This is a genomic window from Magnetospirillum sp. LM-5, from assembly GCF_902729445.1.
Lineage (GTDB): Bacteria > Pseudomonadota > Alphaproteobacteria > Rhodospirillales > Magnetospirillaceae > Magnetospirillum.
In genome coordinates this window covers 1-52,013 of record NZ_CACVCE010000014.1, presented here as the reverse complement: position 1 = coordinate 52,013, position 52,013 = coordinate 1, and the positions used below count along the sequence as shown (strand labels likewise).

Below are 52,013 nucleotides of genomic sequence, written 5' to 3'. Positions count from 1 at the left end.
TCTCGGTCTCCACTTGATGGACACCGCCGAGGACGGTGATCCCGACCCCTATTTCGCCGCCACCCAGTACCGCGACGGCTTGTTGATCGCCCTTCTGATCACCCGCCCCGTGCGGATGCGCAATATCTCCAACATCGAGCTGGGGCGTCAGCTCGTGCGCGATGAAGCCGGGTACTGGCTGCGCTTTCCGCCCGATGAGACGAAGACCGGCATCGAGATCGACGTGCCGCTGCCCCACGCCCTGATTCCCTATCTCAAGACCTACCTGACCAAGCATCGCCCGGTGTTGCTGGGTCGCCGGAAGGCGGGTACGCCCGTGACCATGGCACTGTGGGTATCGCGCTGGGGGACGGCCATGATCCAGCACGCCATCCGCGACCAGATCAAGAAGCGCACCAAGGACGCTTTCGGCAAGGCGGTGTGGCCCCATTTGTTTCGAGATTCCGCCGCCACCTCCATGGCGGTGGAAGACCCGGAAAATGTTCGTCTCGCCGCCGGACTGCTTGGCCACACGACCTTCGCCACCACGGAGGAGCACTACATCCTGGCCCACATGCTGGAAGCCGGACGCCGCTTTCAGCGGGTCGTGCTTGGGCTGCGCGGCACCTGCAACGAAGAGGAAGACGAAGAGTAGACATTGATTCCGGCCAAGGACGGCCACAAACTGTCTGACGTGTAGGTTCCGTGGCCAAGGAGGGCTGGAACCTCGTCCTGGCGGTGCCGACCGGCACCATTGGCAACGAGGTCTCTCATGCTCCGGCTATCCCAGACTTTCAATTGCATGAGCAATTGCACTGGCCGCTCTGCCCCCGAAAATGGCTGTTTTCTTGGTCTCGCTTTCGGCGTGGTACAACGGTTGATCCAGCTAGGGCCATGTCTCTCGGCTTTGTCGTCGGGTTGGTGCATCAAACTGGTCTATGGATACCAGCGCGATCACGACCACGACCCAAGAATGCCGCGAATGCGCGGCGGTCGCCGTCGATGGTGCCGTCGATCATCCTGGTGCAATCAATTGCACTTCGTCCAACACGGTCACCTGGGCAGATTCGCTCCCCATCCTGCCGGGGGAGCTTGATCTCATGCGCATCTACTTCGGCGATCTGATCTCGGCAGCTCTGAAGGGGGACGCATGACCACCCAGCCCATTCGCGCCGCCCTCTACGTCCGGGTCTCGACCACCCGGCAGGCCGAGGCCGACCTCTCCATCCCCGATCAGGTGAAGCAGTTGACGGCCTATTGCGAGCGCAAAGGCTGGCAGGTGGCTGAGACCTATATCGAGCCGGGCGCTTCGGCCCTCGACGACGACCGCCCGGTGTTCCAGGACATGATCGCGGCGGCGACAAGCGTCGCCCATCCCTACGACCATGTGGTGGTTCATTCGCTCAGCAGGTTCAGCCGCGATGTCCTCGATTCCGCCCTCTATGGCCGCAAGCTCGAAAAGGCCGGCGTCTCGCTGGTCTCCATCACCCAGGAAGTCGGCGATGACGCCAACGGGAAGCTGATTCGCACGATTCTCAACGCCTTCGACGAGCACAGCAGCCGCGAGAACGCCAAACACACCCACCGGGCCATGATGGAGAACGCCCGCCAGGGCTTCTGGAACGGCTCGCGCCCGCCCTTCGGTTATGCCCTCGCCGTCAAGGAACGGCGCGGCACCAAGGACAAGAAGGTGCTGGTGATCAACGAGGACGAGGCGCAGACCGTCAGGCTGATCTTCGACCTTTACCTGGGCCGCCACGGCAAACCCCTGGGGCTCAAGGCGATCTGCACCCACCTTAACTGGCGCGGGATCACCCGGCGGGGTCATGCCTGGGGCATCGGCAGTCTTCAGGATTTGATGACCTCGTCCACCTATTGCGGCAGGCATCTGTTCAATCGCACCGAAAGCCGCACCGGACGGCAGCGTCCCGATGCGGAATGTGTCGAGATGGCGGTCCCGGCCATCATCTCGGAGGAGGTGTACCTCCAGGTCCGGGCGGCCCTTCATGACCGCTCGCCGCGCAAGACTCCGCCCAGGGTGGTCAACGGCCCCACCATGCTGGCCAGCGTTGCCCGCTGTGCCCATTGCGGGGCGGCCATGATCCTGAACACAGGGAAGGGTCACCGCTATTACGCCTGCTCCTCCCACGCCAAGAAAGGCAAGACCGTCTGCAAGGGCCAGCGTATCCGTATGGATCGCCTCGACGACATGGTGATGGAGTATCTGGGCAGCAAGGTGTTCGACCCCGACCGCCTGGAACAGGCGCTGAAGAGCTATATGGACGCCCACGAGACCGGCACCGCCATCCGCCGTGAACAACTGCGTCAGATGCGAGCTCGCCGGGGTGATGTGGACGCGGCCCGGGCGAGGTTGTTTGGCATGGTGGAGACCGGGGCTGTCGAGGCCCACGACCCCATGCTGAAGGAGCGTCTGGACCAGATGAAGCTTCAGGCCGCTGATCTGGACTCCCAGATTGCCGCGCTCCAGGATGACCTGCTGTCCGGTGTCCCCACCATCACCCCCGAGAAAATCCGTCTGCTGGCCGCCCAGATGCGTGAGCGCCTGCGCACCGGGCCGCCGGAACTGCGCCAAGCCTATATGCGGTTGCTGCTGAACTCGGTGGTGGTGGGGGCTGAGGAAATCTGCCTCAGCGGCTCCAACGCCGTATTGGAGCGCCTCGCGGCGCAGGGCGTGTCTGCTTCTGCGTCCGAGGTTATTACTTTTGCTCGGAAATGGCGTCCCGGAAGGGATTCGAACCCCTGACCTACGGTTTAGGAAACCGTTGCTCTATCCTGCTGAGCTACCGGGACGCGGCCGTCACGCGGGCGGATGCGGGGCTTATAACACCGCTGCCGGTGGCGGACAAACATTGAAACTTTGGCTCTTGCCTGGCGACGGCGCTTGGGGCATGGTCCGCGCCCCTGTTTCACACCCGCCGAAAGGAGCAGCACCATGAGCGGCTTTCGCAGCCACGCCGGCCAGCATTCCGACCGCATGCCGATCAAGCGGTCGCTGGACGAGAAGAAGCGCCTGTTGGTGCAGCTGAAGGAACAGCAGGCGGCGATGAAGCCGTGGGTCGCCGACACCGTCAAATCATCGCTGGCCAAGCGCATCGCCGACCTGGAAGCCGAACTGAAGGGAGCCCGCGGCTAGGAATCCAGCCGCTTGGCCTCGGGCGCATCGACCACCGTATATTCGCCGTCGATGACCGCCGGCCCCGGAGGCGGGCCAGGATGGGCCATCACCAGCCGCTTGGCCAGCCACAGCCGGATCAGGGCGCGCACCGGCGCCAAGATCAGCAAGATGGCCAGCATGTCGCTTAAGAAGCCCGGCAGCACCAGCAAGCCGCCGGCCAGCGACAGGCACAGGCCGTCGAACAATTCCGCCACCGGCATCTGGCCCTGCCCCAGCTGATCGTGCACCCGGCTCAGGGTGATCAGGCCTTGCGCCCGCACCAACGCCAGGCCGGCGATGCCTGCGCCCAGCGCCAGCAGAATGGTCGCAACGCCGCCGATCAGGTCGACCGCCTGGACGAACAAGGTGATCTCGATCACCGGAACGGCGATCACGGCCAAAATCAACAGCCAAGCCATGCTTGCTCTTTGCCCTTCCCCGGCTTATCTAGGGTCCAGCATTGACGAGACGCGGATCCCATGACTGACGGCTTTCAAGCGATTGATATCATCTTTTTCGCCGTCGTGGCGGTATTCCTGGTGTTGCGCCTGCGCAGCGTGCTGGGCCGGCGCACCGGCACCGAGCGCGAGCCGCCGCGTGACTGGCAGGCCCCGGTCGAGACCGCACCCGACAACGTGATCGACCTGGCCCGGGCCCGCAAGCCCGCCACCGAGCCGCTGCCGGAAGGCCCGCTGGCGCCCGGAATCGCCGCCATCCGCGGCGTCGATCCGTCCTTTTCGCTGGACACTTTCCTGCTGGGGGCCCGTGCCGCATTCGAAATGATCGTCGAGGCCTTTGCCGCCGGCGACAAGCAGGGTTTGCGGCCGTTGCTGGCCGACGCCGTTTTCCAGTCCTTCGCCGCCGCCATCGACGAGCGCGACCGCGCCGGCCAGACCCTGACCACCGAATTGATGGGCATCCGCAAGGTCGAACCGGTCGAGGTTCGGCTGGACGGTTCGGTCGCGGCGGTGACCGTGCGTTTCGTGTCCGAGCAGATCAACGTGCTGAAGGATGGCGCCGGCAAGGTGATCGATGGTGATCCGCAGCGGATGACCGACGTCACCGACGAATGGACCTTCCGCCGCGACACCCGGTCGAAGGACCCCAATTGGCAGCTGGCAGCGACCCGTTCGCCCGAGGACGAGGCGCGGTGAGCCTGCGCCGGGGCCTGGCCTGGGCGGTTGTGGCGCTGGCCCTGGCGGGCTGCGCCCCGCAACCGGTCCGCACCCCGCCGCCTTTGCCGCCGGCCCCCGGTCCGGCTCCCGGCCCCGACCGGCTGGGGCTGATCCCCGCCCGCTTCGACGAACTGCCCGGCTGGCGCGAGGATGCGCTGGCCCAGGCGCTGCCGGCGCTGACCCGTACGTGTGACCGCCTGATGCGCCAGCCGCCGGAAAAGTCCATCGGCGCCGACGGCATGGGCGGCACCGCCGCCGACTGGCACGGCCCTTGTGCCGCCGCCCGCCGGCTGCCGGCCCACGATCACGAGACGGCGCGCACCTTCTTCGAGGGCTGGTTCGCCCCCTATCTGGTCACCAACAACGGCTCGGCCGAGGGCCTGTTCACCGGCTATTTCGAGCCGGAGCTGCCTGCGTCGCGCACCCGCTCGGCCCGCTTCAGCGTACCGCTCTACGGCAAGCCCAAGGATCTGGTGGTCAAGGGCGATCAGATCGGGCGGGTGGTCGGCGGCCAGCTGGTGCCCTATCCGACCCGGGCCGAGATCGAGGCCGGCGCCTTGGGCAACCTGGCCCCGGTGATCGCCTGGCTGGACGATGCCGTCGATGCCCACATCCTGCATATCCAGGGATCGGGACGCTTGCGGCTGGAGGACGGCACGGTCCTGCGCCTGGGGGTGGCGGGGACCAATGGCCACAAATTCGTCGGCATCGGCCGCCTGATGCGCGACCGCGGCCTGCTGGACGACGTGTCGATGCCGTCGATCCGCGCCTGGCTGAAGGCCAATCCGAGCAAGGCCAAGGCGTTGATGGCGGAAAATCCGCGTTATGTGTTCTATCGCCTGCAGGACGGTGATGGGCCGGTCGGCTCGGAAGGGGTGGCGCTGACGCCGGAACGCTCGCTGGCGGTCGATCCGCGTTTCATCCCGCTGGGCGTGCCGATCTTCCTCGACACCGTCGAGCCGTCGGGACGGGCGTTGCGCCGGCTGGTGATGGCGCAAGACACCGGCGGCGCCATCAAGGGGCCGATTCGCGGCGATTTCTTCTGGGGACCCGGCGAGGGCGCCTTTGAAAAGGCCGGCCGCATGAAAAGCGCCGGGCGCTATTGGGTGATCCTGCCGCGCAGCCGCAGCCCGCGCATCGCCATGATGGATTAGGCGGGGAAAAGTCCCTTTAGGCGGGGGAAAGTCCCTCGCTTCGCTCGGTGTACTTTTCCCCGATTCGGGCGTGGCAAACCCGTGCTCAAGCAAGCTTTCCGCGCGGGTTTCAGTTGGTTCCCACTTGGTGGCGAGCAAAGGCTCGCGACCAAGTGGCGGCAAGACGTGTAAAATAGGCGCAGGGCCGCCCCAAGCCTATTTTTCTCCTTATAAATCACCGGGGAAAAGTACACCGAGGCGAAGCCGAGGGACTTTCCCCCGCCTTCTATTGCGCCGCCTCGCGGCTGGCCGGGTCTTCCAATGCCTTCAGCAAGGTGTCGCGCATCTGGTCCAGCTTGCGGCCATGCTCGACCTTCAGGCCGAACACGTCCTTGACGTAGAACACGTCGACCACCCGCTCGCCATAGGTCGAGATGTGGGCCGAGGCGATCTGCAGGCCCAGTTGGGTCATCGCCGCCGTCAAATCGTACAACAGGCCGGGGCGGTCGCGGCCATTGACCTCGATCAGGGTGAAATTGGACGAGGCCGAATTGTCGGTCATCACCCGCGGCGGCACCTTGAACACCGCCGTCCGGGTCGGCAGCTTGCCCTTGCGGGCGGCCAGTTCGCGGTCAAGCCGCATGCGGCCCGACAACACCTGCTCGACCGCCGCCGACAATTTGGCCAGCTTGGCCGGATTGTTGAACGGCCCGCCTTCGGAATCCTGAATCCAGAAGGTGTCCAGCGCCATGCCGTTGGCCATGGTCACGATCTTGGCATCGACGATATTGGCCCCCGACACCGCCATGGCGCCGGCAATCTGCGAGAACAGACCGGGATGGTCGCTGGTATAGACGGTAATTTCGGTCACGGAACGGAATGCATCGACCCGGGAATCGACGGTCAGCGGCGCCTTGGTGGCTTCGGCCTCGCGCACCAGGCGGGCATGGCGAAGATGGGTGGCGGTGTCGAAGCTGGTCCAATAGGTGGGATAGCCGCGCGCCAGATGGGCCTCGATGTCGGGCGGGGTCCAGCCCTGCTTGGTCAATTCGGCGGTCACCGTCCGGTGGGCCGCCTGAACCCGGTACTCGCGGGCCTCGGCCAGACCGCCCAGCATCATGTCCTGGGCGCGGTGGAACAGCTCGCGCAGCAAGCCGCCCTTCCAGCCGTTCCACACCGTCGGACCGACGGCGCGGATGTCGGCCACGGTCAGGCATAGCAGCAGGCGCAGCCGTTCCGGGCTTTGCACCTTGGCGACGAAGTCGGCGATGGTCTTGGGGTCGTCGATGTCGCGCTTGAAGGCGATGCGGCTCATGGTCAGGTGCTCGCGCACCAGCCAGGCCACCGTCTCGGTTTCCTCGTCCGACAGTCCGAAGCGCGGCCCCAGCTTCAAGGCCACGTCGGCGCCCAGCACCGAATGGTCGCCGTTTCGGCCCTTGGCGATGTCGTGCAGCAGCACCGACAGATACAGCGCATCGCGTGAGGCGATCTTGTGGATCACCTCGGACGAGGCCGGCACCTCCTCGACCAGCTCGCCGCGTTCGATGGCGTGCAGGATGCCGATGGCCTGCACCGTGTGCTCGTCGACGGTGTAGACATGGTACATGTCGTACTGCATCTGGGCGACCACCCGGCCGAAATCGGGGATGAACTTGCCCAGAACGCCGGATTCGTTCATCAGCCGCAGCGCCACCTCGGGGTTCTTGCGGCTGGTCAGGATCGACATGAACAGGCGGTTGGCTTCCGGGTCGGCCCGCAATCCGGCATCGATGCGCTTCAAATTGCGATGGACCAGATCCAGCGCCTTGGGATGGATGTCGACTCCATGCTCCAGCGCGGTGTGGAACAGGCGGATCATCGCCACCGGTTCGGTGGCGAACTGATCGTCGGCCACCACCGTCAGCCGGTCGCCGTCCAGCTTGAAGCCGGCAATGTTGGCCCGCTTCAGGAACAGCAATTGGCCCAGACGGATCTTCGGCTTTCTTTTTTGCTGTTCCTCGGCCAGGGCGCAGAACAGCCGGGTCAGGTCGCCGACATCCTTGGCGACCAGGAAGAAGTGCTTCATGAAGCGCTCGACGCCGCGGCTGCCCGCGCGGTCGGCGTAATTCATGCGCTGGGCGATTTCCGGCTGGACGTCGAAGGTCAGGCGATCCTCGGCCCGGCCGGTCAGGTAATGCAGGTGGCAGCGCACCGTCCACAGGAAGCCCTGGGCCTTGGCGAAGCGGCGCCAGGCATCCTTCGAGATCACCCCGGTCTCGGCCAGTTCGGCGACGTCGCCGACGCGATAGAGATACTTGGCCAGCCAGTAAAGGGTGTGGAGATCGCGCAGCCCCCCCTTGCCTTCCTTGACGTTGGGTTCCAGCACATAACGGGTGTCGCCCATCTGCTCGTGGCGGCTGTCACGCTCGGCCAGCTTGCTTTCGACGAATTCCTCGCCGCTGCCGGAAATGACATCGGCCGCGTAACGAGCCTTCAATTCCTTGAAAAGCGGCTGATCACCCCAGATCCAGCGCATTTCCAGCAAGGCGGTGCGGATGGTCAGGTCGCCCTTGGCCAGCCGCACGCATTCATCGGCCGAGCGGGTGCTTTGCCCGACCTTCAGGCCCATGTCCCACAGCATGTACAGGATGTATTCGACGATCTGTTCGTGCCAGGGGGTGCGCTTGTAGGGGGTCAGGAACAGCAGGTCGATGTCGGATTGCGGCGACAGCTCGCCCCGGCCATAGCCGCCGACGGCCACCAGGCTCATCGCTTCGCCGGTGGTGCGGATCGAATGGGGAAATTCGTGGGCGGCGGCGAAATCGTGGATGACCCGGATCAGTTGGTCGATCAGGAAGCAATTCTCGCGCACCGTCTGGGTGCCGTCGCCATGCGTGTCGAAGCGGGTCCGCACCTCGGCCCGGCCGGCATTCAGCACTTCCTTGAAGATTTCCAGCACCTTGGAACGCCGCTTGACCTTGGACAGGTCGGATGCCGCCAATTCGTTCAGGCGACCGATCAGGGCGCGGCGGTCGACGATGGCGCGTTGGCGGACGATCTTGCTCATGGAAAGGGGTACCGGACTTGGGCGACGGGAAGGCGGATTATAGGCCTTGATTTCCCTGGCTTTCCACTCGTTTTGGAATTGCTTGAAGCTTGGGCAGCGCTGCCTATTCGCTGAGCTTTCCCAGCCGGCGCACCAGCCACCACACCAGGGCCAGCGGCAGGCCGATTTCGATGGCCAGCAGGCCGATATTGACCAGCACGCTCATCGCTCGGCCAGGCCCTTCAGCTCGTAGATCAGGTCGAGCGCCTGACGCGGCGTCAGTTCGTCGGCATTGATCGCCGCCAACCGGGCCGCCAGCGGCGACGGGCCGGTGGCGGCCACGTCCGCCGGCTTCGGCTTGGCCAGAGCGGCGAACAGCGGCAGGTCTTCGGCCAGGCGGGCGACGGCGCCGCCCTGCTCGCCCTTTTCCAGCGCGCTCAAGACCTGCTCGGCGCGGGCGACCACGGCGGCCGGCAGGCCGGCCAGGCGGGCGACATGGATGCCGTAGGAACGGTCGGCGGCACCAGAGGCCACCTCGTGCAGGAACACCACGTCGCCCTGCCATTCCTTGACCCGCATCTGGTGACAGGACAATTGCGGCAACCGGGCCGCCAGCCGGGTCAGTTCGTGGTAATGGGTGGCGAACAGGGCGCGGCAGCGATTGCTTTCATGCAGGCCCTCGACCACCGCCCAGGCGATGGACAGGCCGTCGAAGGTGGCGGTGCCGCGCCCGATCTCGTCCAGGATCACCAGGGCGCGCGGGCCGGACTGGTTCAAGATGGCCGCCGTCTCGACCATTTCGACCATGAAGGTGGATCGCCCGCGCGCCAGATCGTCGGCGGCGCCGACCCGCGAGAACAGGCGATCGACGATGCCGATATGGGCGCTGGCCGCCGGCACGAAGGCGCCCATCTGGGCCAGGATCGCCATCAGGGCGTTCTGGCGCAGGAAGGTCGATTTACCGGCCATGTTGGGGCCGGTGACCAGCCACAGGCGATGGCCGTCGGACAGGTCGCAATCATTGGCGACGAAGGCGCCGGAATGGGTGGCGGCCAGCGCCGCCTCGACCACCGGGTGGCGCCCGGCCTCGATATGGAAGGCCAGGCTGTCATCGACCACCGGCCGGCACCAATTGCCCAGGGCGGCCAGTTCGCCCAGGGCGGCGGCGACGTCCAGCTCGGCCAGGCCGCGCGCCGCCTGGGCGATCAGGTCGGACCGCTCCAGCACCGACGTCACCAACTGGCCGAACACCTCGCCTTCCAGGGCCAGCATGCGGTCGGCGGCGCTGGAAATCTTGCCGGCCAGTTCGATCAACTCGGTGGTGGTGTAGCGCGCCCCATTGGCCATGGTCTGGCGGTGGATGAAGCGCTCGTCCAGCTTGTCGGCCTGCTTGGACGGCACCTCGATATGGTGGCCGATGATGTTGTTGTGGCGGATCTTCAGCGCCGACACACCAGTTTCGTCAGCGTAACGACGCTCCAGCCGGGCCAGAAGGCCAAAGCCTTCCTTGCGCAGCACCGCCAGTTCGTCAAGGCCGGGGTGATAATCGGGGCGGATGAAGCCGCCATCCTTGGCGGCCAGCGGCAGCTCGTCGGCCAGGGCGCGGGTCAGCTGATCGACCAGGGCCGAATGCTCGCCCAGGGCATGGGCGGCCTCGGCCAAGGCCGGGGCCAGGGAATCGATGCCGTTGGCGGCCAGGCCGGCCCGCAGGGTCGGGATCTGGCCCAGGGCGTCCCGGATGGCGGCCAGGTCGCGCGGGCCGCCGCGGCCCAGCGACAGCCGCGACAGCGCGCGTTCGATGTCGGGGCAGCGCTTGAGGTCGTGGCGCAGGGTCTCGCGGACCTGGGCCTGGTCGACGAAAAAGGCCACCGCGTCCAGGCGCCGCTCGATCGCCGCCGGGTCGGTCAGCGGCGCCGCCAGGCGGGCGGCCAACAGCCGAGCGCCGGCCCCGGTCACCGTGCGGTCGATGGTGGCCAACAGCGAGCCCTTGCGCTCGCCGGTCAAGGTCGAAGCCAGTTCCAGATTGCGCCGGGTGGCGGCGTCGATGTCCATCACCGCGCCCTCGGCCAGGCGCTTGGGATGGGCCAGCAGCGGCAATTTGCCCTTCTGGGTCAGTTCGACATAATCGACCAGGGCGCCGGCGGCGGCCAGCTCGGCCCGGTTGAAGGCGCCGAACCCGTCCAGAGCCCCGACCCCATACAGGGCTTCCAGCCGGCGGCGGGCATTTTCGGAATCGAAACGAACCGACGGCAGCGGTGTCATCACCGCTTTCCAGTCGCTCCAGACATCGGCCAGCGCGGTTTCGGTCAACAGGCGGTCGGGCACCAGCAGCTCGCCGGGGGACAGCCGGGCCAGACCAGCGCCCAGACGGCCGCAATCCAGGGCCTGCACCGTCAATTCGCCGGTCGAGACATCGACCCAGGCCAGGCCCATCTGCCCCTGCGCCTGGGCCACCGCCGCCAGGTAATTATGGGCACGGGCATCCAGCAGATTGTCCTCGGTCAGGGTGCCGGCGGTGACCAGGCGGATGACGTCGCGCGCCACCACCGACTTCGAGCCGCGCTTCTTGGCTTCGGCCGGGTCCTCGGTCTGCTCGCAGATGGCGACGCGAAAGCCGGCGCGGACCAGCCGCGACAGATACATCTCGTAGGACCGCACAGGCACCCCGCACATCGGGATGTCCTCGCCCAGATGCTTGCCGCGCTTGGTCAGCGCGATGTCCAGCGCGGCCGCCGCAAGGCCTGCATCCTCGAAGAACAATTCATAGAAATCGCCCATGCGATAGAACAGCAGGCAATCGGGATTGGCCCGCTTGATGGCCAGGTATTGGGCCATCATCGGGGTCAGCTCGGCGGCCTCGGGCGAAGCGGTCACGGGGTCGGTCCTTCAGCGAAACGGAAAGCTGGGCCGCACCGTAGCACGACCAGCCGAAGCTGCAAGCCGCCCCTTTGCAGGGGCTGCCGGTTGGCGCACAATGGCCTTTGACGAACGACAAGAACAGGACGCCCGCCATGGAAGCCAACGACACCCACGCCCCCACCGCCCGCGAAGTCGTCGGTACCTTCGCCAGCCGCGAATCCTTCGAGGCGGCGGTCGCCGCCCTGCTGCAGGCCGGGTTCTCCCGCGGGGCGCTGTCGGTGCTGTCGTCGCACGATTCCCTGGAACTGGTGCAGGGCCACCAATCCAAGCCCTGGCGCGAGGCGCTGGTCGCGTTGGCCGGCGAGATCAAGTACGAAGGCCCGCTGGTGGCCGCCGGCCTGATCGCCCTGGCCGCAGGTCCCGTCGGGGCCGCGCTGGCGGCACTGGTCGCGGCGGGCGTCGGCGGCGTCGCCGCCAAGGAATTCCTGGACGAGATTTCCGCCGTGCCCGATTCGGCCGATTTCGCCCGCGCCCTGGAAGCGGGCAGCATCATCTTGTGGGTTCTGGTCGCCGACCAATTGGAAGAGGAAAAGGCCAAGCGCGCCCTGGACGGCGTCGGCGCGGCCAACCTGCACACCGTCCACCGCAAAGGATAGGCCATGAGTGATCTGGAACGCGAGGCGCTGTTGATGCACGCCTCGGGGCGGCCCGGCAAGATCGAGGTCACCCCCACCAAGCCGATGACCACCCAGCGCGACCTGTCGCTGGCCTATTCCCCCGGGGTGGCGTTCCCCTGTCTGCACATCGCGCGCGACCCGTCGCTGGCCTATGACTACACCGCCAAGGGCAATCTGGTGGCGGTCATTTCCAACGGAACCGCCGTGCTGGGTCTGGGCGACCTGGGCGCCCTGGCCGGCAAGCCGGTGATGGAAGGCAAGGCGGTGCTGTTCAAGCGCTTCGCCGACGTCGATGCCATCGACCTGGAAGTCGACACCAAGGACGTCGAGGAATTCATCAATTGCGTCCGCTTCCTGGGACCGACCTTCGGCGGCATCAACCTGGAGGACATCAAGGCGCCGGAATGCTTCATCATCGAAAGCCGCCTGCGCGAGATGATGGACATCCCCGTCTTCCACGACGACCAGCACGGCACCGCCATCATCGCCGCCGCCGGCCTGATGAACGCCCTGGACCTGACCGGACGCACGCTGGATGAGGTCAAGGTGGTGGTCAACGGCGCCGGCGCCGCGGCCATCGCCTGCGTCGAGCTGATCAAGGCGGTCGGCGTGCGCCACGAGAACGTCACCTTGTGCGACACCAAGGGCGTGATCTGGCAGGGCCGCACCGAGGGCATGAACCAGTGGAAGTCGGCCCATGCGGTGCCGACCCGGGCCCGCACCCTGACCGAGGCGATGAAGGGCGCCGACGTGTTCATGGGATTGTCGGTCAAGGGTGCCGTCACACCCGAAATGATCGCCGACATGGCGCCGCGGCCGATCATCTTCGCCATGGCCAATCCCGACCCCGAGATCACCCCGGAAGAGGTGAAAGCGGTCCGCTCGGACGCCATCGTCGCCACCGGGCGGTCGGATTACCCCAACCAGATCAACAATGTGCTGGGATTTCCCTATATCTTCCGCGGCGCCCTGGATGTGCGGGCCAGGACCATCAACGAGGCCATGAAGATCGCCGCCGCCCGGGCCATCGCCCGGCTGGCCCGGGAAGACGTTCCCGACGAGGTCGATGCCGCCTATGCCGGCCGCCGGCTTCGTTACGGACCCGAATATATCATCCCGGTGCCCTTCGACCCTCGCCTGATCGCCGCCATCCCGCTGGCGGTGGCCGAAGCGGCGATGGCCTCGGGCGTGGCCAGGAAGCCGATCGTCGATGTCGAGGCCTATCGCAAGCAATTGTCGGCCCGGCTGGACCCGACGGCGGCCAGCCTGCAGGTGATCGCCGAGAAGGTGCGCGCCAACCCCTGCCGCATGGTGTTCGCCGAGGGCGAGGAGGAAAAGTCGATCCGCGCCGCCCTGGCCTTCCGCAATGCCGGCTACGGCACCCCGGTCCTGTTGGGCCGCGAGGACAAGATCGCCGAGACCATGAAGCGCATCGGGCTGCCGGCGGCCGACGACCTGGAGATCGTCAACGCCCGCATCTCGCCCCGGCGCGAGCATTACATCGACGTGCTTTACCGCCGCCTGCAGCGCAAGGGGCACCTGCTGCGCGACGTCCAGCGCCTGGTCAACCAGGAACGCAACGTCTTTGGCGCCCTGATGGTGGCCGAGGGCGACGCCCATGCCATGATCACCGGCATCACCCGCAATTACTGGCAGGCCTTCGACGACATCAAGCGGGTGATCGACCCGGCCGAAGGCGAGGTGCTGATGGGGCTGAACATGGTGGTGGCGCGCGGGCGCACCGTATTCATGGCCGACACCACCGTCCACGAGACCCCCACCGCCGAGCAGATCGCCGACATCGCCACCCAGGCGGCGGCCAAGGTGCGCAAGCTGGGCTATGAGCCGCGCGTCGCACTTTTGTCGTTCTCGACCTTCGGCAATCCGGCCAGCCATCCGACCGGCCGGGTGCGCCAGGCGGTCGAGATCCTGGACCGTCGCGGCGCCGACTTCGAATATGACGGCGAAATGGGCGCCGATGTCGCCCTGGACCCGGAATTGCTGTCGCATTTCCCGTTCTGCCGCCTGAAGGGGCCGGCCAACGTGCTGGTCATGCCCGGCCTGCATTCGGCCAACATCTCGTCGAAGCTGGTGCAGAAGCTGGGCGGCGGCACGGTGATCGGGCCGATCCTGACCGGCCTCGCGCGGCCGATCCAGATCAGTTCGATGGACGCCTCGGCCAACGACATCGTCAACATGGCGGTGCTGGCCTGCTATGACGCCATCGGCCGCTGACGGTCTTCACCAAGCCGTCATGGGACAGACGGGGTTTGGCCGGCTAAACTGGCCTGTCCACCGGAACCAGAGATTTCCATGAGCGCACCCGCCTTCGCCACCCCCCGCCTGTTGCGCCGGGCCGTCGTGCTGACCATGCCGGCCGCCGCCATCCTGGCCTTGATGGTGATGGTGCAGGGCCTGCACGTGCTGGTGGCCGGCGGCCTGTGGCTGTGCGCCGTCGCTGTGGTCGCCCTGATGATCCGAAGGACCTTGCGCGACGCCGCCCGGCTGTCCTTGTGGGCGCGCAACCTGGCCGCCGGCGGCGAGGCGCCGGCCCCCGACCTGACCCCGGAAAGCGCCGCCGAGGAGATCGCCTCGTCGGTGGCCCAATTGCGCCGGGCCTGGCAGGACCGCCAAGGCGAACTGGCGGCCCTGGCCCGCTGGAACGACAATCTGTTCGAGTTGCTGCCCGACGCCCTGGTCCTGTTGGACGAAGAACGCAGGGTGGTGCGCGTCAACGCCCAGGCCCTGGCCCTGTTCGGCCGCGACCTGTCGGGCCGCGACCTCGCCGCCGTGCTGCGCACCCCCCAGGTGCTGGACGCCGCCGACAAGGTGCTGGCCGGCGGCCCGGCCGAAGGCGGCTCGTTCGATCTGGTGGTGCCGCTGGAACAGTCGTTCCGCTTCCGCATCGACCCGCTGGGGCGGTCGCCGGCCAGCCCGGCGGTGGCGGTGATGACCTTGACCGATCTGACCACCATCAAGCGGATGGAGCGCATGCGCGCCGATTTCGTCGCCAATGCCAGCCACGAATTGCGCACGCCGCTGGCGACCCTGCTGGGCTTCATCGACACGCTTCGCGGGCCGGCCAAGGACGATGCCGAGGCCCACGAACGCTTCCTGGCCATCATGCACGAGCAGGGCTCGCGCATGGCCCGGCTGATCGACGATCTTCTCAGCCTGTCGCGCATCGAGGCCGACGAGCACACGGTGCCGGCGACGGTGGTCGATCTGGCCCGCATCGTCCAGGGCGGCGCCGACGCCCTGGCGCCGCTGGCCCAGGCCAAGAACGCCCGCATCCTGGTCAATCTGGCCCAAGAATCCTGCCCGGTGCGCGGCCAGGCCGACCAGTTGGCCCAGGTGGTGCAGAACCTGTTGGACAACGCCGTCAAGTACGGCCGGCCGGGCGGCACCGTGACCGTCACCCTGGGCCCGGCCGACCGGGTGCCCGACCAGGCGCCGGCCGCGCTGCGGACGGGCCCGGCGGTGGTGCTGGCGGTCGAGGACCAGGGCGAGGGCATCGGGCGCGAGCATCTGCCGCGCCTGACCGAGCGTTTCTACCGGGTCGATGGGGCCAGGTCGCGGGCCCTGGGCGGCACCGGGCTGGGCCTGGCCATCGTCAAGCACATCGTCAACCGCCATCGCGGCCATCTGGCCATCGAGTCGGTCGAGGGCCGCGGCTCGACCTTCTCGGTGACGCTGCCGCTGGCGGTGTCGTGAAGGACTTGCGCGCCGCGCGTTCCCGACGCATCCTCGGCGCATGAGCGAATTGATGGCCGCATGGCGGGCGAAGAAGGCCCAGGAAGAAGCCGATCTGCATGAACGGCTGCGCGCCGCCGTGCTGACCCGCCAGGTCGAGATCTATACCGACCAGCGCATGCTGGATTTCCAGGGCTCGCCCGTCCACAATTCGTGGGACCACATCGTGCCGCTGATGGCTCTGATGCTGCTGGCGCTGGCGATCTTGCTGGCCACCGGCGTTGCCATCGGCATCGTCGCCATGACCATCGGGGCGCTGATCCACCTGTTGGGGATCAAATATTTCATCGCCTGGCGCATCCGCGCGCGCACCACCCTCTATGTGCTGCAAAGCGCCGCCCACTGGAACCAGATCTGGACCATGGGCGGCATGGCCATCCTGTTTCGCGGCGGCGCCGAGCCGCCGTGCTATGCCCCGCGCGGCGACTGGCGCAAGTTCGTGCGCCGCACCCTTTATGATTTCGCCCATCCGGCCCCGCCCGAAGTGCCCGAGGGCGACCCCGAACCCGAGATCCTGCCGCCATGACCGGCCAGGGCGCCGCCCACCGGCCGCGCCGCCGCGCCGTCACCCCCGACGAGGCCCGCATCTGGCACGCCGTCACCCGCGACGTCGCCCCGCTGCCCGGCCGCGAGGCGGTGGTGATCGAGGATTCCGCCACGGCCGCGGCCGAGCCGGCTGCGCCCCCGCCGCCGCCATCCTTTCGCCCCACCGCCGCCCCGCCGGTCAAGGCCAAGACCGTCCTGGCCCCGCTCAGCCCGGCCCAGGCGCCGGCCGGATTGGACCGGCGGAGCGCCGATCGCATGAAGAAGGGCGAGATGGAGATCGAGGGCCGCCTGGACCTGCACGGCATGACCCAGGATTCCGCCCATGCCCACCTGGCCGCCTTCGTCACCCGGGCGTGGGAATCCGGCAAGCGCTGCGTGCTGGTGATCACCGGCAAGGGCGGCCGCACCGGCCCCGGCGTACTGCGGCGCGAGGTTCCGCGCTGGTTGAACCAGGCGCCCTTGCGCGAACGCATCATCGGCATCGCTCAGGCCCGCCAGAAGGACGGCGGCGATGGCGCCCTTTACGTCCTGATCCGGCGGCGGCGATGACACCCTTTGGTGAACGGGTGCGCCGGCTGCGCCAGGCCAAAGGCCTGCAATTGAAGGAGATGGCGGCGCAACTGGGCGTGTCGGCGCCCTATCTGTCGGCCCTGGAACACGGCCATCGCGGCCGGCCGGCGCCCGGCCTGATCATGCAGATCGCCGGCCTGCTGGGCTGCATCTGGGACGAGGCGGAGGAATTGAAACGCCTCGCCGAACTGTCGCACCCGCGCGTCACCATCGACACCGCCGGCCTGTCGCCGGCCCGCACCGAACTGGCCAACCGCCTGGCCGAGAAAATCGCCACCTTGCCCGAAGACAAGGTGGCGACGGTGCTGGAGCTGTTGAAGGATTAGACCATCGAGCCTTTAATCTGGTTCATACCCTCTGCCGTCACCCCCGGACTTGATCCACGGCTTTCCGGTTTAATTTTCGCGGTACCATCCACAGCCCTCGTCGTCATGGCCGGGCTTGACCCGGCCATCCACGCGCATCCGCATAACGCGCTGTTTCCACTCGATTTTGTTCGGCGCCACATGGATGCCCGTGTCAAGCACGGGCATGACGGAGTGTGGGGCGACGACTCGCGTCCATTTCGGGCTCGAGGCTCTGAAAGGCCCGCGCCACAAGCGTTTACGGCGGGACGCCAAAATTTAAACCGGACAGAAGTGGGCTTGACCCGGCCATCCACGCGCATCCGCATAAGGCGATGTTTCCATTCGATTTTGTTCGGCGCCACGGGGATGCCCGTGTCAAGCACGGGCATGACGGAGTGTGGGGCGATGGCGCCGCGTTTCTTCCGGGCTCGAGGCTTTGAAAAGCGCGGGCCACAAGGGTTTGCGCCGCGACACCTCAGATTGAACCGGACAGAAGTGGGGTTGACCCGGCAATCCATGGTGGCGAAGCTGCCTCCGGCAGCATGGCCCCCCGGATCGAGTCCATGGAAGATTAAAGGCTCAACCATCTAGTCGGAGATGGCGGGAGTGCAGACACAGATGAACACAGATACCCGCTTCGCGGGACACAGATGAAAGGAAAAGCATATAATTTCATCTGTGTTTATCTGTGTTCATCTGTGTCTTAAATTTCTGCTGCCCCGAAGTTTGGGGAGGAGGCGCCGGAATTCCTATGCGCCCGAGTGGGGTCTGACTCAGGCAGGCCGCTCGTCATGGAGAGCCCCTAGCATAAAATCTGGATCAGCATTTCTTGATCGTCATTGCCGGGCTTGAACCACGGCTGTCCCTGGCCCCCCGGATCAAGTCCAGGGGTGACGGCAGAAGGAATGAACCAGATTAAAGGCGCGCCGCTCTAAGCCAAGCCGTGTTCCATCACCTGGGCCAGGCGGCGGGCGAAGGCGACCGGGTCGGTCGGGGCCTCGCCCTCGACGATGCGGGCCTGGTCGTACAGCAGCCAGGCCTGGTCGTCGATGCCTTCGCGGCCCTTGGCCTTGATGGCGGCGGCCAGCGACTTGATCAGCGGGTGACGCGGATTGATCTCGAGCACGCGCGGCTGTTCGCGATCCAGCTGGCGATGGGCCTTCAGCAGCTTTTCCAGATGCATGCTCATCTGGCCTTCCTCGATCACCAGGCACACCGCCGAGCTGGTCAGGCGCTCCGATGCCTTGACGTCCTTGACCGCGTCGCCCAAGGCCAGCTTCAGCCCGGCGATCAACAGGTCGAGATCGCCGGAATCGGCCGGGGCCGGCCGATCCTCCTCGGCCTTGTCGCAGCCCTTGATCTTGCCCAGGTCCAGGCCGCCCTCGGTCACCGCCTTCAAGGCCTTGCCCTCGAACTCGCCCACCGCCGGCACCCAGAATTCGTCGATCGGGTCGGTCAGCAGCAGCACCTCGATGCCCTTGGCCAGGAAGCCTTCCAGCTGCGGGCTCTTCTTCAGGGATTCCACCGAATCACCGGTGGCGAAGTACAGCGCCTCTTGGCCGTCCTTCATGCGGGCCACCGCCTCGGCCAGCGAGGTCCAGCCGTCGGTGGCGGTCGAGCGGAAGCGCGACAGCGCCAGGATTTCGGCCTTGCGCTCGAAATCCTCGTAGATGCCTTCCTTCAGGACCGGGCCGAACTCTTCCCAGAAGGTCAGATAGGCCGCCTGATCGTCCTCGGCCTTCTTCTTCAGCTCGGACAGCACCCGTTTGACCAGGCCGGTCTTGATCTTGGCCAGCACCGGATTGTGCTGCAGCATCTCGCGGCTGACGTTCAGCGGCAGGTCCTGGCTGTCGACGATGCCCCTCAGGAAGCGCAGATACGGCGGCAGCAGCCCTTCGGCCTGGTCGGTGATGAACACCCGCTTCACGTAAAGCTTCAGGTGGTTCTTGCGTTCCGGGCTGAACAGGTCGAATGGTTTCGACCCAGGAACGAACAGCAGGCCGGTATATTCGATGGCGCCTTCGGCCTTGTAATGGATGGTCAGGAACGGCTCGTCGAAGGCGTGGGCGACGTGGTGATAGAATTCCTTGTATTGCTCGGCCGAAATCTCCGACTTCGAGCGGGTCCACAGCGCCGAGGCGGAATTGATGGTCTTGTCCCCCTCGCCCCCGCCATCGCCCTCGGCCAGGATCACCGGAATGGCGATATGGTCGGAATAGCGCTTGATGATCGAGGTCAGGCGGTGGCCTTCCAGGAATTCCTTGGCATCGTCGCGCATGGTCAGGGTGATGGCCGCACCGCGCGCGGCCCCTTCGAACGGCGCGATGGTGAAGCTGCCCTTGCCGTCGGATTCCCACGCCCAGCCGTGCTGCTCGCCGGCCTTGCGGGTGACCACGCGGACTTTGTCGGCCACCATGAAGGCCGAATAGAAGCCGACGCCGAACTGGCCGATCAGCGCCATGTCCTTCGACTGGTCGCCGGACAGGCGGCTCATGAACTCGGCGGTGCCCGACTTGGCGATGGTGCCCAGGTTGGCGACCAGATCGTCGCGATTCATGCCGATGCCGTTATCGGCGATGGTCAAGGTACCGGCGGCCGTATCGACGGTCAGGCGGATCTTGTACTCGCCGTCGCCCTCGGTCAGGTGCGGCTCGGTCTGGGCGGCGTAGCGCAGCTTGTCGCAGGCGTCCGAGGCGTTGGACACCAGTTCGCGCAGGAAGATCTCCTTGTTGGAGTAGAGCGAGTGGACGACGATTTCCAACAGCTTGGCCACTTCGGCCTGAAACTCACGCTTTTCTTCAGCCATGATCCCTTGGTCCCGTTTTCTGAAAAAGGGGTTGAGCGGCCCCTGATATGAGGCAGCTTTGGAAAGGTTGCAAGCCCGCCTCAAAAGGGGAAAAATGGATACCCCTCTCTGTTCCGGTTGCCCTGGGGCAATCGAATCGTTATGTATAGCGGCCCTGCGGCCCAAGGCCCGCGGAAAGCGGCCGTTCCGGCGCGGGGAAAAGAAGACGCAGGAGACGTAAATGCAGAATTCCCTCCAGATCACCTTCCACGGCATCGACCACTCCGACGCGGTGGAAACCCGCGTGCGCGAGAAGGTGGGCAAACTGGAGCTTTTGTTCGACCGCATCACCACCTGCAAGGTGGCGATCGAATCGCACCACAAGAACTCGTCGAACCTGCACCACAAGGGCGACGCCTTCCATGTCCGCATCGACCTGACCGTTCCCGGCTCGGAACTGGTGGTCAAGCGCGACTCGGACGAGCACGAAGACATCTATGCCGCCCTCAAGGGCGCCTTCGCCGCCATCGAGCGCCAGTTGAAGGAATATGTCGCCCGCAGCCGCGGCGACGTGAAGGCCCGCGCCAACGTCTAAGACGTTTCGGTATTTTCTCGGGTTTTTCCTGCGCATGACATCGGGCGCCGAGTCCCTCGTGGTCCGATCCAGGCAGAAGGTTCATCTGCATGAACCGTCTGCCTGGTGAATCGGCCCACAAAATCAACGAATTGTGCACTGATCGATTCAGATGGTGGGTGCACCATCTGAATCGATCAGTGCACTAGGGGGGAGTCGGCGCCCGTTTGCCTGCCTACCCCATCGGATTTTTCGATTACCCTCTTTCGGGCTGTTGATGTTTGCTGGCAATGGGAGTAGAACTCCGCCGTCTTCGCAGGTGCGGAAATTCGCACCGACGTCTTGCCCCGAGCCCCATCCATGAACATCGACCTGGCGCGTACCTTTCTGGAAATCGTCGAAACCGGCAATTTCAACAAGGCCGCCGAACGCCTTGATATCACCCAGTCGACCGTCTCGATGCGCATCAAGGCGCTCGAGGACGAGCTGGGCCGCCCGCTGTTCATCCGCTCGAAGACCGGCACCGGCCTGACCGCCGCCGGCCTGCAATTTCGCCGCTATGCCGCCAGCCTGGTCCGGGTGTGGGAACAGGCCCGCCAGGAAATCGCCCTGCCGCCGGGCTTTCGCACCGTGCTGAATGTCGGCGGCCAGTTCTCGCTGTGGGACCGCCTGCTGGTGCAATGGATTCCGTGGATGCGCACGGCGCTGCCCGACGTGGCGCTGAGGGCCGAGGTCGGCCTGTCCGACGGGCTGATGCGGCAATTGTCGGAAGGCATGCTGGATATCGGCGTGATGTATTCGCCGCAAAGCCGCCCCGGCCTGCATATCGAGAAGCTGCTGGACGAACGGCTGGTGATGGTGTCGACCAAGCCGCGCGCCGTCGAGGATTGGGACGAGGATTACGTCTTCGTCGATTGGGGGCCGGAATTCCGCCAGGGCCACGGCCAAGCCTTCCCCGACCTCAAGACGCCGGCGGTGTCGGTGGGCTTGGGGGCCTTGGGGCTGCAGCACGTGCTGGCCCATGGCGGCACCAGCTATTTCCCGATGCGCACGGTGCGGTCGTATCTGGCGGCCGGCCGCCTGTTCGAGGTGACCGGCGCCCCGGATTTCCGCCGCCCGGCCTGGCTGGTCTACAGCCCCGACGACGGACGCGGCGAGTGGTTCCGCACCGCCCTGGAAGGCCTGCGCTACGTCGCCTCGCTGGAAAGCGAAGATTAACGACCCGGGCCCTTCTAGGCCGACATTTCCTGCATATGAGCCACCAGGGCCAGGACCATTTCCGGCTCGACGCCGTCGCGGGTCATCATGCGGCGCATCACCTCGTCACCCAGCAGTTCATGCAGATCGGGTTCGGCATTGCCGAGATAGGCGCTGTGACAGCGGCGCGAACGATTGCCGATCATCACCGTGCCGGCGCCCCGAGAGGCGGATGGCGTGGCGGGCGAACAGGCTGCCTTGAACATGCGAGTCCCCTTTCCTGCGGCGGTGATCCTGGACACACTATACACTGAGTCCGACCGGGTTTGTCGAGTAATCAGAGAGCATAGAACCGGTGATAAATCTGTGACGTAAATTGCTGCATCGCAAATACTGCGCCGCAACACTAAAATATCAGGAGAAGACCCCATATGGGAAAGACGGGCGCTGAATTCAAGGGGGGCTTTGCCTGACATGCGTGGGCGCGGGTATCCCCTGGCCGGAATCGGCTGCATGGTGGCGGCGACCTCGGTGTTTGCCGTCATGGACGCCCTGGTCAAGGCGCTGATGGCCGATTATCCGGTGGTCGAGGTGCTGTTCTTCCGCGCCGCCTTCGCCTTCCTGCCGCTGGCGCCCCTTTTGTGGGCGGCCGGACGAACGGCGCTGGTCACCGCCCGGCCCTGGGCCCATGTGGTGCGATCAAGCATCGGCATCGCCGCGATCACCGCCTTTTTTCTGGCGTTCGGCGCGTTGCCGCTGGCCCAGGTCACCGCCATCGCCTTCGCCGCGCCGCTGCTGATGACCGCCCTGTCGGTCCCGGTCCTGGGCGAGGTGGTCGAGCCGAAGCGCTGGGCGGCGGTGATCCTGGGCTTCGCGGGAATCTTGCTGATCACCCGGGCGACACCGCCGGCCGCCGGCTTGGGGCTGACCGCCGCCTTGGCCGGCACCCTTCTTTATGCGGTGGTGATGGTGCTGATCCGCCAGATGAGCACCACCGAGCGGCCGGTCACCATCGTCGCCTGGTTCACCATCGCCTGCACCGTCGGCAGCGGCCTCGCCCTGCCGTGGCATTGGGTGACGCCCACCCTCCAAGACGGCATGCTGCTGGCATCGGTAGGCGTGCTGGGGGGGCTGGGGCAGATATTGATCACCCAGGCGCTGCGCCTGGCCCCGGTTTCGACGGTGGCGCCGTTCGATTACCTGCACATGGTCTATGCGGTGGCATTCGGCTGGCTGTTCTGGGGCGAGGTGCCCGACCCGCGCATGCTGGCCGGGGCGGGGCTGATCGTCGCCTGCGGACTGTACGTCCTGCACCGCGAGGCGAGGAAACCTAGCGCCTAGGGGCCAGTGGCTCCGAGCGCACCCGCTCGACCGGGGCGGCGCGCGGGGCCGGCTCGAGCACCGGCGCGGCCAGGGGCGCGGCGTTGGATGCCGCCGGCAGCATGGTCGAGCGATGGCCGACGATCACCGATACCGTCGATCCCCACATCGAGCCGCGCTCGACCTGCACGGTGGCGGCGCGGTCGCCGCGCACATAGCTCATCACCGAAATGCCCGAGGTGACGGCCATGATCGGCTCCCAGCCGAATTGCGGCATCTGGACCTGATAGAAGGCGGCGGCCTCGGGGCCGGGCTTCCACAGCTTCATCACCACCCGCCCGGTCCAGCGGTCGCGCTCGCCCAGGATCAACGAGCGGTCGTTGTCCATGGTCGCACCCGACGGGATCGGGATGTCGGTCAGTAATTGGAAATCGATGGGCGCGCTGGGATCACCCGCCTGGGTCTGCGGCAGCGAGGTCGAGGCCCCACTGCAGCCGGCCAGCAGCAGAGCAATCCATCCGGCGACAAGAATAGAGCGCGCGTTTCCCATGGCGGTCAAATTAGCCGAATCAGCCTGCCCCCACAAGCCAGAGGCGCAACCGACCGCCCCGACCCCATCATTTTGAATCGAGCGGGTAATCGGCCAGGCGCCGATAATCGGGTCCGCCGCGGCCCAGATGGCTTTGGTACAGGTGGAAATGGTCAACGGCGAAGGGGGCGACCCGGAAGGGCGAATGGTGGGAAATGAAGTCCTGCACCCGCCCGGGCGGCGACGCCTTGCAGCGGGCCAGGGTGACGTGCGGGGTGTATTTGCGCCCCTCGGCCACCAGTCCGGCCCGGCCCATCGCCGCCTCGACCCGTTCCTGCAGATGGAACAGGGCCGGCACGCGCTCGACCCCCGCCCACAGGGTGTGGGCGACCCGGCCGCCGAACGTGCCCAAGCCTTCCAGTCCCAACGGGAAGGCGGCGGCCCGCACCCCCAGCAGGGCGGCATCGATGTCGGCGGCCTGGGCCTCATCGACCTCGCCGATGAAGCGCAGGGTGATGTGCAGGTTGCGAGCCTCGCTCCAGCGCGCCTCGGGGATGCCGCCGGCCATAGCCGCCAGCCGCTCGGCCAATGCGTCCGGCAGCGAGAGCGCCACGAACAGCCGGATCATCCCGAGGGTCCAAACTCAATTAGGGCATGGAGTGCGTTGGGTTTCCAAGGGCGCAATGGCAGGCGGCGACGCGATGGCGATGCGGCGCATCGCCGAGCGGCGACAACGAACCAGGGCGCCCTTGGAAACCCAACCCTCCGGGCCGGACGAATTTGCTCTCCCGGGGCGTCAGACCGCTTGCGCGATGCGCCGCATCGCGCGGCGCGGTCTTCCTGCCAGGAAAGCAAATTCGTCACGGCGCACTCCATGCCCTAATTGAGTTTGGACCCTAGGGTCCGACCAGCACGGTCAGCACCCCGGTATAGCCGTACAGCCGCTCGCCCGAAATCTCGCCATTGGCGAAATAGCCGATCAGCGGCACGTCCGGCCCCAGGGCCTGCTGCACCATCGCCGCCTCGATGCCGGCGGCGCCGAACATCGCCTCGCCGCGGCCGGTGCAGGTGACGTAATGGGCGGCCAGCGGCCGGCGCCCGTCGAGGCGGCGGGTGACGTCGGCCAGCATGCGGGCCAGGTCGGCCCGCGCCGTCTGCGGATCGCGGCGCACGAACATCAGCCGGCTGCCCAGGCGCAATTCGTCGCCGACCACCAGCCAGCCATTGCGGGGGTCGATCCCCAGCAGCGAACGCACCTGATAATCGCCCCGGTCCGAGCCGGCCACCGGCAGCGCCACATGGATATAGCCGGCGGCACGCTTGAGATCGCGGGCGATCAGCTCGCCGGCCTCTTCCTTCAGCACCTCGATGGCCGGACGGCCGTCCAGGCTCATCAGGGCGGCGTCCCACGCCTCGGTGACCAGATGCTGGCCGCCCAGCGGCGCGCAGCCCTGGGTCAGGCCGGTCACCGCCTGCACCTTGGTCCCCAGCACCAGCCCCGACAGCGCACCGCCGACCACCTGGCCGGCCACCTGGGCGCGTTCCTCGGCGGCGCCGACCAGGCCGCCGGTCAAGAAGCCGATGCCGTCGGCGGCAGCCACCAGCGAAGCCGGCAACGCCGCCTCGCGCGGGTTGGCGTGGACCATCGCCAAAGTCGCGCCTTGCCGCTTCAACCACGGCGCCATCCGGATCGAAAAGGCCGCCAGGTCGGCATTTGTGAAGGGCAGGAAGGAATCCTCGGGCAGGCGCCCGACCATCACCGCCATGGCATCGCCGCCGCGCAGCTCGGCGTCGCCGGCCACCACGCCCGGCACCGCCGCACCGACCCAGGCGTTGATGCGGGTGGTCTCGCGCAGGAAGGTCAGCACCGACGACAGATCGGGGGCGAAGCGTTCGGCGACGTAGACGATGCCCAGATTGGCCCCGGCCACCGCCAGCCCGACCCCGTCCAGGCAGGCCTTGGCCGCCAGGCCCCAATGGTCGGATCGGGCCGCCCCGCAGGCGAAGCTCATCGCTTTCCTCCGTCGTCCTTCAGCAGGCGCGCCACCGAAGGCGCGATCCGCTCGACGATCACCGTGACGCCTTCGGCGGTCGGATGCAAGCCGTCCTTCTGGTTGAGCCTGGCCTGCCCGGCGACGCCGTCCAGGAAGAAGGGGTAAAGCAAGACACCATGGCGCGCGGCGACCTGACGATAGGCCGCCAGGAAGGCGTCGCCATACTCGCGGCCCAGATTGGGCGGCGCCAGCATGCCGGCCAGCAGTACCTTGACGCCCCGACCTTTCAGCCGGCCGACGATGGCGTCGAGATTGTCCTGCATGCGGGCCGGGTCCAGCCCGCGCAAACCGTCATTGGCCCCCAGTTCGACGATGGCGGCGTGCGGCTTGTCGGCCAGGGCCCAGTCCAGCCGGGCCAGCCCGCCGGCGCTGGTATCGCCCGAGACCCCGCCATTGATGACCCGGACGTCCAGGCCTTGCGCCCGCAAGGCGCGTTCCAGCTGCGGCGCGAAGCCCTGGTCGGCGGCCAGGCCGTAGCCGGCGGTCAGGGAATCGCCCAGGGCCAGCAGGCGCAAAGTCTCGGCCTGTCCCGGGGCAGCGTTGACAAGCAGGGTCACGGCGCCATATCCGAGCAGCAATACCCGCCGCCATCCCCCAACGAAAGCCAAGCCGATCATGAGTGGTTCTTCTTCCCAGCCTTTGGTGGAATTGGACGAGGTCCATCTCAAATTGGCGAGCCAGGCCGGTCCGGTCAATGTCCTTGCCGGGGTTTCGCTGTCGGTGGCCGAGGGCGAGACGGTCGGCGTGGTCGGGCCGTCGGGCTCGGGCAAGTCCAGCCTGTTGATGGTGATCGGCGGGCTGGAGCGGGCCAGCGCCGGCCGGGTCATGGTGGCCGGCCAGGATTTCGGCCGCCTGGACGAGGACAGCCTGGCCCGGCTGCGCCGCGAAAGCTTGGGCATCGTCTTCCAGAATTTCCACCTGATCCCGACCATGAGCGCCCTGGAAAACGTCGCGGTGCCGCTGGAGCTGGCCGGCCGCCCCGATGCCTTCGAGCGTGCCCGCGAGGAACTGGACGCGGTCGGCCTGGCCCACCGGCTGGATCACCGCCCCGGCCAATTGTCGGGCGGCGAGCAGCAGCGCGTCGCCCTGGCCCGCGCCTTCGTCATCCGCCCACGCCTGCTGCTGGCCGACGAGCCGACCGGCAATCTGGACCGCGCCACCGGCCAGGCGGTGATCGAGCTTCTGTTCGCCCGCCACCGCGAGCTGGGCACCGCCCTGATCCTGGTGACCCACGACCTGGACCTGGCCGGGCGCTGCTCCCGGGTGGTGCGCATGCAAGACGGGCGCCTGTCATGAGCCTGGCCGCCCTTCGCTTCGCGCGGCGCGAATTGCGCGGCGGCCTGGCCGGCTTTCGCATCCTGATGGCCTGCCTGGCCCTGGGGGTGGCGGCGATCAGCGGCGCCGGCTCGCTGAAGGCCGCCTTCCATGCCGCGCTGACCCAGGATGCCCGCGCCCTGCTGGGCGGCGATCTCGACATCCGCCAATCCTATCAGCCGGTGACCGACCCGCAGCTGGCCGCCCTGAAGCAATGGGGCACGGTCAGCCAGGGCGCCGATCTTCGGGTGATGGCCCGCTTCGGCGATGCCCGCCGGCTGGTCGAGTTGAAGGCCGTCGATCGGCTTTATCCGCTGGTCGGCCGGGTGGTGCTGGAGCCGGCGCAGGACCTGAGCACCGCCCTGGCGGTCCAGGACGGTCTTCCCGGCGCGGTGGCCGAGGCCGGATTGCTGGATGCGCTGGGCATATCGCTGGGCGATACCATCCGCATCGGTGATGCCAGCGTGCAGGTGCGCGCCCTGCTGGTCGCCGAGCCCGACCGCGTCGCCAACGCGCTTTCGTTCGGGCCGCGTCTGGTGGTCGGGCTGGAGCTTCTGCCGGCCACCGGCCTGCTGCAGCCGGGCGCCCTGGTGCGCTGGTCGGCCCGGCTGGTGCTGGACCAAGCCAGCCCGGCCCAGGCCAAGGCCGAACTGGCCGAGCGCTTCCCCGACGCGCCCTGGCAGGTGCGCGACACCACCGAGGCCGCCCCCGGCCTGGGCCGCATCCTCGACAATATCGCCGCCTTCCTGACCCTGGTCGGCCTGACCTCGCTGCTGGTCGGCGGCATCGGCGTCGCCAGCTCGGTCAAGGCGGTGATGGATGGCCGGCTGCGCTCGATCGCCGCCCTGAAGGCGGCCGGGGCCGGATCGGGGATGATTTTCGCCACCTATGCCCTGCTGGTCGGCGGCCTGGCCCTGGCCGGCATCCTCGCCGGTCTGGTGGCGGGCGGCCTGCTGCCCGGTCTGGTGGTGGCGCTGGCCGGGGATGCCCTGCCCATCGCGGCAAAGGTCGGGATTTATCCGCTGCCGCTGATGGTGGCCTTCGCCTTCGGCCTGCTGACCGCCCTGGTGTTCGGACTGGCCCCCCTGGCCCGCGCCGCCCGGACGCCGGCGACCCGATTGTTCCGCGGCCCCGGCGAGGAGCCGACGGCGCTGGGCTGGCCGGTCCTGGCGATCATCGGGACGGCCGCCCTGGCCATGGCCGCCCTGGCGGTGGTCAGCGCCGACCGCAAGGGCCTGGCGGCGGTGTTCGTGGCCGCGGCACCCGCCACTTTATTGCTGTTTCGCGCCCTGGCTTGGGCCTTGGCCGGGCTGTCGGCCCGGCTGGCGCGGCGCCGCACCGGCCTGCTGGCCCATCCGGCGGCCCGTTTGGCGCTGGCCAACCTGTACCGGCCGGGCAGTACCATCGTCGGCATGGTCATCAGCTTGGGCCTGGGCCTGACCGTGCTGGTGACCACCGCCCTGGTCGAGGGCAACCTGGCCCGCCAGTTCGGCGAGAAATTGCCGGCCGAGGCCCCCAGCTTCTTCTTCATCGACCTGCAGCCCGATCAGGCGGCCGGATTCGACTTCATCGTGCGCAGCGCCGATCCCCAGGCCCGCATCGAGCGGGCACCCATGGTGCGCGGCCGGGTGGTGGCGCTGAACGGCGTGCCGGCGCCATCGGTGACGGTGGCCCCGGAAGCCGAATGGGCCTTGCGCGGCGATCGCGGCCTGACCAGTGCCGCCCAGATGCCGCCCGGCACCCGGCTGGCGGCCGGGGCGTGGTGGACCGCCGACCATGCCGGCCCGCCGCTGGTGTCGCTGGACGCGCCGCTGGCGAAAGGATTGGGGCTGGGCCTGGGCGATCAGGTCACCTTGAACGTGCTGGGGCGCGAGATCACCGCCCGGGTCGCCTCGCTGCGCGAGGTGGAATGGTCGTCGCTCAACATGAATTTCGCCTTCGTGCTGTCGCCCGACGCCCTGGCCGGCGCACCGCACACCTGGCTGGCGACGGTGCATGCCGATGCCGCCCACGAATCGGCGGTCGAGCGCGCCGTCACCGACCGCTTCGCCAACGTCTCGGCGATCCGGGTCAAGGAAGCCCTGGGCTCGGTGCGCGATCTGGTGGCCCGCGCCGATCAGGCGGTGCGCCTGGCCGCGCTGGTCACCCTGGCCGGCGGCGCCCTGGTGCTGGCCGGCGCGGTGATGGCCGGCCATCGCCGCCGGGTGCGCGAAGCGGTGGTGCTGAAGGTGCTGGGCGCGACCCGGGCCGATCTGTGGCGGGCCTGGCTGGTGGAATTCGGCGCTGTCGGCGGGGTGACCGGCCTGCTGGCCGGCGCCATCGGCACCCTGGCGGCCTGGGCCATCCTGGTCTTCGTGATGAAGGCCGACTGGGCGTTCCTGCCGGTGATCTTGGCCGCCACCCTGGCGGTCTGCGTCAGCGCCAGCCTGGCCGCCGGCTTCGCCGGAACCTGGGCGGCGATCTCGGCCAAAGCCGCGCCGGAATTACGGGCGGAGTAAAACTCCGCTCGGGTTATGCCTGTGGCGCGCCCGTGCCGGATTATGCCTGTGGCATGCCCGTGCCGGGCCGGCTCAAACGCCGCCGGGCTTAATATGGCGCGAGGCGCGCGCCCGATCCCGGGCGGCTCAATCGCCGCTCGGGCTTTTTGGCACAGTGCCAAGCCCGGCGGCGCCTGAGACGGCCCGGCACGGGCGCGCTTCGCGCCTAGTGAACGCTGACCGGTTCCAGCTCGTGCTGGGTGACGGCGGCGAAGGCGATTTCACGGCTGGAGGCCAGACCCATCGGCGTGCCGTCGGCGGCGTGGATGGCCCAGCCGATCTCGCCGTCGGTCTGAACGCGCTTGATGAAGGCGATTTCCGGCAGGCCCCAATTGGCGAAATCGGTCGAGCTGATGGTGCGGCTGAGGGGGTGCGGGGCGAATTCCTTGTTCATGGTCGTCCTCCTTCACTGGCCGTTTCTGGGCCGCGAGCGCCCGTGGCCGCCAGGATCGGCAGCAACGTCGATGGTGCGCGGAGCACCGGAAGAGGCGGTTGTGCCTGCTCCTTGAATGGGAATGGTCTTGACCCGGGGTTCCGGCCGGGGGCGCATCAGATCGATGTGCAACAGGCCGTTATCCAGGGTGGCGTTGACGACTTCGATGCCTTCCGCCAGCACGAAGGCGCGCTGGAACTGTCGGGCGGCGATGCCGCGATGCAGGAAGATGCGGCCGGATTCGTCGTCGGCCTGACGGCCGCGGACGATCAATTGGTTGTCTTCCAGGCCGACCGACAGGTCGTCCATGGAAAAGCCGGCCACCGCCAGGCTGATGCGCAGGCCGTTTTCGCCGATCTGCTCGATATTGTAGGGGGGATAACCCTCGCCCTGGCTTTTGGCGACGCGGTCGAGCACCCGCTCGAAATGGTCGAAGCCCAGCAACAAGGGCGAATTGAAGGCGGAAAGGCGAGACATCGAGCGGCCTCCTTCGAGAAGCGAGACGGTAATGGGTCCGTTTCCGGCACCCGGTGACAGCGGCCCAAGCGGCACCGCCCTGCTTCTTAATTTGGATGCTATCAGCGCCACGTCAAGATTCGGTGAATCGATTCCAGTCAAGGGCGGGCCCGTGGCGTCTTCGGGCGATTTCCTGTAAAGCTTCGGCGATGTCCTTGTTTCGCTCCATCGCCACCGTCAGTGGCTTCACCATGCTGTCGCGCGTCACCGGTCTGGCGCGCGAGATGATGATCGCCCATTACATGGGGGCCAGCTGGATCGCCGACGCCTTCTTCGTCGCCTTCCGCTTCCCCAACCTGTTCCGTTCGCTGTTCGCCGAGGGCGCCTTCAACGCCGCCTTCGTGCCGCTGCTCACCAGGAAACTGGCCGCCGAAGGCCCGGCCGCCGCCCAGGCCTTCGCCCAGAAGGCGCTGGCGGTGATGGCCCTGGTGCTGGCGATCTTCGTCGGAATCATGGAATTGGCGATGCCGTGGGCGATCTACGGCCTGGCGCCCGGCTTCGACCAGGTGCCCGGCAAGATCGAGCTGGCCGCCGATCTGGCACGCATCTGCTTTCCCTATCTGCTGTTCATCTCGCTGACCGCGCTGCAGGCCGGGGTGCTGAACTCGCTGGGCCGGTTCGCGGCGGCCGCCGGAACCCCGGTGCTGCTGAACGTGGTCGGCATGACCGGATTGTGGGCGCTGACCCCGGTCACCGCCACGCCGGGCCACGCCTTGGCCTGGGGCACCTTCGCCGCCGGCATCGCCCAGTTCCTGTGGCTGGCCGTCGCGGTCAGGAAGGCCGGCATGGGCTTAGGCCCGGTCCTGCCCCGCCTGACCCCCGAGGTCCGCACCCTGGCACGGCGCATCGTGCCGGGCGCGGTGGGGGCCGGGGTCTATCAGGTCAATCTGCTGGTCAACACCATCATCGCCTCGACCGTGGCCAACGGCGCCGTCAGCTATCTGAACTATGCCGACCGCATCAATCAATTGCCGCTGGGCGTGATCGGCGTCGCCATCGGCACCGCGCTTTTGCCCCTGCTGTCGCGCCAGATCAAGGAAGGCCGCCTGCAAGACGCCCTGGACAGCCAGAATCGCGCCCTGGAACTGGGGCTGCTGCTGACCGTGCCGGCGGCGGCCGCCCTGATGGCCATCGGTCTGCCGGTGGTGCAGGTGCTGTTCCAGCGCGGCGCCTTCGGCCCGGCGGAAAGCCAGGCGACGGCGTCGGCCCTGTCGGCCTTCGCCCTGGGGCTGCCGGCCTTCGTGCTGGTCAAGGCGCTGGTGCCGGCCTTCTTCGCCCGCGAGGACACCCGCACCCCGGTCAAGGTGGCGGGTGCGACCATGGTGGTCAACATCGCCCTGAACCTGGCCCTGGTCGGGCCGCTGGCCCATGTCGGCATGGCCCTGGCCACCGCCCTGGCCGCCTGGTTCAACGCCGCCGTGCTGGCGGTGCTGCTGGCCCGGCAGGGCCTGTTCACCATCGATGCCCGCCTGAAGCGCCGGGCACCCAGAATCGTGCTGGCGGCGCTGATCATGGCCGCCCCCCTGGCGGCGGCGCATCATTATCTGTGGCCCCGGGCCGAGGGCGCCCTGGCGGCGGGCGGCCTGCTGGCGGTCATGGTGGTGGCCGGAATCACCCTGTTCGCCGCCTCGGCGCAAGCGCTGGGGGCGGTACGATGGGCGGAAGTGAAGGGTCAGATGCGGCGCCGTCCTTGACAGGCCCAACCCATGGCTTATAGCTGACGCACCTTGGGTCCAAACCTGGAGCACTTGTCCATGCAGCGCATCTTTTCCGGCGTCCAGCCGACCGGAAACCTTCACCTCGGCAATTACCTGGGCGCGATCCGCAACTGGGTGCGCCTGCAAAACGAGTTCGAGTGCATCTTCTGCATGGTCGATCTGCACGCCATCACCGTGTGGCAGGACCCCAAGGATCTGGTCAAGAACACCCGCGAAGTCGCCGCCGGCATGATCGCCGCCGGCATCGACGCCGAGAAGCACATCGTCTTCAATCAAAGCACGGTGCCGGCGCACGCCCAGCTGGCCTGGGTGTTCAATTGCGTCGCCCGCATCGGCTGGCTGAACCGCATGACCCAGTTCAAGGAGAAGGCGGGCAAGCACAAGGAGAACGCCTCGGTCGGGCTGTTCGCCTATCCCAACCTGATGAGCGCCGACATCCTGGCCTATAAGGCGACCCATGTGCCGGTGGGCGAGGACCAGAAGCAGCATCTGGAGCTGGCCCGCGACACCGCCCAGAAGTTCAACAGCGATTATGGGATCGAGTTCTTCCCGCAGCCGGAACCGCTGATCTTCGGCGCCGCGACCCGGGTGATGAGCTTGCGCGACGGCGCCAAGAAGATGTCGAAGTCGGACGAATCCGATTATTCGCGCATCAACATGACCGACGATGCCGACACCATCGCCCTGAAGGTCCGGAAGGCCAAGACCGACCTGTTTCCGATGCCCGACAGCCTGGAAGGGCTTGAAGGCCGGCCCGAGGCGTCCAACCTGATCGGGATCTACGCCGCCCTGTCGGACAAGGACAAGGCCGTGGTGGCAAGCCAGTTCGCCGGCCGGCAGTTCAGCGAGTTCAAGGCCGAGCTGGTCGATCTGGCCGTCGCGGTCCTGGGTCCGATCAACACCGAGATGAAGCGCCTGATGGACGATCCCAGCCATATCGACGCCATCCTGAAGAAGGGTGCCGAGCGCGCCAACGCCATCGCCGAGCCGATCTTGAAGGACGTCTACGACATCGTCGGCTTCCTGAGGCCGTGATGGAGCCGGCGCCCACCTCCAGGCTGCGCCGCTGGGCCGTCCGGCTGCCCTTGGGGCTGGCCGGGCTGGTCGTCCTTTACTATGCCGTCGGCATGGTGGCGGCCCACAAGATCGACGACGACCTGGCCTTCTCGGCCGGTCATCCGGCGCCCGAGCACAGCCGGGCGGTGGCCATCGCCGCGCGCCTGATCTTCCGCGAGGTCGACATCCATCAGTGGGTGGCCAACGATCCGGTGTTCAAGCCGTCGGCGTTTCTCGACAACATGCCGGCCTTCCAGCAGGGCCTGCTGGCCGGCCTGTCGCGCTTCGCCGCCACCTTGAGCGCCATCGAGGGTCAGGACCCGGAACTCGACCGCGCCGCCGGTCTGCTGAAATATCCCGGCACGGTGTGGAAGTTCGATCCGCGCACCTCGTGGGCGCCGACCGCCTCGGCGGAAAAGCAATATCGCGCCGCCGCCCGCAATCTCGACATCTTCAACGAGCGCCTGAGCGCCCGCGAGGCCCGGTACGACCGCTCGGCCGAATCCTTGCGCACCTTGCTGATCCACGCCATCGCCGACCTGGGCGTCGCCGCCGACGCCTTGGATTCCCATCTGGTCGAGGATCGCTCGATCTTCCTGGATTTCGATGCCGACACCTTGTTCTACACCACCAAGGGCCGCCTTTACGCCCACGCCCTGATCACCCGCGAACTGGGCGCCGATTTCGCCGAATTGCTGGCCAAGCGCAATCTGGACGATCTGTGGTCGACGCTTCTGCTGTCCTTGAACCGGGCCGCCAGCCTGGACCCGCCGGTGGTCCTCAGCGGCGCCGGCGATGCCCCGCTGCTGCCCAGCCACCTGACCGCCCAGGGTTACCACCTGCTGCAGGCCCGGGCCAAGATGGCCGCCATCGCCGCCCGACTGGGCTGATTTCGGGGCTTTTTCCGGCGAACATTAGAAAACCATAAAATTCTTGTTGCCAAGGATGGCCGGCGGCGCGACAAACGAGGGACCCGTGCGCCCTTAGGTCCATTCGCCATGCAGATTTACCTTCCCATTGCCGAAATGAGCGTCAACGTCTTCCTGATCCTGGGGTTGGGCGGTGGCGTCGGCTTCATGTCCGGCCTGTTCGGGGTCGGTGGCGGCTTTTTGATGACGCCGCTGTTGATCTTCTTGGGCATCCCCCCCGCCGTGTCGGTCGGTACCGAGGCCGCGCAGATCGTCGCGTCGTCGGTGTCGGGTGTGCTGGCCCATTGGCGCCGGGGCAATGTCGACATCAAGATGGGCCTGATCCTGACGGTCGGCGGCTTCATCGGTTCATTCGGCGGCGTCGAATTGTTCAAGTGGCTGCGCCAGGCCGGCCAGATCGATCTGGTCATCGCGCTGTGCTATGTGGTGTTCCTGGGCATCGTCGGCGGGTTGATGTTCATCGAAAGCGTCCAGTCGCTGTTCAAGAAGCCCAAGAGCGAGGCCGAGATGAAGGCGGCCAAGGTGGCCGGCTGGAAGGAGAAGCTGCCCTTCCAGGTCCATTTCGCCCGCTCCGACCTGCATTGCAGCCTGATCCTGCCGCTGGCGCTGGGGCTGCTGGTCGGCGTGCTGGCGGCGATCATGGGCGTCGGCGGCGGCTTCATCATGGTGCCGGCGATGATCTATATCCTGGGCATGCCGACCACCGTGGTCGTCGGCACCTCGTTGTTCCAGATCATCTTCGTCACCGCCAATTCGACCTTCCTGCACGCCACCCGCAACCACACCGTCGATGTGGTGCTGGCGCTGCTGCTGCTGCTGGGCGGCGTCATCGGCGCCCAGATCGGCGCCAAGATGTCGGTCCGGCTGAAGGGCGAGCAATTGCGCGTGCTGCTGGCGGTGATCGTCCTGGGCGTGTGCATCAAGCTGGGCATCGACCTGGTCTCGGTCCCCGGCGATCTGTTCACTTTGGGCGCGGGGGGCAAGCACTGATGAAACGCCTGGTTCTCACCCTGGCCCTGATGTTCGGCCTGATTTCTCCGGTTTTGGCCGCCGAGCCCCTGGTCGCCGACCTGTCCAAGCATCTGGTGGCCATCACCACCGGTTTTGCCGGCACCGACGTTTTGCTGTTCGGCGCCGTCGAGGGCGACGGCGAGGTGGTGGTGGTGGTGCGCGGCCCCAACCGCGAGGAGATGGTGCGGCGCAAGGACAAGCAGGCCGGCATCTGGATCAACAGCGGCTCGGCCCATATCCGCAACGCGCCCAGCTTCTATGCGGTGGCCTCGACCAAGCCGATCGAGAAGCTGGCGCCGACCCCGGTGCTGGAACGCCATCAGATCGGCCTGGACCATCTGGACCTGGAGATCGACAGCGCCGATGCCGCCGCCGAGCCCGGCCAGTACCGCGACGCGGTGATCCGCCTGAAGCAGAAGAAGGGCCTTTACGGCACCGAAACCCTGCCGGTCAGCCTGCTGAGCCATCGCCTGTTCCGCACCGATCTGCATTTTCCGGCCAATGTGCCGGTCGGCACCTATCTGGTCGAAGTCTATCTGATCCATGATGGCGAGGTGGTCAGCGCCCAGACCACGCCGTTGATCATCTCGAAGATCGGCATCGGCGCCGACGTCTACGATTTCGCCAACCAGCAAGCGGTGGCTTACGGTATCCTGGCCATCGTGTTGGCGGCCTCGGCCGGCTGGCTGGCCGCCGTCGCCTTCAAGAAGTAGGAGAGAACCGGCCATGCCCGAATCGAACCGCGTCTTCCTGGTGGTCGTCGATGACAGCGACGAAATGCGGGCCGCCCTGATGTTCGCCTGTCGGCGCGCCCGCCAGACCGGCGGCCGCGTCGCCCTGCTGCGGGTCATCGAGCCGACCGAGTATCAGCACTTCGCCTCGATCGGCAACCTGATGCGGGCCGAAGCGCGCCAGAATGCCGAGACCCTGCTGGAACGCCTGGCCACCGAGGTCAATGAAATGTCGGGCCAACTTCCGGTCCTTTATGTCCGCGAGGGCAATCCGCGCGAACAACTGATCGCCCTGATCGACGAGGATCCGCAGATCTCGATCCTGGTCCTGGCCGCCGATACCGGCTCGAACGGGCCGGGACCGCTGATCAGCGCCCTGACCGGAAAGTTCATCGGCAAGCTGCGCGTGCCCCTGACCATCGTGCCGGGCAACCTGACCGAAGCCCAGATTACCGCGATCACCTGAGCGGAACGGTCGGGTTTCGGCCTTGACTCGGTGGCTGGCACGAGCCATTTACGTTGAACCGCCCATGCCCTGTAATCCGCTTTAAGGAAATTCGATGTTCATCCAGACCGAAGCCACGCCCAACCCGTCGACCTTGAAGTTCCTGCCCGGTTGCGAAGTGATGACCAAGGGCACCGTCGATTTCGTCGATCCCGCCGCCGCCAAGCGTTCGCCGCTGGCCACCCGTCTGTTCGCCGTTCCCGGCGTGTCCAGCGTGTTCCTGGGCTTCGATTTCGTCACCGTCGGCAAGGACGGCGCCACCGATTGGTCGGTGCTGAAGCCGCAGATCCTGGCCGCCATCATGGAACATTTCTCGTCCGGCCAGCCGGTGATCGAGGCCGGCGATGCCGCCCAGTCCGACGAAGAGGAATCCGACGTCGTCCGCCAGATCCGCGAATTGATCGAGACCCGCGTCCGCCCGGCCGTGGCCCAGGATGGCGGCGACATCATCTTCCGCTCGTTCGAGGACGGCATCGTCTATCTGCACCTGCAGGGCGCCTGCTCGGGCTGCCCCAGCTCGTCGGCGACGCTGAAGCACGGCATCGAGAACATGCTGAAGTATTATGTGCCGGAAGTCGTTGCGGTTCAGGCCGCGGACTAAGCTCTTCCAGATCAAGGCCCCGCTCCGGCGGGGCCTTTTTTTACGTCCCCATGACATCCGTTCGGCGCGAAAGATTGTTGCTGACAGCCGGACTCCACGTCTGTTAGCGTCCTTTCGTGGATGGCGTCACTTCATATGGGGGTTGTGACCACTTGGCAGCGTGTCGAGCATCCCTGATCCTTTTTCTGCCACCCGCGACCGCTGCGGTTGCCGGTGGTTCCGTCCAGCGCTTCCCCGCGTTCCAGGCCTTCCCTTCGGGAAGGCTTTTTTGTTGCCCGATCAGCGTCAGCAAAGGAGTCGAGCATGGCCAAGCGAGCCACGCGTGAGCGTGCCCAAAGCAAGCAGGAATCCGTGGTCCGTCTATATCCGTCCGAGCCCGACTGGCATCCGCTGGGCGAGGACGACAGCCGCGACCAGAGCTATCTGCGCAAGGTGAAGCCGCAAAGCGCCGGCCAGAAACGGCTGATGGACGCGGTGCGCGAGCACAATCTGACCGTCGCCCTGGGTCCGGCCGGCACCGGCAAGACCTATCTGGCCATCTCGACCGCGGTCGAGGCCTTCGAGGAAGGCCGCGTCTCGCGCATCATCCTGTCGCGCCCGGCGGTGGAAGCCGGCGAGTCCCTGGGCTTCCTGCCCGGCGACATGCAAGACAAGCTGGCCCCTTACCTGCGCCCGCTGACCGACGCCCTGTCGGACCGACTGGGCGGCAAGCGTCTGCGCGCCTGCCTGGCCGACGGCACCATCGAGGTGGCGCCCATCGCCTATATGCGCGGGCGCACGCTCAACAACGCTTTCGTGGTGATCGACGAGGCGCAGAACTGCACCTATGGCCAGATCAAGATGCTGCTGACCCGACTGGGCTGGCACTCGACCATGGTGCTGACCGGCGATCCCGACCAGTCAGACCTGTTGCCGGGGGTATCGGGCCTGGCCGACATCGCCGCCCGCCTGCGCAATGTCGCCGACATCTCGGTGGTTGATCTGGATGAAACCGACATCGTCCGCCACCCGCTGGTGGCGAGCATGCTGACGGTGCTGTAGGGAAGGGGGCGGCCAACGCCGCCCCCGACACCTCGTCAATCCCGCTTGATCAGGGTGCCGACGCCGTGCGGGGTGAACAGTTCCAGCAGCAACGCGTGCGGCACCCGGCCGTCCAGGATGACCGCGGCCTCGACGCCGTCCTCGACCGCCTGCAGGCAGGTTTCCACCTTGGGGATCATGCCGCCCGAGATGGTGCCGTCGGCGATGTATTCCTTGGCCTGGCTGGCGGTCATTTCCGGGATCAGGTTGCCGGCCTTGTCCAGCACGCCGACCACGTCGGTCAGCATCAACAGGCGCCGCGCCTCGGTGGCGGCGGCGATGGCGCCGGCGGCGGTGTCGGCGTTGATGTTGTAGGTCTCGCCGGCATTGCCCATGCCGACCGGGGCGATCACCGGAATGACATCGGATTCGCGGAAGAAGTCCAGGATGTGCGGGGTGATTTCCGACGGCTCGCCGACGAAGCCCAGATCCAGCACCTTCTCGATCTGGCTGTCGGGGTCCTTCTTGGTCCGGCGCAGCTTGCGCGCACGGATCAGGTGGCCGTCCTTGCCCGACAGGCCGACGGCGAAGCCGCCGGCTTCGTTGATGGCCGACACGATCTGCTTGTTGATCTTGCCCGACAGGATCATCTCGACCACCTCGACGGTGGCCTCGTCGGTATAGCGCAGGCCGTCAACGCGCGGCGTCTGGATGTCCAGGCGCTTCAGCATGGCGTCGATCTGCGGGCCGCCGCCATGGACCACCACCGGGTTGATGCCGACCTGCTTCAACAGCACCACGTCGCGGGCGAACAGGCTGGCCAGGTCGGCCGATTCCATGGCGTGGCCGCCATACTTGACGACGATGGTCTCGTCGGAATACTGGCGCATGAAGGGCAGCGATTCCGACAAAGTCTTGGCGCGGTCCAGCCACGCCTGACGGTCATGCAGGATGTCGGGGGTCTCGTCGCTCATGACGCTTTCTCCGCTTCGGCCAGTTGCACGATTTCGCACCTCAGCTCGGCCAGGCCCAGCCCCTTTTCCGAACTGGTCAGGATCAGCACCGGATGCGCGGCGACGTGACGGGAAATCTCGTCCACCGTGCGGGCGCGGACCGCTTCGACCTCGGAGGCCTTCAACTTGTCGATCTTGGTCAGCACGACTTGATAAACCACCGCCGCCTGATCAAGAAGCTTCATCATGTCGCGGTCACTGTCCTTCAATCCGTGGCGGGAATCCACCAGCAGGAAACAGCGCCGAAGCGTCGGGCGGCCCTTCAGATAGCCCTTCACCAGCCGGGTCCAGGCATCGACCTTGTCCTTGGGCGCGCTGGCGAAGCCGTAGCCGGGCATATCGACCATCGTCAAGCGGCCATTGACGTCGAAGAAGTTCAGTTCCTGGGTGCGGCCCGGCGTGTTCGAGGTCCGGGCCACCGTCGAGCGCCCGCACAGCGCGTTGATCAACGAGCTTTTGCCGACATTCGAGCGCCCGGCGAAGGCGATTTCCGGCTTGGCGATGTCGGGCAGCCCGTCCAGCGCCACCGCGCCCCTGAGGAAGGTGATGTCGCGGGCGAACAACAGCCGCCCGGCTTCCACCAGGGCGGCTGCTTCCTGTTCGGGCGAAAGAATGTCGGTCAGTGCTTGGCCCCCGCCTTACGCATGATCACCCATTGCTGCAGGATCGACAGCGAGTTCGACCAGGCCCAATAGATCACCAGGCCGGCCGCGAACTGGCCCAGCATGAAGGTGAACAGGAACGGCAGGAACATGAACATCTTGGCCTGGACCGGATCGGCCGGCTGCGGGTTCAGCTTCTGCTGCAGCCACATGGTGATGCCCATGATGATCGGCCACACGCCGATATGCATGAAGGCCGGCAAATAGGCGTTGGCGTCGAACGGGATCAGGCCGAACAGGTTGAACAACGTGGTCGGATCGGCGGCCGACAGATCGTGGATCCAGCCATAGAACGGCGCGTGCCGCATCTCGATGGTGACGAACAGCACCTTGTAGAGCGCGAAAAACACCGGGATCTGGATCAGCATCGGCAGGCAGCCCGAGACCGGGTTGACCTTCTCGCGCTTGTAAAGGGCCATCATCTCTTGCTGGACGCGGACCTTGTCGTCGCCGAACTTGGCCTGCAGCGCCTGGATCTCGGGCTGCAGCACCTTCATCTTCGACATCGACACATAGGACTTGTTGGCCAGCGGGAACATGATCAGCTTGATGATCACCGTCAGCGCCATGATGGCCAGGCCCATATTGCCCAGCGCGTCGTGGAACATCTTGATCAGATAGAACAGCGGCTTGGTCAGGAAGTAGAACCAGCCGAAATCGATGGCCAGGTCGAAGCGCTCGACGCCCAGCTTCTCGCCATAGGCATCCAGCAGGCCGACCTGCTTGGCCCCGGCGAACAGGTTGACCGCCGCCTCGATGGAACCGCCGGCCGGCACCACCGTCGCGGCGCCGGTGAAATCGACCTGATAGCGATCGCCGGCATCCAGGCGCTGATGGACGAAGCGGCCGGTGGCCTCGGCCTTCTGATCGGGGATCAGGGCGGTCAGCCAATATTTGTCGGTGATGCCGATCCAGCCGCCGGTGCTCTTTTCGCGCACCGTGCCTTCCTTTTTCAGGTCGTCGTACTTCAGTTCCTTCAAGGTGCCGTTGAACACGCCCAACGGGCCTTCGTGCAGGATGTACATGCCCTCGGTCTTGGGCGTGCCGGTACGGGCCACCAGGGCATAGGCATGAAGCGTCAGCGGCTTGGTGCCGTAATTCTCGACCCGCTGCTGGACGCGGAACATGTAATTGTCATCGACGCTGACGGTGCGCACGAAACGCAGGCCGTCGCCATTGTCCCAGCTCAGGACCGCCTGGCCGCCGACGCCCAGCTCGGTGGCGGCGGAAGACCATTGGGTGTCGGCACCCGGCACCTTGACGGTGGGGTCGGCCGGCACCCAGCCGAATTCGGCGTAATAGGGGTGCGGCGCGCCGGCCGGCGACAGCACGACGATTTCCGGGCTGTTGGGGTCGGTGGTCTCGCGGTAGCCGGCCAGCGTCAGATCGTCGAGACGGGCGCCGGTCAGGTTGATCGAGCCGTGCAGGCGATCGGTGCGGATGGCGATGCGGCGGCCGGCGCTCACGGTGTCGGCGCGGCTGGCGGCCTTGGCCACCTGCTGCGCGGCCGGGGCCACCGCCTCGGTGGCGGCTTGCGGCACCGGCGGCGTGCCGGCGGCTTGGGTGGCCGGGGTCGGCGTGGCCTGCGGCGCCGGCTTCGACGGGAACAGCCACTGGAACCCGAACAGGATCAGGACCGAGAGGGCGATGGCAAGAAACAGGTTGCGCTGTTCGTTCATGACGTCCTATCCGGATGGCCGCTGGAAGGGGCCTTCGACTTCGGTTCGGGGACGGGGTCGAAACCGCCGTCGTTCCATGGATGGCAGCGGCACACGCGATGTGCCGCCAGCCAGGTTCCCTTGATGGCCCCGTGCTTGGCCAGCGCCTCAAGGGCATAAGCCGAACACGAGGGGAAAAAACGGCAACTGGCCGGCAGGATCGGCGACAGCAGCAGCTGATAGGCGCGAACGCCCCCCCGCAGCAGCCAAGCGACCGGTCCCATGGCCATCACGCCCCCCCGTTGCGCGGCGCGACCACACGTTTTAACGCGGTCCGCAAATCCTGCAAGAGAAGAGAATATGGCCGCGTCACCGTTTCGGTCCGGCCGATCACCACGTAATCCAGTCCAGCGGCGGCCAGATCCGGAAAAAGCTCGGCAACCGCGGCCTTCAGGCGCCGCCTGGCCCGGTTGCGGGCCACCGCATTGCCGACCTTCTTGGAACAGGTAAAGCCGACGCGGATGGCGTCGGCTTCCATGTGCGGCGCGGGCGCCGCGCAAAGGTCGAATCGCGGCGCTGGCGCCGCCTGCAGGATCAGTCCGGGCGTGGCCCACTTGCGGCGCTGTGCGGCGATGCGAAGAAAATCCGCTCGCTTTTTCAGGCGCGCCAGCGCGAGGGCCATGGCGCCGGATTAAGCCGACAGGCGCTTGCGGCCCTTGGAGCGGCGATTGGCGATGACCTTGCGGCCGCCGACGGTGGCCATGCGCGAGCGGAAGCCATGACGGCGGGCGCGGACGATCTTGGAGGGCTGAAAAGTACGCTTCACGACGGATACTCCGGCAACAGGTCCGCTTTGGGGCGGTAATAGAAAACGGAAGCCGCGCTTATAAGCCGAGCAACACCCCAGAGTCAACCCAGCCAAACTCGGCCGGGTCAAATCTCTTCATGCCGCTTTCATGGATCGGCAAGGGAAAATCGGCTAGTGTCGTACCATATGGAGTGGAAGGGAGCGCGAGCGCATCGACACCTATCCCGCCCTGGTCCTGAATGCCGATTTCCGGCCGCTCAGTTATTTTCCGCTGTCCCTGTGGTCATGGCAGGAGACGGTCAAGGCGGTCATGTCCTGTCGGGTCAGGGTGGTGTCGGAATATGACCGGGTCATCCATTCCCCCAGCCGGTCCCTGCGCCTGCCCAGCGTGGTCTCGCTGAAGGATTACGCCCCCACGACGCGGCGGCCGGCCTTCACCCGCTTCAACCTGTTCCTGCGCGACCGCTTCACCTGCCAATATTGCGGCCGGGCATTTCCCACCGCCGAACTGACCTTCGACCACGTCGTCCCGCGCTCACGCGGGGGGGCCACCTGCTGGGGCAATGTCGTGGCGGCCTGCGGCGCCTGCAACCTGGCCAAGGCCGACAAATTGCCGCGCGAGGCCGGCATGCGCCTGCTGGTGCCGCCGGCCGAGCCGTCGGGTCACCTGCTGCAAGATATCGGCCGGGCCTTCCCGCCCGATCGCCTGCACCAATCCTGGCGCGACTTCCTGTACTGGGACAGCGAACTGGAAACCGGCTGAGGCCGGGTCTAACCGCAACCGCCCTTGCCGCCCGAGCCGCAACCGCAGCCCGATTGCTTGGGCGCCGCCGCCTGGGTGCTGGTGGCGTTGGGATGGCGCGACAGGCCGGCGGCGGCCAGGGCGGCTTCGTACTCGCGCCAGATCTGGTCCTGGCTGGCGCCCAGCCAATACAGGTAATCCCAGGTATAGATGCCGGAATCGTGCAGATCGTCGAACACGATCTTGACGGCATAATTGCCGACCGGCTCGACGGCGATGATGCCGACATGCGAGCGGCCCGCCACCAGGGTCTTCTCGCCCGGGCCATGGCCCTGGACCTCGGCCGAGGGGCTTTCGACCCTAAGCAGCTCGGCCGGGATCTGGAATTCGGCCCCGTCCTCGAAGCGAATATCCAGACGGCGCTCGGCCTTCTTGACCTTGATCTCTTCCGGGCAGTGCTGGCTGCCGAAATTCTGGCTCATGCTTGCTCTCCCTGCCCGTCCAGCGGCCGCGCCTCATCGGGCAGCATGATCGGGATGCCGTCGCGAATGGGATAGGCCAGGCCAGCCTTCTCGCTGACCAGTTCCTGGCGCTCGGAATCATAGCGCAACGGCCCCTTGGACATCGGGCAGACCAGGATTTCCATCAGCTTGGGGTCGATCCCCGGAACACGTTCGCTCATGGTGGTTCAGTCCTTAATATAGGTGCGCACCCTGATGGCCGCGCGAAAATTAGTGCCTGACATCCTGACCGGTATCGGCCAGCAGGGCCATCTCGAACAAGGTCATCATCAGCCGAGCCCGCTCGGATGTCGACATGGCCTCGAGGATCGCCTGCTTTTCCTCGGGCGAGAGCGGCGCGCTCATCGCCAGGGCGGTGACCAACTCGCCGTCCGACGCCTCGTCCAGCTTGGACTGGTCGGGGGCGGCGCCTTGGCGGGCCAGATAGGTGCTGACGCCCGACATCAGCCGGCGCCGGTCGATCGCCTGCGGCGCCTCGCCCTCGAGGTCGAACCGATAAGGCGCGTAATCGGCCGCCACCCGGCGATAGCCCGAGCGGCCCAACTCCTCGCCGACCAAACGAAACCGCCACAGGCCCAGCGCGGTGATCAGATAGCGGCCGTCGCCGGTTTCGCCGAAGGCGACGATGCGGGCGACGATCCCGGTGCCATACAGCCCGGCGACGGCGCCTTCGGCATGGGGATTGGGGGCCGGCTGAACCAGCGCGAACAGGCGGCCGGCGCCCAGACAATCATCGACCATGGCCAGATAGCGCGGCTCGAACACCGTCAAGGGCAGCCGGGCGCCTGGCAGCAGCAACGCGCCGGGCACCGCGAAAACCGGCACCACGGCGGGAAGATCGGCGATGGTCAGGCGCGGCACGGCCATTTCGATCAACTGAACAGCAGTGCCGACAGACGCTTGCGGCCCGAAAGCGTCAGCGGGTGGGTGGGGCCGAACGCCTCGAACAGCTTGATCAGCTGCTTGCGGGCCCCGTCCTCGTTCCAGGCGCGGTTGCGGCGGAACAATTCCAGCAATTCATCGACCGCCGCCTCGGGCTCGCCGCCGCCGTAATAGGCCAAGGCCAGGTCATAGCGGGCCTGGTGGTCGTCGGCGTCGGTGGCCAGGCGGCGGCGCAGCTCGGCGGTGGCGCCGGCCGCCTTGGCCGCCTGCTCGGCCAGCTCGATGGCGCTGACCACGGCGGCGATATCGGCATGCTTGGCCAGTTCGGGCGGCAGCTCGCCCAGCATCTGCTTGGCGGCGTCGATCTGGCCGACCGCCAGCAGGCAGCGCAGAAAGCCGGCATTGGCCGGGCCGTTGACCGGGTCCTCGCCCAGCACCTGCTGATAAAGCTGGGCGGCCATCTGAGCATCGCCCTCGGCCAGAATCTGGGCCGCCTCGGCCAACAGATCGGCGGTCGAGGTTTCCGGGCCGCCGCCGGTCAGGCGCTGGATGAAGGCGCGCAGCTGGCTTTCGGTCTGGGCGCCGACGAAGGCGTCGGCCGGGCGGCCGTCCTTGAAGGCATAGACGGTCGGCACCGACTGGACCCTGAGCTGCATGGCCAGGTCCTGGTTCTTGTCGACGTCGATCTTGACCATGCGGACGGCGCCCTTGAACTCCTTGACGACCTTTTCCAGCGCCGGGCCCAATTGCTTGCACGGCCCGCACCAGGTCGCCCAGAAATCGACGATCACCGGAACCTTGCGCGAGGCCTCGATGACGTCGGTGACGAAACTGGCGGTCGAGCCGTCCTTGATCAGGTCGCCTGCCTGTCCGCCATTGCCCGCCGGCTTGTTGCCGGCACCGAAAATCAGTTCCATCAGCGTCCGTCCGAATTTACATCCCTGAACACGCACATAGATGGACCGTAGCCGCACCTGTGGCAAGGGCAAAGGGGGTGATCGCGCGCGGGTGAAAAAAACTCGAAAAAAGGACTTGATCAGGACGATGCTTTGCGTATTATCCGGGCCTCCGAACGCGGCAACGCCGACGGAAACGCCAAGGAAGCGGGCGTAGCTCAGGGGTAGAGCACAACCTTGCCAAGGTTGGGGTCGAGGGTTCGAATCCCTTCGCCCGCTCCAATCGGACCAATGAAATCAATGAGTTAGTGAAGCCGCCCTCGGGCGGCTTTTCGCTTTTTGGCGTATACGGATTATAAACGGTTCTGCCCCGACATAGACGGAATTATGATGCTCTCAATGGGTTGCGAGAGAGCAGGGTATGGCGCAGGACACTGGGGATACAGGATCAAAGTCCTCGGAAACTGGACGAGACCCAAAGGGCACCCTCGTTGCCATCAACGTGCTAAGTGATCGCAAGCATTATCACCCATCCAATTCCCCCTGACCGGGAATCCACCACCCCATCAGCCAGCTCAGTCATCTCTGTTCAATGGTGCGAGCGGGTGGCTAATATCTGCCGTAACCAGAGGTGCTGCATGAGTCTTCAATTTAGATATGGGTTTCGGGCAGTTTCCGCCATCACCGTTCTGGTGGTGTTTGGGCTGTCGCTGATTCGCTACAACGAATTTTTAACAATGCGTGAGGATGCACAATCTAAACGATCAAATTTTGAGGTGCAGATTCAAAGACGAAATAATCTATTTGGAAATTTAATTAATTTGACGCTAAATCATGCTGCACTTGAAAGTTCTGTTTTTAATCATGGCGCAGATAAGCGCACTGAAGGCGTGGCAAATAGCGCTATAAAAGATGAAATTTTTGGTATTGAACAAATTTTAGCTAAAAATGGATTTAGCGCTGCTCACAGTAAAATCATGGCGTATTCCGAAAGATATCCAGATATTAAATCGGTAAAATCATATAAATCAACTATGTCCTCCTTGGTTGAAATGGAAGAGAGAATCGCAAATAATAGAGTGTTGTATAATGAATCTGCTTCAAAATTTAATTCTGAAATTAAAAAATTACCATGGAAGTACCTTGCAATAATTACCGGATTCACAGAGAGAGAATATTTCCACCAAGGACAGGAAAATACTGCGATTATCAACGCCACAATTGTTGCTCCCGATATGTATAAACAATTGATCCCTTTAGATAACTCTCATTTGCCTCATAAATCTCAATAATTATTCATATATTTTATTTTAAAATGTTCTCCGGGTTATAGACGTAAGTATAATGTTCTCGCTGATTTACGGGAGAGCAGTGTATGGCACAGGACAACGAGAACCCCGGCAAGAAACCCACGACAATGGGAAGAGAGCCGAAGGGCACCCTCGACAGCCGGACGTTCCGAGACGGTCAAATCTACCTGTTCCGCCGCCAGGACTACGTGAAGCCAATCTGGTTCTGTTGGATCAGGGTTCCGTCTATTTCCGGTTATGTCTCCCGCAGCACCCGGACGACCAACGAACACGAGGCATTCCGGTTCGCTGAAGACCTTTATAATCGGATGCTGGTCAAATCGATCCAGGGTCACGACATCAACGGTAAGAGAGTGTCGGCTGCGATCACGGAATACGTTGAGGCTCAGACCGCCACCGCCTCCCAGAAGCTCTCTACCAAACTGCGGTGCCAGTATCTCGAACGGATTAAGCCGTTCTTCGGGACGCTCCAACTCAATGAGATGACGACCGCCACCGTGGTTGATCTGCTGGCTTGGATGGAGAAGCACTCCAGGGGAGAGTTGCTGTCTCAGAGCACGATTAAGCGGTATGCGACCGACCTCAAGGTGTTCCTGGGGTGGTGCGTCGATAAGGCTTTCATCGTCAAGATTCCGGCATTTCCAAAAATGAAGCTGAGCGACAATCGCCCCCCTCACTTCGACCAGCGGGACTACGCCAAACTGACCCGCTATCTCCGGGAGTTCGTAAAACACGAAAACTCGAAGACCGTCCGGGATCGAACGATGCTGGCGAATTACGTCCTTATCCTCGCTAACACAGGGATTCGGGTTGGGGAGGCTCGGACGCTAAAGTGGCGAGACATTCGGGATATTCCAGCGTCAAAAGCTGGAGAATCGGCAAACATCGCCCTCTATGTAACTGGCAAGACGGGTCCGAGAGAGGTTGTCGCCAGGACGCCTGACGTGAAGACGTATCTCAAGCGGCTGCTCAAGCTTCGGATCGATGAACTGGAGGGGGTCAAGCCCACGCCTGACGGCTTCGTCTTCTGCAATCGGGATGGCGAGCCGATTGGGTCATTCAAGAAGTCGTTTGCCACCCTGATCAAGGATGCCGGTGTGGAATTTGACAGCCACGGTGCCCGCCGGTCGATCTATTCCCTCCGTCACACGTATGCGACGTTCCGCCTCCAAGAGGGCGTCCACCAGTTCATTCTCGCCAAGAACATGGGGACCAGCACGGCGATGTTGGAGCGCCACTATGGGCATACGTACAACATCGCCTCTGCCGATGAGCTGACCAAGGGGGGCAGCTTCAAGGGTGGAAAGAAGTCTCAGGCAGTCGATTGGCTGCTGGAGTAGTTCCACGACTGAGATCTATGCCCAATGGGCAGGAATTGAGATTTGGAATCTTGATAAACCAAACGGGTCGCCGTATACTACTAACGTATCGATGCACTATGCCTAAGCATATGGTCTTCGGTGGCGGTCCATGCATGGAAAATATAAAATACTATTGGCAGAAGACAGCCCCGCCGATGCGGCGTTGTTCAAGGCTGTTGCACGAAATAAAGGTTGTTGCTGTGAGTTTCAACATGCAGTTGATGGCAGGGCAGCGCTAGAATACTTAGATGATTTCGCCGATACAATTGACTTTATCGTCACAGATTTGAATATGCCGAGAATGACCGGCAAGGAACTCATTGCAAATATAAAGAAAAATGACAGATTGAGAAAAATCCCTATTGCGGTATTGACAACTAGCCTTAGCGATTTCGATAAAAATGAGTGCATATCGCTTGGCGCCGCACAATTCATCACCAAATCATTTGATATCGACGGATATGAACGACTAATTGAGGATCTATTACCTTGCCAGAAGGTTGCCATCTCGAGTTAATGTGCAAAAGGGTTTTCTGGTATCATAATCTGTAAATATTTTGACATTTACAATCAATACAGCCCATGCTTACCTTGTTTAAGCAGGATGAGGTGGGGATGGGAAATGTTTGAATGGTCTCAAGAATTATCCGTTGGGATACACGCCATAGATGCAGATCATATGGCTTTTTTCGAGCTCGCCAAGCTGATTGACCAGATAAAAAATGATCCGGAAAATGTGGGCACAATCAGCAGCTCGTTAGCCATTCTAAACGAGTATGTCGACGGTCATTTTCTTCGTGAAGAAAAGGCTATGCGAAAAGTAAATTATCCGCATATTGCCGGGCATAAGCTGAAGCATAACCAATTCCGGGCTCGTGTAAAAGCAATTGAAGAGCTGTATCTGCAGGGCACAAAGTCAGCTATTGATGATCTTCCAGAACTAGTAGCCAAATGGCTAAAATCACATATTGCTTCAGAAGATCAAAAATATAAAAATTGGCTGAATAATTCAGTCGTTGATGATCGTGCCTTAGTCTTTCTCGCAATTGAATCTGAAACCGGATAAGCTGCCAGATCGCCACTATTGTCACACCACAAACATCAACTCGGCAAGACGAGTTGACTAAAGGTGGAACCTTCAATGGGTGGGAAGAAGTCTCAGTCAGTTGACTTGCTGCTGGACTAGGACTTCCGCTTCCGACCAAAACCTTTTGCCAAAGCAGCTTGAGAATCCTTGGCGGCACGCTCATTGATCAGTTGAACAAGCCTCTGATCACCGCTTTTCACGTCGTGAACCAGCGATTCGTAGATACCCTTCAGGGCGTCCAGAGACTCCGCTTCATAGAAGCCTTTGTCGTTAGGTTCAGCCGTGAAAATCAGCGGCGACCTGAGAACCTTGAACGACACAACGTTATTGCCGGATTCGTGCGGGATAAGCTCGAACCAATCAGACCGACCATTAATCGGATCACCAGCGATAACCTCATCGATACGTTTAATCTGCCGATTAATCTTTTCGATAAAGCGGCTCTCTGGAGTGCTTTTGCTGACGCCAGCCTTTGCTGGTTTGGTTTGTGTGGCAACCTTCAGCTTATCGAAAAAACATTTTTAAACCCTCACGTCCATTATGTTGTGCTATTTAATAGCAACAAATTTTACTATTTACAACATATTAATAGAATGTGTTATTAAATTTTGTTCTAATCTTCTTCCACCCACTTGGTCCCCGGTGCCTCAGCCACACATCGGAATCAACGTTTAGTAGATGCTTTGCCGTAGCATACAATTAAAATTAAGTTGCGCCGCTAGCGTGTGTATTAGCGAATTGCTATCATCTGGTGAATGTTGTATAAGTTATTAACATGTTAATTACTATTTGGCGGCAACATGAATATTGATAACAACACGGTAAACATACTGCCTAACAACTCAACTAGTAATAAATTAATCGCCCGCATTACCCGCTATGTGGGCTGGTTAATAGTTTCGGCTAAAATTATAGAGCCGATCTATTTTAGCTATATCTACCTAGACGTATTACATCTAGAATACATATTGTCAACTTTAGCTCTAAAATCATTACCATGGATGTTTTTGGTATTTCTTTAGTACAAGTAGGGCGCTGGATTGACCGTGGAGATACTACCCAATTTGCATTTGGAAAACTTATGCAAGTCTTGGGATTTGGCGCCATAATTTTTATGTTGATATTTTTTATACCTGGATACATTAAAACAGAATCTGACAAGTCAATCGCTATATATGCTGGTTTTTATTTGTTAATCGGCTGGACAATGTTAATAGCAGGTCTATGTTTAATATATTTTGGCTCATTGCTTAAGCGTCGGGCAAATAAGTGGGCATTAATATCGCTATGGATTGTATGCGCTACATTAGTTATTTTATCACTACAAATGTTATATTAGAATTAATATTTTATAGTTGTCTTTAGATCATTGAACTCGGACGCTCTTCATACTGGTTATGAAGGGTTTCCGTGATGTACGACCTCACCACTGATCAGAAACAGGCTTTGCTGGAAATCGTCAGCGATTCCCTCCCTGCCCCGATCATGTATGGCGACTTCACCGATCTCCTCCATGACCTCCTCGACGATATCGCCGGATTCGAGACTGTCTCGGATGCCGAGCGAATCGAATTGATCAACGAGTTGTGGAGACAGCACGACATGTCCAAGAAATCCGATAAGCCGGTTGAGCCGGATCAGACCGAAGCCACCCAGGATGATGCCGCCGTTGCCGAAGCTATTGCCCTGGCGGTCACGGTAGGGAAGGACCTGATTGCTGGAGGGGCGACCAAGGCTTTCACCGCATGGTCGATGTACGAGTCGATCAACCACCTCCCCAGAGAACTTGTCGTCCAGGCATTCATCGAAGGTGCCGGTCTGACCGAGAAGGGTGCGATGACGTACTGGTATAATTGCCGCCGGAAGGCTGGTCGTACCCCAAAGTGAACTTGCGATAAACTTGCATCTAAAGCCCTATGATTCCCCCTGATCATAATGCTTTCCTTATGTTAAAAAGGAACAGAATTATGAGAAATGGGGGGATTCCCATATGGACTGGGTCAACAAATGCAATGAACCGGATAAACTACGTCTTGGAATGATGAACGCATGGCGTTTAAATAAAATGGCTGAACATAAATTAATGTTCATTAGACTAAACAAATTGATTAACAAGGATCCAGACAATCAAATTGAACAAGAATTTTACTACATGCTTGAGGTATATGAACAGTTGTTAACAAACAAATACAAAAGAAAAACTATAGCAATTAGAACACGCAAGATGTTAAAAACTAAAAGCGTGATGCAGTGCATGGAATACTGGGCTAAATTAAACGCAAAAACAAACGGATTTAAATTACTTAACGAATGCGGATTTGCTGACCTTACTATTGAATCAATTATACAAAGGCACTCCAATGCATTTTCGATACATTTAGTTGACAAAACATATTTCAGACTTTTAACTTCAATAAATCATACCAGTTGTACCCTCAAATAAATATTATAAATACGCCTGACAGACCGCCTACATTTGAGCGCCAAACCTGTTACGACTGCCGTGAGAGCGTTGCCGTCAGGGTGCAGTTAGGGCGCAGCCTTCTACATCATTAGGTCGAGTCACAAATGGACTGGGAGAAATCTCAGGAAGTACGATGGGGGCACTGCTGACACACTTGCAACCCTCGAGCACATGGAAGCCGTCTGGATGGCTCCGTGAAAGCTGGCGTTGAAGAACTGGACGTAAAAGGGAAATCGCTCAACCGCTCCTTGCTCCGAGTAACCGGAGTTGTCTAATCCAGAGTGTGCGACGGGGTGCTATACGCAAATCCTGAACATGCTTCGGCTGCGGATAGCCGAAGTGTGTTCAAAAGCCACTTCCGCAATGATTCCAGACAAAGAAATAAGCCAAACGAACGAGCGAAGCGAGTGAGCTTGCCGAAGGCAAGCCAGTTGCAATTAGAGCCATTAAGAACAACTGAAGCAATAAATGTTCTAGAGGAACAAAAGGAAAAAAGCAAATGGGATTAAGGGCACCTCGAAAAATCCCGTCCTCCGGCGA

General features: G+C 64.1%; 56 protein-coding genes and 2 tRNA genes. 35 read left to right on the top strand and 23 right to left on the bottom strand.

Features of this window, described 5'->3' with window-relative positions; genetic code table 11:
* From MTBLM5_RS07855 to MTBLM5_RS07845, 3 genes are all read left to right on the top strand, one after another.
* The coding region (locus tag MTBLM5_RS07855) for a site-specific integrase (RefSeq protein WP_217424994.1) at positions 1-634 on the top strand (634 nt) is incomplete at its 5' end.
* A gap of 283 nt (positions 635-917) precedes the next feature.
* Positions 918-1,133: a hypothetical protein gene (locus MTBLM5_RS07850; protein ID WP_068495484.1), complete on the top strand. Its 216-nt coding sequence runs from the start codon at positions 918-920 to the stop codon at positions 1,131-1,133.
* Positions 1,130-2,743 (top strand): recombinase family protein, encoded by a 1,614-nt coding sequence (locus MTBLM5_RS07845; RefSeq protein ID WP_173975358.1) that lies wholly within the window; start codon positions 1,130-1,132, stop codon positions 2,741-2,743. Before MTBLM5_RS07850 ends, MTBLM5_RS07845 begins: the two co-directional genes overlap by 4 nt.
* Here the strand turns inward: MTBLM5_RS07845 and MTBLM5_RS07840 are convergent.
* Positions 2,714-2,790 (bottom strand) — tRNA-Arg (locus MTBLM5_RS07840). The two genes, MTBLM5_RS07845 and MTBLM5_RS07840, sit on opposite strands and share 30 nt — an antisense overlap.
* 142 nt (positions 2,791-2,932) lie before the next feature.
* On the opposite strand from MTBLM5_RS07840, the gene MTBLM5_RS07835 reads away from it, so the two are divergent.
* Entirely contained in the window at positions 2,933-3,133 is a 201-nt protein-coding gene (locus MTBLM5_RS07835) for a hypothetical protein (RefSeq protein ID WP_173975269.1), read from the top strand.
* Here MTBLM5_RS07835 and MTBLM5_RS07830 read toward each other — a convergent pair.
* Positions 3,130-3,573: an FxsA family protein gene (locus MTBLM5_RS07830; RefSeq protein ID WP_173975356.1), complete on the bottom strand. Its 444-nt coding sequence runs from the start codon at positions 3,571-3,573 to the stop codon at positions 3,130-3,132. The genes MTBLM5_RS07835 and MTBLM5_RS07830 overlap by 4 nt on opposite strands.
* Positions 3,574-3,633: 60 nt before the next feature.
* Here MTBLM5_RS07830 and MTBLM5_RS07825 point away from each other — a divergent pair, with 60 nt between their 5' ends.
* Together MTBLM5_RS07825 and MTBLM5_RS07820 are read left to right on the top strand one after the other, a co-directional pair.
* Complete coding sequence (locus MTBLM5_RS07825) at positions 3,634-4,308, top strand: Tim44/TimA family putative adaptor protein (RefSeq protein ID WP_173975355.1); 675 nt, start codon at positions 3,634-3,636, stop codon at positions 4,306-4,308.
* Positions 4,305-5,483, top strand: a complete 1,179-nt coding sequence (locus MTBLM5_RS07820) for a murein transglycosylase A (protein ID WP_254430955.1) — start codon at positions 4,305-4,307, stop codon at positions 5,481-5,483. Before MTBLM5_RS07825 ends, MTBLM5_RS07820 begins: the two co-directional genes overlap by 4 nt.
* A 265-nt stretch (positions 5,484-5,748) precedes the next feature.
* Here the strand turns inward: MTBLM5_RS07820 and MTBLM5_RS07815 are convergent, their stop codons facing one another.
* Positions 5,749-8,508 carry a [protein-PII] uridylyltransferase gene (locus MTBLM5_RS07815; RefSeq protein WP_173975351.1) on the bottom strand — a complete coding sequence of 920 codons (2,760 nt, stop codon included), beginning with the start codon at positions 8,506-8,508 and terminating at the stop codon, positions 5,749-5,751.
* 201 nt (positions 8,509-8,709) lie between these two features.
* On the bottom strand, positions 8,710-11,325 hold the full coding sequence (gene mutS, locus MTBLM5_RS07810; RefSeq protein ID WP_173975370.1) for a DNA mismatch repair protein MutS: 2,616 nt from the start codon (positions 11,323-11,325) through the stop codon (positions 8,710-8,712).
* Positions 11,326-11,498: 173 nt separating this feature from the next.
* On the opposite strand from mutS, the gene MTBLM5_RS07805 reads away from it, so the two are divergent.
* From MTBLM5_RS07805 to MTBLM5_RS07780, 6 genes are all read left to right on the top strand, one after another.
* Positions 11,499-12,002, top strand: coding sequence for a hypothetical protein (locus MTBLM5_RS07805; RefSeq protein ID WP_173975349.1), 504 nt, complete (start codon positions 11,499-11,501; stop codon positions 12,000-12,002).
* Positions 12,003-12,005: 3 nt separating this feature from the next.
* On the top strand, positions 12,006-14,258 hold the full coding sequence (locus tag MTBLM5_RS07800; RefSeq protein ID WP_173975347.1) for an NADP-dependent malic enzyme: 2,253 nt from the start codon (positions 12,006-12,008) through the stop codon (positions 14,256-14,258).
* A gap of 78 nt (positions 14,259-14,336) precedes the next feature.
* A complete protein-coding gene (locus tag MTBLM5_RS07795) occupies positions 14,337-15,737 on the top strand; it encodes an ATP-binding protein (RefSeq protein ID WP_173975345.1) in 1,401 nt (466 codons plus the stop codon).
* 40 nt (positions 15,738-15,777) lie between these two features.
* Positions 15,778-16,302, top strand: coding sequence for a hypothetical protein (locus tag MTBLM5_RS07790; protein WP_173975343.1), 525 nt, complete (start codon positions 15,778-15,780; stop codon positions 16,300-16,302).
* The gene (locus MTBLM5_RS07785; RefSeq protein ID WP_173975341.1) at positions 16,299-16,871 is read left to right on the top strand and encodes a Smr/MutS family protein; all 573 of its coding nucleotides are present in this window, start codon (positions 16,299-16,301) and stop codon (positions 16,869-16,871) included. The genes MTBLM5_RS07790 and MTBLM5_RS07785 overlap by 4 nt, the downstream gene beginning before the upstream one ends.
* The gene (locus tag MTBLM5_RS07780) at positions 16,868-17,218 is read left to right on the top strand and encodes a helix-turn-helix domain-containing protein (RefSeq protein ID WP_173975340.1); all 351 of its coding nucleotides are present in this window, start codon (positions 16,868-16,870) and stop codon (positions 17,216-17,218) included. The genes MTBLM5_RS07785 and MTBLM5_RS07780 overlap by 4 nt, the downstream gene beginning before the upstream one ends.
* A 952-nt stretch (positions 17,219-18,170) precedes the next feature.
* Here the strand turns inward: MTBLM5_RS07780 and htpG are convergent.
* On the bottom strand, positions 18,171-20,045 hold the full coding sequence (gene htpG, locus MTBLM5_RS07775; RefSeq protein WP_173975338.1) for a molecular chaperone HtpG: 1,875 nt from the start codon (positions 20,043-20,045) through the stop codon (positions 18,171-18,173).
* A gap of 220 nt (positions 20,046-20,265) precedes the next feature.
* Between htpG and hpf the strand changes: the two genes are divergently transcribed.
* Both hpf and MTBLM5_RS07765 read left to right on the top strand, forming a co-directional pair.
* Positions 20,266-20,619 (top strand): ribosome hibernation-promoting factor, HPF/YfiA family, encoded by a 354-nt coding sequence (hpf, locus tag MTBLM5_RS07770; protein ID WP_173975336.1) that lies wholly within the window; start codon positions 20,266-20,268, stop codon positions 20,617-20,619.
* 339 nt (positions 20,620-20,958) lie between these two features.
* The gene (locus MTBLM5_RS07765; RefSeq protein ID WP_173975334.1) at positions 20,959-21,816 is read left to right on the top strand and encodes a LysR family transcriptional regulator; all 858 of its coding nucleotides are present in this window, start codon (positions 20,959-20,961) and stop codon (positions 21,814-21,816) included.
* A gap of 14 nt (positions 21,817-21,830) precedes the next feature.
* On the opposite strand, the gene MTBLM5_RS07760 is transcribed toward MTBLM5_RS07765, so the two are convergent.
* A complete protein-coding gene (locus MTBLM5_RS07760; protein WP_173975332.1) occupies positions 21,831-22,061 on the bottom strand; it encodes a hypothetical protein in 231 nt (76 codons plus the stop codon).
* 208 nt (positions 22,062-22,269) lie between these two features.
* Between MTBLM5_RS07760 and MTBLM5_RS07755 the strand changes: the two genes are divergently transcribed.
* Complete coding sequence (locus MTBLM5_RS07755) at positions 22,270-23,136, top strand: DMT family transporter (protein ID WP_173975330.1); 867 nt, start codon at positions 22,270-22,272, stop codon at positions 23,134-23,136.
* On the opposite strand, the gene MTBLM5_RS07750 is transcribed toward MTBLM5_RS07755, so the two are convergent.
* From MTBLM5_RS07750 to MTBLM5_RS07735, 4 genes are all read right to left on the bottom strand, one after another.
* A complete protein-coding gene (locus tag MTBLM5_RS07750) occupies positions 23,126-23,665 on the bottom strand; it encodes a hypothetical protein (protein ID WP_173975368.1) in 540 nt (179 codons plus the stop codon). The genes MTBLM5_RS07755 and MTBLM5_RS07750 overlap by 11 nt on opposite strands.
* A 67-nt stretch (positions 23,666-23,732) precedes the next feature.
* A complete protein-coding gene (gene thpR, locus MTBLM5_RS07745; protein ID WP_173975328.1) occupies positions 23,733-24,272 on the bottom strand; it encodes an RNA 2',3'-cyclic phosphodiesterase in 540 nt (179 codons plus the stop codon).
* A gap of 268 nt (positions 24,273-24,540) precedes the next feature.
* Positions 24,541-25,656, bottom strand: coding sequence for an FIST C-terminal domain-containing protein (locus MTBLM5_RS07740; protein ID WP_173975326.1), 1,116 nt, complete (start codon positions 25,654-25,656; stop codon positions 24,541-24,543).
* On the bottom strand, positions 25,653-26,249 hold the full coding sequence (locus MTBLM5_RS07735) for an arylesterase (protein ID WP_371814003.1): 597 nt from the start codon (positions 26,247-26,249) through the stop codon (positions 25,653-25,655). The genes MTBLM5_RS07740 and MTBLM5_RS07735 overlap by 4 nt, the downstream gene beginning before the upstream one ends.
* Positions 26,250-26,313: 64 nt before the next feature.
* Between MTBLM5_RS07735 and MTBLM5_RS07730 the strand changes: the two genes are divergently transcribed.
* Together MTBLM5_RS07730 and MTBLM5_RS07725 are read left to right on the top strand one after the other, a co-directional pair.
* Positions 26,314-26,994 carry an ABC transporter ATP-binding protein gene (locus MTBLM5_RS07730; protein ID WP_173975322.1) on the top strand — a complete coding sequence of 227 codons (681 nt, stop codon included), beginning with the start codon at positions 26,314-26,316 and terminating at the stop codon, positions 26,992-26,994.
* Positions 26,991-29,510, top strand: a complete 2,520-nt coding sequence (locus tag MTBLM5_RS07725; protein WP_173975320.1) for an ABC transporter permease — start codon at positions 26,991-26,993, stop codon at positions 29,508-29,510. Before MTBLM5_RS07730 ends, MTBLM5_RS07725 begins: the two co-directional genes overlap by 4 nt.
* Before the next feature lie 205 nt (positions 29,511-29,715).
* Here MTBLM5_RS07725 and MTBLM5_RS07720 read toward each other — a convergent pair whose 3' ends face one another.
* Together MTBLM5_RS07720 and MTBLM5_RS07715 are read right to left on the bottom strand one after the other, a co-directional pair.
* Complete coding sequence (locus tag MTBLM5_RS07720) at positions 29,716-29,943, bottom strand: DUF1150 family protein (RefSeq protein ID WP_173975318.1); 228 nt, start codon at positions 29,941-29,943, stop codon at positions 29,716-29,718.
* A 12-nt stretch (positions 29,944-29,955) separates the two neighbouring features.
* The gene (locus MTBLM5_RS07715; protein WP_173975315.1) at positions 29,956-30,459 is read right to left on the bottom strand and encodes an Hsp20 family protein; all 504 of its coding nucleotides are present in this window, start codon (positions 30,457-30,459) and stop codon (positions 29,956-29,958) included.
* A 188-nt stretch (positions 30,460-30,647) separates the two neighbouring features.
* Here MTBLM5_RS07715 and murJ point away from each other — a divergent pair, with 188 nt between their 5' ends.
* The 8 genes from murJ to MTBLM5_RS07675 all read left to right on the top strand — a co-directional run bounded on the left by murJ (position 30,648) and on the right by MTBLM5_RS07675 (position 38,090).
* Complete coding sequence (gene murJ / locus MTBLM5_RS07710; protein ID WP_173975313.1) at positions 30,648-32,192, top strand: murein biosynthesis integral membrane protein MurJ; 1,545 nt, start codon at positions 30,648-30,650, stop codon at positions 32,190-32,192.
* A gap of 60 nt (positions 32,193-32,252) precedes the next feature.
* On the top strand, positions 32,253-33,251 hold the full coding sequence (gene trpS / locus MTBLM5_RS07705; RefSeq protein WP_173975311.1) for a tryptophan--tRNA ligase: 999 nt from the start codon (positions 32,253-32,255) through the stop codon (positions 33,249-33,251).
* On the top strand, positions 33,251-34,162 hold the full coding sequence (locus MTBLM5_RS07700; protein ID WP_173975310.1) for a DUF2333 family protein: 912 nt from the start codon (positions 33,251-33,253) through the stop codon (positions 34,160-34,162). The genes trpS and MTBLM5_RS07700 overlap by 1 nt, the downstream gene beginning before the upstream one ends.
* A gap of 108 nt (positions 34,163-34,270) precedes the next feature.
* On the top strand, positions 34,271-35,191 hold the full coding sequence (locus MTBLM5_RS07695; RefSeq protein ID WP_173975308.1) for a sulfite exporter TauE/SafE family protein: 921 nt from the start codon (positions 34,271-34,273) through the stop codon (positions 35,189-35,191).
* Positions 35,191-35,925, top strand: a complete 735-nt coding sequence (locus MTBLM5_RS07690) for a TIGR02186 family protein (RefSeq protein ID WP_173975306.1) — start codon at positions 35,191-35,193, stop codon at positions 35,923-35,925. The genes MTBLM5_RS07695 and MTBLM5_RS07690 overlap by 1 nt, the downstream gene beginning before the upstream one ends.
* Before the next feature lie 13 nt (positions 35,926-35,938).
* Complete coding sequence (locus tag MTBLM5_RS07685; RefSeq protein WP_173975304.1) at positions 35,939-36,409, top strand: universal stress protein; 471 nt, start codon at positions 35,939-35,941, stop codon at positions 36,407-36,409.
* Between the two features lie 94 nt (positions 36,410-36,503).
* Positions 36,504-37,049 (top strand): NifU family protein, encoded by a 546-nt coding sequence (locus tag MTBLM5_RS07680; protein WP_173975302.1) that lies wholly within the window; start codon positions 36,504-36,506, stop codon positions 37,047-37,049.
* Positions 37,050-37,352: 303 nt separating this feature from the next.
* Entirely contained in the window at positions 37,353-38,090 is a 738-nt protein-coding gene (locus MTBLM5_RS07675; protein WP_173975300.1) for a PhoH family protein, read from the top strand.
* A 35-nt stretch (positions 38,091-38,125) separates the two neighbouring features.
* Here the strand turns inward: MTBLM5_RS07675 and argB are convergent, their stop codons facing one another.
* From argB to rpmH, 6 genes are read right to left on the bottom strand one after another with little or no spacing between them, the layout of a single operon-like run.
* Entirely contained in the window at positions 38,126-39,043 is a 918-nt protein-coding gene (gene argB, locus MTBLM5_RS07670; RefSeq protein WP_173975298.1) for an acetylglutamate kinase, read from the bottom strand.
* Entirely contained in the window at positions 39,040-39,705 is a 666-nt protein-coding gene (gene yihA, locus MTBLM5_RS07665; RefSeq protein ID WP_173975366.1) for a ribosome biogenesis GTP-binding protein YihA/YsxC, read from the bottom strand. Before yihA ends, argB begins: the two co-directional genes overlap by 4 nt.
* The gene (gene yidC / locus MTBLM5_RS07660; protein ID WP_173975296.1) at positions 39,702-41,423 is read right to left on the bottom strand and encodes a membrane protein insertase YidC; all 1,722 of its coding nucleotides are present in this window, start codon (positions 41,421-41,423) and stop codon (positions 39,702-39,704) included. The genes yihA and yidC overlap by 4 nt, the downstream gene beginning before the upstream one ends.
* On the bottom strand, positions 41,420-41,686 hold the full coding sequence (gene yidD / locus MTBLM5_RS07655; protein WP_068503391.1) for a membrane protein insertion efficiency factor YidD: 267 nt from the start codon (positions 41,684-41,686) through the stop codon (positions 41,420-41,422). The genes yidC and yidD overlap by 4 nt, the downstream gene beginning before the upstream one ends.
* 5 nt (positions 41,687-41,691) lie before the next feature.
* Positions 41,692-42,084 carry a ribonuclease P protein component gene (rnpA, locus tag MTBLM5_RS07650; protein WP_173975294.1) on the bottom strand — a complete coding sequence of 131 codons (393 nt, stop codon included), beginning with the start codon at positions 42,082-42,084 and terminating at the stop codon, positions 41,692-41,694.
* 9 nt (positions 42,085-42,093) lie between these two features.
* The gene (rpmH, locus tag MTBLM5_RS07645; protein ID WP_068503395.1) at positions 42,094-42,228 is read right to left on the bottom strand and encodes a 50S ribosomal protein L34; all 135 of its coding nucleotides are present in this window, start codon (positions 42,226-42,228) and stop codon (positions 42,094-42,096) included.
* 292 nt (positions 42,229-42,520) lie between these two features.
* On the opposite strand from rpmH, the gene MTBLM5_RS07640 reads away from it, so the two are divergent.
* The gene (locus MTBLM5_RS07640; protein WP_173975292.1) at positions 42,521-42,973 is read left to right on the top strand and encodes an HNH endonuclease; all 453 of its coding nucleotides are present in this window, start codon (positions 42,521-42,523) and stop codon (positions 42,971-42,973) included.
* Between the two features lie 8 nt (positions 42,974-42,981).
* Here the strand turns inward: MTBLM5_RS07640 and MTBLM5_RS07635 are convergent, their stop codons facing one another.
* The 4 genes from MTBLM5_RS07635 to trxA are packed head-to-tail and all read right to left on the bottom strand — an operon-like array spanning position 42,982 to position 45,272.
* Positions 42,982-43,434, bottom strand: a complete 453-nt coding sequence (locus MTBLM5_RS07635; RefSeq protein ID WP_173975290.1) for a gamma-butyrobetaine hydroxylase-like domain-containing protein — start codon at positions 43,432-43,434, stop codon at positions 42,982-42,984.
* The gene (locus MTBLM5_RS07630) at positions 43,431-43,634 is read right to left on the bottom strand and encodes a Trm112 family protein (protein WP_173975288.1); all 204 of its coding nucleotides are present in this window, start codon (positions 43,632-43,634) and stop codon (positions 43,431-43,433) included. The genes MTBLM5_RS07635 and MTBLM5_RS07630 overlap by 4 nt, the downstream gene beginning before the upstream one ends.
* A 49-nt stretch (positions 43,635-43,683) precedes the next feature.
* The gene (locus tag MTBLM5_RS07625; protein WP_173975364.1) at positions 43,684-44,340 is read right to left on the bottom strand and encodes an LON peptidase substrate-binding domain-containing protein; all 657 of its coding nucleotides are present in this window, start codon (positions 44,338-44,340) and stop codon (positions 43,684-43,686) included.
* Positions 44,341-44,345: 5 nt separating this feature from the next.
* Complete coding sequence (trxA, locus tag MTBLM5_RS07620) at positions 44,346-45,272, bottom strand: thioredoxin (protein WP_173975285.1); 927 nt, start codon at positions 45,270-45,272, stop codon at positions 44,346-44,348.
* 186 nt (positions 45,273-45,458) lie between these two features.
* On the opposite strand from trxA, the gene MTBLM5_RS07615 reads away from it, so the two are divergent.
* The 9 genes from MTBLM5_RS07615 to MTBLM5_RS07575 all read left to right on the top strand — a co-directional run bounded on the left by MTBLM5_RS07615 (position 45,459) and on the right by MTBLM5_RS07575 (position 51,452).
* Positions 45,459-45,533, top strand: a tRNA-Gly gene (locus MTBLM5_RS07615).
* A 227-nt stretch (positions 45,534-45,760) separates the two neighbouring features.
* A complete protein-coding gene (mamQ, locus tag MTBLM5_RS07610) occupies positions 45,761-46,543 on the top strand; it encodes a magnetosome protein MamQ (protein ID WP_173975283.1) in 783 nt (260 codons plus the stop codon).
* An 83-nt stretch (positions 46,544-46,626) separates the two neighbouring features.
* Positions 46,627-47,901: a tyrosine-type recombinase/integrase gene (locus tag MTBLM5_RS07605; protein ID WP_173975281.1), complete on the top strand. Its 1,275-nt coding sequence runs from the start codon at positions 46,627-46,629 to the stop codon at positions 47,899-47,901.
* A 130-nt stretch (positions 47,902-48,031) separates the two neighbouring features.
* On the top strand, positions 48,032-48,439 hold the full coding sequence (locus tag MTBLM5_RS07600) for a response regulator (protein WP_173975279.1): 408 nt from the start codon (positions 48,032-48,034) through the stop codon (positions 48,437-48,439).
* A 105-nt stretch (positions 48,440-48,544) separates the two neighbouring features.
* On the top strand, positions 48,545-48,988 hold the full coding sequence (locus MTBLM5_RS07595; RefSeq protein WP_254430953.1) for a bacteriohemerythrin: 444 nt from the start codon (positions 48,545-48,547) through the stop codon (positions 48,986-48,988).
* 191 nt (positions 48,989-49,179) lie between these two features.
* The gene (locus MTBLM5_RS07590; protein WP_173975275.1) at positions 49,180-49,614 is read left to right on the top strand and encodes a hypothetical protein; all 435 of its coding nucleotides are present in this window, start codon (positions 49,180-49,182) and stop codon (positions 49,612-49,614) included.
* A 392-nt stretch (positions 49,615-50,006) separates the two neighbouring features.
* Positions 50,007-50,348 (top strand): hypothetical protein, encoded by a 342-nt coding sequence (locus MTBLM5_RS07585; protein WP_173975273.1) that lies wholly within the window; start codon positions 50,007-50,009, stop codon positions 50,346-50,348.
* Positions 50,349-50,422: 74 nt separating this feature from the next.
* Complete coding sequence (locus MTBLM5_RS18730; RefSeq protein WP_217424993.1) at positions 50,423-50,896, top strand: hypothetical protein; 474 nt, start codon at positions 50,423-50,425, stop codon at positions 50,894-50,896.
* Positions 50,897-50,999: 103 nt separating this feature from the next.
* Positions 51,000-51,452 (top strand): hypothetical protein, encoded by a 453-nt coding sequence (locus MTBLM5_RS07575; protein WP_173975271.1) that lies wholly within the window; start codon positions 51,000-51,002, stop codon positions 51,450-51,452.
* A gap of 366 nt (positions 51,453-51,818) precedes the next feature.
* On the opposite strand, the gene MTBLM5_RS18725 is transcribed toward MTBLM5_RS07575, so the two are convergent.
* Positions 51,819-52,013, bottom strand: a 195-nt coding sequence (locus MTBLM5_RS18725; protein WP_217424992.1) for a hypothetical protein, incomplete at its 5' end; no start/stop codon positions are given.

What these genes read in the sequence shown, in the direction of transcription:
- MTBLM5_RS07680 (WP_173975302.1), top strand. Translation starts at nt 36,504, where the DNA reads ATGTTCATCCAGACCGAAGCCACGCCCAACCCGTCGACCTTGAAGTTC.
- MTBLM5_RS07800 (WP_173975347.1), top strand. Translation starts at nt 12,006, where the DNA reads ATGAGTGATCTGGAACGCGAGGCGCTGTTGATGCACGCCTCGGGGCGG.
- MTBLM5_RS07605 (WP_173975281.1), top strand. Translation starts at nt 46,627, where the DNA reads ATGGCACAGGACAACGAGAACCCCGGCAAGAAACCCACGACAATGGGA.
- MTBLM5_RS07685 (WP_173975304.1), top strand. Translation starts at nt 35,939, where the DNA reads ATGCCCGAATCGAACCGCGTCTTCCTGGTGGTCGTCGATGACAGCGAC.
- MTBLM5_RS07625 (WP_173975364.1), bottom strand. Translation starts at nt 44,340, where the DNA reads ATGGCCGTGCCGCGCCTGACCATCGCCGATCTTCCCGCCGTGGTGCCG.
- MTBLM5_RS07755 (WP_173975330.1), top strand. Translation starts at nt 22,270, where the DNA reads ATGCGTGGGCGCGGGTATCCCCTGGCCGGAATCGGCTGCATGGTGGCG.
- MTBLM5_RS07740 (WP_173975326.1), bottom strand. Translation starts at nt 25,656, where the DNA reads ATGAGCTTCGCCTGCGGGGCGGCCCGATCCGACCATTGGGGCCTGGCG.
- yidC (WP_173975296.1), bottom strand. Translation starts at nt 41,423, where the DNA reads ATGAACGAACAGCGCAACCTGTTTCTTGCCATCGCCCTCTCGGTCCTG.
- MTBLM5_RS07790 (WP_173975343.1), top strand. Translation starts at nt 15,778, where the DNA reads ATGAGCGAATTGATGGCCGCATGGCGGGCGAAGAAGGCCCAGGAAGAA.
- MTBLM5_RS07805 (WP_173975349.1), top strand. Translation starts at nt 11,499, where the DNA reads ATGGAAGCCAACGACACCCACGCCCCCACCGCCCGCGAAGTCGTCGGT.
- MTBLM5_RS07730 (WP_173975322.1), top strand. Translation starts at nt 26,314, where the DNA reads ATGAGTGGTTCTTCTTCCCAGCCTTTGGTGGAATTGGACGAGGTCCAT.
- MTBLM5_RS07795 (WP_173975345.1), top strand. Translation starts at nt 14,337, where the DNA reads ATGAGCGCACCCGCCTTCGCCACCCCCCGCCTGTTGCGCCGGGCCGTC.
- MTBLM5_RS07690 (WP_173975306.1), top strand. Translation starts at nt 35,191, where the DNA reads ATGAAACGCCTGGTTCTCACCCTGGCCCTGATGTTCGGCCTGATTTCT.
- MTBLM5_RS07780 (WP_173975340.1), top strand. Translation starts at nt 16,868, where the DNA reads ATGACACCCTTTGGTGAACGGGTGCGCCGGCTGCGCCAGGCCAAAGGC.
- MTBLM5_RS07720 (WP_173975318.1), bottom strand. Translation starts at nt 29,943, where the DNA reads ATGAACAAGGAATTCGCCCCGCACCCCCTCAGCCGCACCATCAGCTCG.
- MTBLM5_RS07600 (WP_173975279.1), top strand. Translation starts at nt 48,032, where the DNA reads ATGCATGGAAAATATAAAATACTATTGGCAGAAGACAGCCCCGCCGAT.
- murJ (WP_173975313.1), top strand. Translation starts at nt 30,648, where the DNA reads ATGTCCTTGTTTCGCTCCATCGCCACCGTCAGTGGCTTCACCATGCTG.
- MTBLM5_RS07845 (WP_173975358.1), top strand. Translation starts at nt 1,130, where the DNA reads ATGACCACCCAGCCCATTCGCGCCGCCCTCTACGTCCGGGTCTCGACC.
- htpG (WP_173975338.1), bottom strand. Translation starts at nt 20,045, where the DNA reads ATGGCTGAAGAAAAGCGTGAGTTTCAGGCCGAAGTGGCCAAGCTGTTG.
- thpR (WP_173975328.1), bottom strand. Translation starts at nt 24,272, where the DNA reads ATGATCCGGCTGTTCGTGGCGCTCTCGCTGCCGGACGCATTGGCCGAG.
- MTBLM5_RS07815 (WP_173975351.1), bottom strand. Translation starts at nt 8,508, where the DNA reads ATGAGCAAGATCGTCCGCCAACGCGCCATCGTCGACCGCCGCGCCCTG.
- MTBLM5_RS07850 (WP_068495484.1), top strand. Translation starts at nt 918, where the DNA reads ATGGATACCAGCGCGATCACGACCACGACCCAAGAATGCCGCGAATGC.
- trpS (WP_173975311.1), top strand. Translation starts at nt 32,253, where the DNA reads ATGCAGCGCATCTTTTCCGGCGTCCAGCCGACCGGAAACCTTCACCTC.
- hpf (WP_173975336.1), top strand. Translation starts at nt 20,266, where the DNA reads ATGCAGAATTCCCTCCAGATCACCTTCCACGGCATCGACCACTCCGAC.
- MTBLM5_RS07725 (WP_173975320.1), top strand. Translation starts at nt 26,991, where the DNA reads ATGAGCCTGGCCGCCCTTCGCTTCGCGCGGCGCGAATTGCGCGGCGGC.
- MTBLM5_RS18730 (WP_217424993.1), top strand. Translation starts at nt 50,423, where the DNA reads ATGTACGACCTCACCACTGATCAGAAACAGGCTTTGCTGGAAATCGTC.
- MTBLM5_RS07635 (WP_173975290.1), bottom strand. Translation starts at nt 43,434, where the DNA reads ATGAGCCAGAATTTCGGCAGCCAGCACTGCCCGGAAGAGATCAAGGTC.
- MTBLM5_RS07765 (WP_173975334.1), top strand. Translation starts at nt 20,959, where the DNA reads ATGAACATCGACCTGGCGCGTACCTTTCTGGAAATCGTCGAAACCGGC.
- MTBLM5_RS07700 (WP_173975310.1), top strand. Translation starts at nt 33,251, where the DNA reads ATGGAGCCGGCGCCCACCTCCAGGCTGCGCCGCTGGGCCGTCCGGCTG.
- MTBLM5_RS07630 (WP_173975288.1), bottom strand. Translation starts at nt 43,634, where the DNA reads ATGAGCGAACGTGTTCCGGGGATCGACCCCAAGCTGATGGAAATCCTG.
- MTBLM5_RS07825 (WP_173975355.1), top strand. Translation starts at nt 3,634, where the DNA reads ATGACTGACGGCTTTCAAGCGATTGATATCATCTTTTTCGCCGTCGTG.
- MTBLM5_RS07760 (WP_173975332.1), bottom strand. Translation starts at nt 22,061, where the DNA reads ATGTTCAAGGCAGCCTGTTCGCCCGCCACGCCATCCGCCTCTCGGGGC.
- MTBLM5_RS07785 (WP_173975341.1), top strand. Translation starts at nt 16,299, where the DNA reads ATGACCGGCCAGGGCGCCGCCCACCGGCCGCGCCGCCGCGCCGTCACC.
- MTBLM5_RS07585 (WP_173975273.1), top strand. Translation starts at nt 50,007, where the DNA reads ATGGATGTTTTTGGTATTTCTTTAGTACAAGTAGGGCGCTGGATTGAC.
- trxA (WP_173975285.1), bottom strand. Translation starts at nt 45,272, where the DNA reads ATGGAACTGATTTTCGGTGCCGGCAACAAGCCGGCGGGCAATGGCGGA.
- argB (WP_173975298.1), bottom strand. Translation starts at nt 39,043, where the DNA reads ATGAGCGACGAGACCCCCGACATCCTGCATGACCGTCAGGCGTGGCTG.
- rnpA (WP_173975294.1), bottom strand. Translation starts at nt 42,084, where the DNA reads ATGGCCCTCGCGCTGGCGCGCCTGAAAAAGCGAGCGGATTTTCTTCGC.
- MTBLM5_RS07675 (WP_173975300.1), top strand. Translation starts at nt 37,353, where the DNA reads ATGGCCAAGCGAGCCACGCGTGAGCGTGCCCAAAGCAAGCAGGAATCC.
- MTBLM5_RS07830 (WP_173975356.1), bottom strand. Translation starts at nt 3,573, where the DNA reads ATGGCTTGGCTGTTGATTTTGGCCGTGATCGCCGTTCCGGTGATCGAG.
- MTBLM5_RS07695 (WP_173975308.1), top strand. Translation starts at nt 34,271, where the DNA reads ATGCAGATTTACCTTCCCATTGCCGAAATGAGCGTCAACGTCTTCCTG.
- yidD (WP_068503391.1), bottom strand. Translation starts at nt 41,686, where the DNA reads ATGGGACCGGTCGCTTGGCTGCTGCGGGGGGGCGTTCGCGCCTATCAG.
- MTBLM5_RS07835 (WP_173975269.1), top strand. Translation starts at nt 2,933, where the DNA reads ATGAGCGGCTTTCGCAGCCACGCCGGCCAGCATTCCGACCGCATGCCG.
- MTBLM5_RS07750 (WP_173975368.1), bottom strand. Translation starts at nt 23,665, where the DNA reads ATGGGAAACGCGCGCTCTATTCTTGTCGCCGGATGGATTGCTCTGCTG.
- MTBLM5_RS07575 (WP_173975271.1), top strand. Translation starts at nt 51,000, where the DNA reads ATGGACTGGGTCAACAAATGCAATGAACCGGATAAACTACGTCTTGGA.
- MTBLM5_RS07640 (WP_173975292.1), top strand. Translation starts at nt 42,521, where the DNA reads ATGTCCTGTCGGGTCAGGGTGGTGTCGGAATATGACCGGGTCATCCAT.
- MTBLM5_RS07595 (WP_254430953.1), top strand. Translation starts at nt 48,545, where the DNA reads ATGTTTGAATGGTCTCAAGAATTATCCGTTGGGATACACGCCATAGAT.
- mutS (WP_173975370.1), bottom strand. Translation starts at nt 11,325, where the DNA reads ATGATGGCCCAATACCTGGCCATCAAGCGGGCCAATCCCGATTGCCTG.
- MTBLM5_RS07715 (WP_173975315.1), bottom strand. Translation starts at nt 30,459, where the DNA reads ATGTCTCGCCTTTCCGCCTTCAATTCGCCCTTGTTGCTGGGCTTCGAC.